At 73.3% G+C, this 55097-nt stretch carries 55 protein-coding genes (1 of these 55 running past the window's edge); 22 read left to right on the forward strand and 33 right to left on the reverse strand.

The window, feature by feature from the left end:
* Positions 1–943: ROK family protein (locus tag AB0E14_RS25700; RefSeq protein WP_362422572.1), on the reverse strand; the 943-nt coding region annotated here is incomplete at its 3' end.
* 180 nt (positions 944–1123) lie between these two features.
* On the opposite strand from AB0E14_RS25700, the gene AB0E14_RS25705 reads away from it, so the two are divergent.
* Positions 1124–2110 (forward strand): LacI family DNA-binding transcriptional regulator, encoded by a 987-nt coding sequence (locus tag AB0E14_RS25705; RefSeq protein WP_362422744.1) that lies wholly within the window; start codon positions 1124–1126, stop codon positions 2108–2110.
* A gap of 85 nt (positions 2111–2195) precedes the next feature.
* On the opposite strand, the gene AB0E14_RS25710 is transcribed toward AB0E14_RS25705, so the two are convergent.
* The 5 genes from AB0E14_RS25710 to AB0E14_RS25730 form a co-directional block, all read right to left on the reverse strand.
* Positions 2196–3485, reverse strand: coding sequence for an aldolase/citrate lyase family protein (locus AB0E14_RS25710; RefSeq protein WP_362422575.1), 1290 nt, complete (start codon positions 3483–3485; stop codon positions 2196–2198).
* Between the two features lie 173 nt (positions 3486–3658).
* Positions 3659–4621 (reverse strand): electron transfer flavoprotein subunit alpha/FixB family protein, encoded by a 963-nt coding sequence (locus AB0E14_RS25715; protein WP_362422578.1) that lies wholly within the window; start codon positions 4619–4621, stop codon positions 3659–3661.
* Between the two features lie 55 nt (positions 4622–4676).
* Positions 4677–5462 (reverse strand): electron transfer flavoprotein subunit beta/FixA family protein, encoded by a 786-nt coding sequence (locus AB0E14_RS25720; protein WP_362422581.1) that lies wholly within the window; start codon positions 5460–5462, stop codon positions 4677–4679.
* Between the two features lie 189 nt (positions 5463–5651).
* Positions 5652–6209: a flavin reductase family protein gene (locus AB0E14_RS25725; RefSeq protein ID WP_362422584.1), complete on the reverse strand. Its 558-nt coding sequence runs from the start codon at positions 6207–6209 to the stop codon at positions 5652–5654.
* Between the two features lie 197 nt (positions 6210–6406).
* Positions 6407–6712: a thioredoxin family protein gene (locus AB0E14_RS25730; RefSeq protein ID WP_362422587.1), complete on the reverse strand. Its 306-nt coding sequence runs from the start codon at positions 6710–6712 to the stop codon at positions 6407–6409.
* A 235-nt stretch (positions 6713–6947) separates the two neighbouring features.
* Here AB0E14_RS25730 and AB0E14_RS25735 point away from each other — a divergent pair, with 235 nt between their 5' ends.
* Positions 6948–7670, forward strand: coding sequence for a lysophospholipid acyltransferase family protein (locus AB0E14_RS25735; RefSeq protein WP_362422590.1), 723 nt, complete (start codon positions 6948–6950; stop codon positions 7668–7670).
* A gap of 31 nt (positions 7671–7701) precedes the next feature.
* Here AB0E14_RS25735 and AB0E14_RS25740 read toward each other — a convergent pair whose 3' ends face one another.
* The 6 genes from AB0E14_RS25740 to AB0E14_RS25765 all read right to left on the reverse strand — a co-directional run bounded on the left by AB0E14_RS25740 (position 7702) and on the right by AB0E14_RS25765 (position 13707).
* On the reverse strand, positions 7702–8394 hold the full coding sequence (locus tag AB0E14_RS25740; protein ID WP_362422593.1) for a phenylalanine--tRNA ligase beta subunit-related protein: 693 nt from the start codon (positions 8392–8394) through the stop codon (positions 7702–7704).
* Positions 8395–8427: 33 nt separating this feature from the next.
* Entirely contained in the window at positions 8428–9006 is a 579-nt protein-coding gene (locus AB0E14_RS25745) for a transglutaminase family protein (protein WP_362422596.1), read from the reverse strand.
* A gap of 123 nt (positions 9007–9129) precedes the next feature.
* Positions 9130–10239 (reverse strand): low specificity L-threonine aldolase, encoded by a 1110-nt coding sequence (locus AB0E14_RS25750; RefSeq protein ID WP_362422599.1) that lies wholly within the window; start codon positions 10237–10239, stop codon positions 9130–9132.
* Positions 10218–10976, reverse strand: coding sequence for an SDR family NAD(P)-dependent oxidoreductase (locus AB0E14_RS25755; protein ID WP_362422602.1), 759 nt, complete (start codon positions 10974–10976; stop codon positions 10218–10220). The genes AB0E14_RS25750 and AB0E14_RS25755 overlap by 22 nt, the downstream gene beginning before the upstream one ends.
* A gap of 29 nt (positions 10977–11005) precedes the next feature.
* The gene (locus AB0E14_RS25760; RefSeq protein WP_362422605.1) at positions 11006–12412 is read right to left on the reverse strand and encodes a DUF6421 family protein; all 1407 of its coding nucleotides are present in this window, start codon (positions 12410–12412) and stop codon (positions 11006–11008) included.
* An 80-nt stretch (positions 12413–12492) separates the two neighbouring features.
* Complete coding sequence (locus AB0E14_RS25765; protein ID WP_362422608.1) at positions 12493–13707, reverse strand: LLM class flavin-dependent oxidoreductase; 1215 nt, start codon at positions 13705–13707, stop codon at positions 12493–12495.
* A 52-nt stretch (positions 13708–13759) separates the two neighbouring features.
* Here AB0E14_RS25765 and AB0E14_RS25770 point away from each other — a divergent pair, with 52 nt between their 5' ends.
* Complete coding sequence (locus AB0E14_RS25770) at positions 13760–14374, forward strand: PadR family transcriptional regulator (protein WP_362422611.1); 615 nt, start codon at positions 13760–13762, stop codon at positions 14372–14374.
* 107 nt (positions 14375–14481) lie between these two features.
* Here the strand turns inward: AB0E14_RS25770 and AB0E14_RS25775 are convergent, their stop codons facing one another.
* The gene (locus AB0E14_RS25775) at positions 14482–15363 is read right to left on the reverse strand and encodes an ABC transporter permease (RefSeq protein ID WP_362422614.1); all 882 of its coding nucleotides are present in this window, start codon (positions 15361–15363) and stop codon (positions 14482–14484) included.
* Positions 15360–16271 carry an ATP-binding cassette domain-containing protein gene (locus AB0E14_RS25780; protein WP_362422617.1) on the reverse strand — a complete coding sequence of 304 codons (912 nt, stop codon included), beginning with the start codon at positions 16269–16271 and terminating at the stop codon, positions 15360–15362. The genes AB0E14_RS25775 and AB0E14_RS25780 overlap by 4 nt, the downstream gene beginning before the upstream one ends.
* 132 nt (positions 16272–16403) lie before the next feature.
* On the opposite strand from AB0E14_RS25780, the gene AB0E14_RS25785 reads away from it, so the two are divergent.
* The 3 genes from AB0E14_RS25785 (at position 16404) to AB0E14_RS25795 (ending at position 19094) form a co-directional block, all read left to right on the forward strand.
* Positions 16404–17597, forward strand: coding sequence for a sensor histidine kinase (locus AB0E14_RS25785; protein WP_362422620.1), 1194 nt, complete (start codon positions 16404–16406; stop codon positions 17595–17597).
* Positions 17594–18265 carry a response regulator transcription factor gene (locus AB0E14_RS25790; protein ID WP_362422623.1) on the forward strand — a complete coding sequence of 224 codons (672 nt, stop codon included), beginning with the start codon at positions 17594–17596 and terminating at the stop codon, positions 18263–18265. Before AB0E14_RS25785 ends, AB0E14_RS25790 begins: the two co-directional genes overlap by 4 nt.
* A 145-nt stretch (positions 18266–18410) precedes the next feature.
* Positions 18411–19094, forward strand: a complete 684-nt coding sequence (locus tag AB0E14_RS25795) for a glycerophosphodiester phosphodiesterase family protein (RefSeq protein WP_362422627.1) — start codon at positions 18411–18413, stop codon at positions 19092–19094.
* Positions 19095–19115: 21 nt separating this feature from the next.
* Here AB0E14_RS25795 and AB0E14_RS25800 read toward each other — a convergent pair whose 3' ends face one another.
* On the reverse strand, positions 19116–19667 hold the full coding sequence (locus AB0E14_RS25800) for a GNAT family N-acetyltransferase (protein WP_362422630.1): 552 nt from the start codon (positions 19665–19667) through the stop codon (positions 19116–19118).
* 147 nt (positions 19668–19814) lie between these two features.
* On the opposite strand from AB0E14_RS25800, the gene AB0E14_RS25805 reads away from it, so the two are divergent.
* The 4 genes from AB0E14_RS25805 to AB0E14_RS25820 all read left to right on the forward strand — a co-directional run bounded on the left by AB0E14_RS25805 (position 19815) and on the right by AB0E14_RS25820 (position 23000).
* Complete coding sequence (locus tag AB0E14_RS25805) at positions 19815–20375, forward strand: DUF5134 domain-containing protein (RefSeq protein WP_362422633.1); 561 nt, start codon at positions 19815–19817, stop codon at positions 20373–20375.
* Positions 20376–20475: 100 nt separating this feature from the next.
* The gene (locus AB0E14_RS25810) at positions 20476–21411 is read left to right on the forward strand and encodes a M56 family metallopeptidase (protein WP_362422636.1); all 936 of its coding nucleotides are present in this window, start codon (positions 20476–20478) and stop codon (positions 21409–21411) included.
* 65 nt (positions 21412–21476) lie between these two features.
* A complete protein-coding gene (locus AB0E14_RS25815; RefSeq protein ID WP_362422639.1) occupies positions 21477–22163 on the forward strand; it encodes a phosphatase PAP2 family protein in 687 nt (228 codons plus the stop codon).
* A gap of 129 nt (positions 22164–22292) precedes the next feature.
* On the forward strand, positions 22293–23000 hold the full coding sequence (locus AB0E14_RS25820; protein ID WP_362422642.1) for a helix-turn-helix domain-containing protein: 708 nt from the start codon (positions 22293–22295) through the stop codon (positions 22998–23000).
* Here the strand turns inward: AB0E14_RS25820 and AB0E14_RS25825 are convergent.
* Positions 22952–24505: a hypothetical protein gene (locus AB0E14_RS25825; protein ID WP_362422645.1), complete on the reverse strand. Its 1554-nt coding sequence runs from the start codon at positions 24503–24505 to the stop codon at positions 22952–22954. The two genes, AB0E14_RS25820 and AB0E14_RS25825, sit on opposite strands and share 49 nt — an antisense overlap.
* A 194-nt stretch (positions 24506–24699) precedes the next feature.
* On the opposite strand from AB0E14_RS25825, the gene AB0E14_RS25830 reads away from it, so the two are divergent.
* Positions 24700–25353, forward strand: coding sequence for a DUF305 domain-containing protein (locus AB0E14_RS25830; RefSeq protein ID WP_362422648.1), 654 nt, complete (start codon positions 24700–24702; stop codon positions 25351–25353).
* Positions 25354–25466: 113 nt separating this feature from the next.
* Entirely contained in the window at positions 25467–26855 is a 1389-nt protein-coding gene (locus AB0E14_RS25835; RefSeq protein ID WP_362422651.1) for an FAD-dependent oxidoreductase, read from the forward strand.
* On the opposite strand, the gene AB0E14_RS25840 is transcribed toward AB0E14_RS25835, so the two are convergent.
* Entirely contained in the window at positions 26852–27202 is a 351-nt protein-coding gene (locus AB0E14_RS25840; RefSeq protein ID WP_362422654.1) for a helix-turn-helix transcriptional regulator, read from the reverse strand. The two genes, AB0E14_RS25835 and AB0E14_RS25840, sit on opposite strands and share 4 nt — an antisense overlap.
* A 132-nt stretch (positions 27203–27334) precedes the next feature.
* On the opposite strand from AB0E14_RS25840, the gene AB0E14_RS25845 reads away from it, so the two are divergent.
* A complete protein-coding gene (locus tag AB0E14_RS25845) occupies positions 27335–28417 on the forward strand; it encodes an NADH:flavin oxidoreductase/NADH oxidase (protein ID WP_362422657.1) in 1083 nt (360 codons plus the stop codon).
* A 79-nt stretch (positions 28418–28496) separates the two neighbouring features.
* On the opposite strand, the gene AB0E14_RS25850 is transcribed toward AB0E14_RS25845, so the two are convergent.
* Positions 28497–29870, reverse strand: a complete 1374-nt coding sequence (locus AB0E14_RS25850) for a deoxyribodipyrimidine photo-lyase (RefSeq protein ID WP_362422660.1) — start codon at positions 29868–29870, stop codon at positions 28497–28499.
* 194 nt (positions 29871–30064) lie between these two features.
* Between AB0E14_RS25850 and AB0E14_RS25855 the strand changes: the two genes are divergently transcribed.
* Positions 30065–30439, forward strand: a complete 375-nt coding sequence (locus AB0E14_RS25855) for a UBP-type zinc finger domain-containing protein (RefSeq protein ID WP_362422663.1) — start codon at positions 30065–30067, stop codon at positions 30437–30439.
* A 41-nt stretch (positions 30440–30480) separates the two neighbouring features.
* Here the strand turns inward: AB0E14_RS25855 and AB0E14_RS25860 are convergent, their stop codons facing one another.
* From AB0E14_RS25860 to AB0E14_RS25895, 8 genes are all read right to left on the reverse strand, one after another.
* Positions 30481–30663, reverse strand: coding sequence for a DUF6480 family protein (locus tag AB0E14_RS25860; RefSeq protein ID WP_362422666.1), 183 nt, complete (start codon positions 30661–30663; stop codon positions 30481–30483).
* Between the two features lie 125 nt (positions 30664–30788).
* Positions 30789–32912: an MMPL family transporter gene (locus AB0E14_RS25865; RefSeq protein ID WP_362422669.1), complete on the reverse strand. Its 2124-nt coding sequence runs from the start codon at positions 32910–32912 to the stop codon at positions 30789–30791.
* Between the two features lie 228 nt (positions 32913–33140).
* Positions 33141–33785, reverse strand: coding sequence for a fasciclin domain-containing protein (locus AB0E14_RS25870; RefSeq protein ID WP_362422672.1), 645 nt, complete (start codon positions 33783–33785; stop codon positions 33141–33143).
* Between the two features lie 100 nt (positions 33786–33885).
* Complete coding sequence (locus tag AB0E14_RS25875; RefSeq protein WP_362422675.1) at positions 33886–35463, reverse strand: molybdopterin-dependent oxidoreductase; 1578 nt, start codon at positions 35461–35463, stop codon at positions 33886–33888.
* Positions 35464–35508: 45 nt separating this feature from the next.
* The gene (locus AB0E14_RS25880) at positions 35509–35904 is read right to left on the reverse strand and encodes an ATP-binding protein (RefSeq protein WP_362422678.1); all 396 of its coding nucleotides are present in this window, start codon (positions 35902–35904) and stop codon (positions 35509–35511) included.
* Positions 35905–36019: 115 nt separating this feature from the next.
* The gene (locus AB0E14_RS25885; RefSeq protein WP_362422681.1) at positions 36020–36601 is read right to left on the reverse strand and encodes a fasciclin domain-containing protein; all 582 of its coding nucleotides are present in this window, start codon (positions 36599–36601) and stop codon (positions 36020–36022) included.
* A 189-nt stretch (positions 36602–36790) separates the two neighbouring features.
* Complete coding sequence (locus AB0E14_RS25890) at positions 36791–38818, reverse strand: hypothetical protein (RefSeq protein ID WP_362422684.1); 2028 nt, start codon at positions 38816–38818, stop codon at positions 36791–36793.
* Between the two features lie 139 nt (positions 38819–38957).
* A complete protein-coding gene (locus AB0E14_RS25895) occupies positions 38958–40211 on the reverse strand; it encodes an NAD(P)/FAD-dependent oxidoreductase (RefSeq protein ID WP_362422686.1) in 1254 nt (417 codons plus the stop codon).
* 143 nt (positions 40212–40354) lie between these two features.
* Here AB0E14_RS25895 and AB0E14_RS25900 point away from each other — a divergent pair, with 143 nt between their 5' ends.
* The 4 genes from AB0E14_RS25900 to AB0E14_RS25915 all read left to right on the forward strand — a co-directional run bounded on the left by AB0E14_RS25900 (position 40355) and on the right by AB0E14_RS25915 (position 43061).
* Positions 40355–40846, forward strand: coding sequence for a MarR family transcriptional regulator (locus AB0E14_RS25900; protein ID WP_362422689.1), 492 nt, complete (start codon positions 40355–40357; stop codon positions 40844–40846).
* A 110-nt stretch (positions 40847–40956) separates the two neighbouring features.
* A complete protein-coding gene (locus tag AB0E14_RS25905; RefSeq protein WP_362422692.1) occupies positions 40957–41529 on the forward strand; it encodes a sigma-70 family RNA polymerase sigma factor in 573 nt (190 codons plus the stop codon).
* Positions 41526–42281: an anti-sigma factor gene (locus AB0E14_RS25910; RefSeq protein ID WP_362422694.1), complete on the forward strand. Its 756-nt coding sequence runs from the start codon at positions 41526–41528 to the stop codon at positions 42279–42281. Before AB0E14_RS25905 ends, AB0E14_RS25910 begins: the two co-directional genes overlap by 4 nt.
* Before the next feature lie 114 nt (positions 42282–42395).
* Positions 42396–43061 (forward strand): SDR family NAD(P)-dependent oxidoreductase, encoded by a 666-nt coding sequence (locus tag AB0E14_RS25915; RefSeq protein WP_362422697.1) that lies wholly within the window; start codon positions 42396–42398, stop codon positions 43059–43061.
* 22 nt (positions 43062–43083) lie between these two features.
* Here AB0E14_RS25915 and AB0E14_RS25920 read toward each other — a convergent pair whose 3' ends face one another.
* Positions 43084–43761 (reverse strand): alpha/beta hydrolase, encoded by a 678-nt coding sequence (locus AB0E14_RS25920; protein WP_362422747.1) that lies wholly within the window; start codon positions 43759–43761, stop codon positions 43084–43086.
* A 22-nt stretch (positions 43762–43783) separates the two neighbouring features.
* The gene (locus AB0E14_RS25925; protein WP_362422700.1) at positions 43784–44461 is read right to left on the reverse strand and encodes a uracil-DNA glycosylase; all 678 of its coding nucleotides are present in this window, start codon (positions 44459–44461) and stop codon (positions 43784–43786) included.
* Positions 44462–44582: 121 nt separating this feature from the next.
* Here AB0E14_RS25925 and AB0E14_RS25930 point away from each other — a divergent pair, with 121 nt between their 5' ends.
* Both AB0E14_RS25930 and AB0E14_RS25935 read left to right on the forward strand, forming a co-directional pair.
* Positions 44583–45575 (forward strand): BadF/BadG/BcrA/BcrD ATPase family protein, encoded by a 993-nt coding sequence (locus AB0E14_RS25930; protein ID WP_362422703.1) that lies wholly within the window; start codon positions 44583–44585, stop codon positions 45573–45575.
* 87 nt (positions 45576–45662) lie between these two features.
* Positions 45663–46586: a hypothetical protein gene (locus AB0E14_RS25935; RefSeq protein ID WP_362422706.1), complete on the forward strand. Its 924-nt coding sequence runs from the start codon at positions 45663–45665 to the stop codon at positions 46584–46586.
* Positions 46587–46657: 71 nt separating this feature from the next.
* Here the strand turns inward: AB0E14_RS25935 and AB0E14_RS25940 are convergent, their stop codons facing one another.
* On the reverse strand, positions 46658–47710 hold the full coding sequence (locus tag AB0E14_RS25940; protein WP_362422709.1) for a lactonase family protein: 1053 nt from the start codon (positions 47708–47710) through the stop codon (positions 46658–46660).
* 168 nt (positions 47711–47878) lie between these two features.
* Positions 47879–49387, reverse strand: coding sequence for an FUSC family protein (locus AB0E14_RS25945; RefSeq protein ID WP_362422750.1), 1509 nt, complete (start codon positions 49385–49387; stop codon positions 47879–47881).
* Between the two features lie 310 nt (positions 49388–49697).
* On the opposite strand from AB0E14_RS25945, the gene AB0E14_RS25950 reads away from it, so the two are divergent.
* Positions 49698–50180 carry an Lrp/AsnC family transcriptional regulator gene (locus AB0E14_RS25950; protein ID WP_362422712.1) on the forward strand — a complete coding sequence of 161 codons (483 nt, stop codon included), beginning with the start codon at positions 49698–49700 and terminating at the stop codon, positions 50178–50180.
* 73 nt (positions 50181–50253) lie between these two features.
* Positions 50254–50976 (forward strand): HAD family phosphatase, encoded by a 723-nt coding sequence (locus AB0E14_RS25955; RefSeq protein ID WP_362422715.1) that lies wholly within the window; start codon positions 50254–50256, stop codon positions 50974–50976.
* On the opposite strand, the gene AB0E14_RS25960 is transcribed toward AB0E14_RS25955, so the two are convergent.
* The 3 genes from AB0E14_RS25960 to AB0E14_RS25970 all read right to left on the reverse strand — a co-directional run.
* On the reverse strand, positions 50897–51691 hold the full coding sequence (locus AB0E14_RS25960) for a hypothetical protein (protein ID WP_362422718.1): 795 nt from the start codon (positions 51689–51691) through the stop codon (positions 50897–50899). The two genes, AB0E14_RS25955 and AB0E14_RS25960, sit on opposite strands and share 80 nt — an antisense overlap.
* Positions 51692–51857: 166 nt before the next feature.
* Positions 51858–54299: a discoidin domain-containing protein gene (locus AB0E14_RS25965; RefSeq protein ID WP_362422721.1), complete on the reverse strand. Its 2442-nt coding sequence runs from the start codon at positions 54297–54299 to the stop codon at positions 51858–51860.
* A 111-nt stretch (positions 54300–54410) separates the two neighbouring features.
* Positions 54411–55097: the 3' portion of a LacI family DNA-binding transcriptional regulator gene (locus AB0E14_RS25970; RefSeq protein WP_362422725.1), read on the reverse strand. Its footprint extends 333 nt past the window's final position; only the last 687 of its 1020 coding nucleotides appear in the window; its start codon lies off the right edge, out of view — the gene reads right to left on this strand; it ends in the stop codon at positions 54411–54413.

Here is a 55097-nt window from a genome sequence, read left to right on the forward strand (position 1 = left end):
GCTGCGGCTGCTCAGCGGTGGCCTGCGCTGCGGCGGCGGCGCGCTCCGGCAGGACGGTGTCCGTGCCGGTGAGCGCGGGGGCGACGGTGAGGTCCCGGACGAACGACAGCGTGGCGTACTCCCGCAGGCTGCGCCGGAGCGGCTCGAAGAGGACGTCCCCCGCGCCCGCGACTCCCCCGCCCACGACGGCTATCGAGACCTCGACCAGGGTCGCGGTCGCCGCGATCCCGGCGGCGAGCGCCCGCGCGGCCCGTTCGTAGGAAGCCACGGCGACGGGGTCACCGGCCCGCGCCGCCGCCGCGACCGCCGCCGCGGACGTGTCGCCGTCGGGGCCGGGACGCCAGCCGCCCTCCAGGGCGCGCCGGGCGATCTGCGGGCCGCTGGCGATGCGTTCGACACAGCCGCGCCCGCCGCAGGCGCACAGGTCACCGTCGAGGTCCACGCTGATGTGGCCGATGTGGCCCGCGTTGCCGGTGGGGCCGGGGTGAATCCGCCCGTCGAGCACAAGACCGCCGCCGACGCCCGTCGAGACGACGAGGCAGAGCGCGTTGTCGTGGCCCCGGGCCGCGCCCCGCCAGTGCTCGGCCGCCGTCATGGCGACGCCGTCGCCGACGAGCGTGACGGGCCGTCCGCCGGTCGCCTTCCCGACCCGCTCGACCAGCGGGAATCCGCGCCAGCCGGGGACGTTGACCGGGCTGACCGTGCCGGCCGAGGCGTCCACGGGGCCCGCGCTGCCGATGCCGACCGCGCGCGCCGCGGCCCACAGGGGCGAGGCCTCCAGGTCGGCCAGCACCGCCTCGACCGCGCGCATCACCGTCTCGCCGTCCTCCTGGGCGGGAGTGGGCCGCTGGGCCCGTACGAGGATGTCGCCGGCGCCGTCCACGAGCGCACCGGCGATCTTGGTGCCGCCGAAATCGAGGGCGGCAACGAGGTCAGTCTGCATGTGCGCGGTGTCTCCAGAGAGGGCGAGAACGACAGATCGCTGTGACGTACAGTCTCCCCTGCCCTGACAACGTTGTCCAGGGCCTATGCTCGGACGAGACAGAGCCGATACCGAGGAGATTCGCAGACCGTGGCCGACACAGCCCGCCGCCCCGAGCACCGTTACGGCAATCGGCCCACGATGAAGGACGTCGCCGCCCTGGCCGGCGTCGGGCTCAAAACGGTCTCCCGCGTCGTCAACGGCGAGCCGGGGGTCACCCCGGACACCGAGCGCCGCGTGCAGGAGGCCATCGACTCGCTCGGCTTCCGCCGCAACGACAGCGCCCGCGTGCTGCGCAAGGGCCGTACGGCTTCCGTGGGTCTGGTCCTGGAGGACCTCGCCGACCCGTTCTACGGCCCGCTCAGCCGCGCCGTGGAGGAGGTCGCCCGGGCGCACGGGGCGCTGCTCATCAACGGCTCCAGCGCGGAGGACCCGGACCGGGAGCAGGAGTTGGCGCTCGCGCTCTGCGCGCGGCGGGTCGACGGACTGATCGTCATCCCGGCGGGCTCCGACCACCGTTACCTCGAACCGGAGATCAAGGCCGGTGTCGCCACGGTCTTCGTGGACCGCCCCGCGGGCGGGATCGACGCGGACGTCGTCCTGTCCGACAGCTTCGGCGGCGCGCGGGCGGGGGTGGCCCATCTGATCGCCCACGGACACCGCCGGATCGGCTTCATCGGCGACCAGCCCCGGATCCACACGGCGACCGAGCGACTGCGCGGCTACCGGGCGGCCATGGAGGACGCCGGGCTCGCTGTGGACCCGTCCTGGGAGTCGCTCGGCACCACGGCGCCCGACCGGGTGCGGGAGGCGCTCACCGCGATGCTCGCGGGCCCCGAGCCGGTCACGGCGCTCTTCGCGGGCAACAACCGGGTCACCGTCACGGCGGTCCGCGCCCTGGCCGGCCGCGAGCACCCGGTGGCCCTCGTGGGCTTCGACGACATCGAACTGGCCGACCTGCTCGGGATCACCGTGATCGCCCAGGACGCCGCCGCCCTCGGCCGGACGGCCGCGGAGCGCCTCTTCCGCCGCCTGGACGGCTTCGACGAGGAGCCGGCCCGCGTGGTCCTGGACACCCGGCTGATCGCCCGCGGGTCGGGCGAGGTGCCCCCGCCGCCGACCGCGTAGGGACGCGTGGGGAACGGCGCGGGCCCGTCGGCGGGGTGCCCCGCCCACGGGCCCGGAGGTGGTGCGCCCGTGGCGCACCCCGGTGCTACTGGGCCGTGGCCGTCAGGTCGCCGCGGCGCGGGGCCGCGAAGCGGTCCAGGTCGGCGCGGGTCAGGCCGGTGAGGGCGTCGACCTCGGCGGTGTCGAGGGCGCCGCAGTCGATGCCGCGCAGGAGGTAGGAGCTGAGCGCCTTCGCGGTGGCGGGCTCGTCCATGACGTCGCCGCCGGCGTGGTTGGCGTACGCGGAGAGGCGCTTGGCGGCGGCCTCGAAGCCCTCGCGGTAGAAGGCGAAGACGGCGGCGTACCGGGTCGGGATGTGGCCCGGGTGCATGTCCCAGCCCTGGTAGTAGGCGCGGGAGAGCGCGCGGCGGGTGAGGCCGTAGTGCAGGCGCCAGGCCTCGTGCACGTGCGCGGTGGAGCCGACCGGGAGGACGTTGGTGGAGCCGTCGGAGACCCGTACGCCCGTGCCCGCGGCGGCCACCTGCATGATCGCCTTGGCGTGGTCGGCGGCCGGGTGGTCGCTGGCCTGGTAGGCGGCGGAGACGCCGAGGCAGGCACTGTAGTCGAAGGTGCCGTAGTGCAGCCCGGTCGCGCGGCCCTCGGCTGCGCCGATCATGCGGGCGACGGCGGCGGTGCCGTCGGTGGCGAGGATGGACTGGCTGGTCTCGATCTGGATCTCGAAGCCGAGGCGGCCCTCGTCCAGGCCGTGGGCCTTCTCGAAGGCCTCCAGGAGCCGGACGAAGGCCGAGACCTGCTCGGGGTAGGTGACCTTCGGCAGGGTCAGGACGAGGCCGTCGGGCAGGCCGCCGTTCTCGAGGAGCCCGGTGAGGAAGACGTCGGTGGTGCGGATGCCGCGGTCGCGTACGGCGGCCTCCATGCACTTCATCCGGATGCCCATGTACGGGGCGGCCGTGAGGTTCTCGTACGCCTCCGAGATCAGCCGGGCGGCCCTGGCCGCGTCCTGGTCCTCGTCCTGGCCCGCGTAGCCGTCCTCGAAGTCGACCCGGAGGTCCTCGATGGGCTCGCGCTCCAGCTTGGCCCGTACGCGGCCGTAGACGTCCTCGGCGAGGTCGTCGGAGAGGCCGAGGACCGCGGCGAAGGAGGCGGCGTCGGGGGCGTGCTCGTCGAGGGCGGCGAGGGCCTGGTCGCCCCAGGAGCGGATGGTTCCGGCGTCGAAGACGTTGCCGGGGACGTAGACGGTGTGGACGGGCTGGCGCGTGCCCGGGTCACCCGGGTAGCGCCGGTCGAGCTCGGCGTCCACGCTTGCGAGGGAGGCGCTGATGCCCTCGCTGACCGCGCCGGCGAGGCTCGTCGACACCTTCTCCTGCTGACCCATCCCACATCCTCCTGTTTTCCGCTCCACGGAATCAACAATCCGTATAGCGAAGTTAGTAGTCGGCCAGGACCTGCGTCAATGGGTGTCCGAAACGGCCGGGGGCCGCGCGGTGATCATCACCACGCGGCCCCCGGACCGAACAGATCCCCAGGTCAGCCCTTGCGGGCCCCGGATCAGCCCTTGCGGGCCTGGATCTCCTGGGTCAGCTGCGGCACGACGTCGAAGAGGTCGCCCACCACGCCGTAGTCGACGAGGTCGAAGATCGGGGCCTCGGCGTCCTTGTTGATGGCCACGATGGTCTTCGAGGTCTGCATACCCGCGCGGTGCTGGATCGCACCGGAGATGCCGGAGGCGATGTACAGCTGCGGCGAGACCGACTTGCCGGTCTGGCCGACCTGGTTGGAGTGCGGGTACCAGCCGGCGTCGACGGCGGCGCGCGAGGCACCGACGGCGGCACCGAGCGAGTCGGCGAGCGCCTCGATGACCCCGAAGTTCTCGGCGCCGTTCACGCCGCGGCCGCCGGAGACCACGATGGCGGCCTCGGTCAGCTCCGGGCGGCCGGTCGACTCGCGCGCGGTACGCGCGGTGACCTTGGTTCCGGTGGCCTGGGCGGAGAAGGTGACGGCGAGCGCCTCGACGGCGCCGGCGGCCGGGGCGGCCTCGACGGGGGCCGAGTTCGGCTTGACCGTGATGACCGGGGTGCCCTTGGAGACACGGGACTTGGTGGTGAAGGAGGCGGCGAACGCGGACTGCGTCGCGACCGGGCCCTCGTCACCGGCCTCCAGGTCCACGGCGTCGGTGATGATGCCGGAGCCGATGCGGACCGCGAGGCGGGCCGCGATCTCCTTGGCCTCGGCCGAGGAGGGGACGAGCACGGCGGCCGGGGAGACCGCCTCGTAGGCGGCCTGCAGCGCGTCGACCTTGGGGACGACGAGGTACTCGGCGAACTCGGGGGCGTCGGCGGTGAGGACCTTCACGGCACCGTGCTCGGCGAGGGCCGGGGCGGTGGCCTCGGCGCCGGCACCGAGCGCGACGGCGACGGGCTCGCCGAGGCGGCGGGCCAGCGTCAGCAGCTCCAGGGTCGGCTTGCGGACGGCACCGTCGACGTGGTCGACGTAGACGAGAATCTCAGCCATGGGGATGCAATCTCCTGCGAACGAAGAGGGGCGGGTCGGACGGCTCGCGCGAGCCCTAGATGAACTTCTGGCTCGCGAGGTACTCGGCCAGCTGCTTGCCGCCCTCGCCCTCGTCCTTGACGATCGTGCCGGCGGTGCGCGCCGGACGCTCGGCGGCGGAGTCGACCGCGGTCCAGGAGCCCTCCAGGCCGACCTGCTCGGCGTCGATGTCGAGGTCGTCGAGGTCCAGGGACTCCACCGGCTTCTTCTTGGCGGCCATGATGCCCTTGAAGGACGGGTAGCGCGCCTCGCCCGACTGGTCGGTCACCGACACGACGGCCGGGAGCGAGGCCTCCAGCTGCTCGGAGGCGGTGTCGCCGTCACGGCGCCCCTTGACGACGCCGTCCTCGACGGAGACCTCGGAGAGCAGCGTGACCTGCGGGACGCCCAGGCGCTCGGCCAGGATCGCGGGGAGGACACCCATGGTGCCGTCGGTGGAGGCCATACCGGCGATGACGAGGTCGTAGCCGGTCTTCTCGATCGCCTTGGCGAGCACGAGCGAGGTGCCCATGACGTCGGAGCCGTGCAGGTCGTCGTCCTCGACGTGGACGGCCTTGTCGGCGCCCATGGACAGCGCCTTGCGCAGCGCGTCCTTGGCGTCCTCGGGGCCGACCGTGAGCACGGTGACCTCGGCGTCGTCGGCCTCTTCGGCGATCTGCAGCGCCTGCTCGACCGCGTACTCGTCGAGCTCCGACAGCAGGCCGTCGACGTCGTCGCGGTCGACGGTCAGGTCATCGGCGAAGTGCCGGTCGCCGGTGGCGTCGGGCACGTACTTCACACAGACAACGATCCTCAAGCTCACGCCGGCTCTCCTACTGCATCGTCATAACGGGGCTGCCTTGTTGCTCGCAGCATAGGCGCCTGAAGGGCGGGTTTCCGGTCGGGGCGTCCGACCGATCCCATCGGGATATTACTCGCCAGTACAGCCGTTCCGTTACCGCTGAGCAAGCGCTCAGGGTGTGACCTTGCCAACGCTCAGGTTAGGGCACCCTCAGTCACGCAGAGCGTGGAAGCTTCCCTGGTGGTAGAGGAGCGGACGCCCCTCGCCCGCCGGGTCCCCGGCCACGACCTCGGCGATCACGATCCGATGGTCCCCGGCAGGGACGCGGGCCACCACCCGGCACACCAGCCAGGCGAGGACCCCGTCCAGGATCGGGACGCCCTCGGGGCCGGCGCTCCACCGGGTCGGGGCGGCGAACCGGTCGGCTCCGCTGCGCGCGAAGGTCTCCGCGAGCCGCTGCTGGTGCTCGCCGAGGACGTGGACGCCGACGAACTCGGCCTCGGAGAGGACGGGCCAGCTGGAGCTGGAGGTGCCCACGCCGAAGGAGAGCAGGGGCGGCTCGGCGGCCACGGAGGTGAGGGAGGTGGCGGTGAAGCCGACGGGGCGGTCCCCGTGGGCGGTGACGACCGCGACACCGGCCGCGTGCCGCCGGAAGACGGAGCGGAGGAGATCGGGTGAGGCCGCGGGCGCCGGGGAGGCCTCACGGTCGGCGGCAGTGGCCTGGCGCGGGGCGCCGACCGTGCGGAGGAGGTCGGGTGTGACCGTCATGGAGTTGTCCTTCTGCGAGGGAGACATGCGGGGGGACCGGGGGTTCTCAGACACCCGGACAGCGCGCGCTCGCGTGACGGGCCAGGTCGACGTGGACCCGCCCGGTGAGAAGGAGTTCGGAAGGCACGTCGTCAGCCTGACGATCGATGGCCGGTGCAGTCAAGCGGGTACCGGGATGTGGGAGATGTGTCACCGCGTCAGACCGCGCGCCCCAGGGCCGCGATGACGTCGGCGCGCCGGGGCTGGCCCGAGGCCCGCACCACGACCCGGCCCGCGCGGTCGAGGACGAGCACGGTGGGGGTGCGGACGATGTCGTACTTCCGTACGAGGTCCAGTCGTTCCTCGGCGTCGATCTCGACGTGGCCCACGCCCTCGACCATGCCCGCGACCTCGGCGAGCGTGCGCCGCGTGGCGCGGCAGGGCTGGCAGAAGGCCGTGGAGAACTGGACGAGGGTCGCCCGCTCCCCCAGCTCGATGCCGGCCTCCGTACCGAGTCCCGTCATGTCTCCGTCTCCCTGTCGCTCCCCGACGCCCATACTCCCCCCGTGCAGCGTCCGCGACCGCCGAACGATTCCCGTCACGGCCACCGGGGGTGACGATTATCTCCCCGTGCGAAGCCGTCAGGACTGGTCAGCGGGGCCCACATGGGGCACGATCTGCCCAAAGCCGAAAACCTACGGCCGCGTAACTTCCGCCGGGAGAGCCCTCCCCAGGCACAGAAGAAGGGGTTCCTCTCAGATGGCAGAACTCGTGTATCGGCCGGTCATCGGTGCCGCACTGACCATGTTCAAGGCACTGGACCTCAAGATCGACACGCAGGGTTCGGAGCACATCCCGCGGACCGGCGGCGCGGTGCTCGTCAGCAACCACATCAGCTATCTGGACTTCATCTTCACGGGCCTGGCCGCGCTGCCGCAGAAGCGTCTCGTCCGCTTCATGGCCAAGGACTCGGTGTTCCGGCACAAGGTGTCGGGGCCGCTGATGCGCGGCATGAAGCACATCCCGGTGGACCGCTCGCAGGGCGAGCACGCCTACAAGCACGCGCTCGAGTCGCTGAAGGCCGGGGAGATCATCGGCGTCTTCCCCGAGGCGACCATCTCGCAGTCCTTCACGCTGAAGAGCTTCAAGTCGGGTGCCGCGCGCCTCGCGCAGGAGGCCGGGGTGCCGCTGATCCCGATGGCGCTCTGGGGCACGCAGCGCGTCTGGACGAAGGGCCGGCCGCGGAACTTCAAGCGCAGCCACATCCCGGTGACCATCCGGGTCGGCGAGCCGGTGGAGGCCTCGCCGGACCAGTACGCGGGCGCCATCACCCGGCGGCTGCGCGAGCGGGTCCAGGAGCTCCTGGAGGCCGCGCAGCGCGCCTATCCCGTACGCCCCAAGGACGCGACCGACACCTGGTGGGTGCCGGCGCACCTCGGCGGCACGGCGCCGACCCCGGCCGAGGTGAAGGACGCCGGCTGACGGCTCTGCCGTAGGGCGGCGGGGGCCGTGCCTACTCCGGGTCGCGGACCGTGATCCGCGCCCCGGGGCTCAGCTTCTCCAGCGACTCGGCCAGCTCCGCCCCGGCGGCGAGCAGCTCCTCGCGCGTCATGGGCGCGAGCGACTCCAGCAGGAAGATCGCGTTCACCGTGGCGTCGTCGATCCGGGTGCGCGGCCCCTGGCGCCAGTTCCAGCGGCGGCAGGTGACGCCGGCGTCGTCGCACCAGACGATCTCGCCCGGCTCCGGGTGCTCCACCGTCTCCGCGCCGCCCGCCATGGTCACGAACGGCTCGTCGCCGATGGCCCGGACGAGGCGCATGGCGCCCTGGATCCGGTCGAGATCCTCGCCGCCGGCGGGGATCAGGTGGCCGACGCTGATCGCGTTGTAGGCGTCGACGAGCCGGTTGATGCGGGGCAGTCCCCCGTCCGCGAGCGCGCGCTTGGCCAGCGCCTCGGCGGAGTTGCGGGTACGGGAGGGCTTGGCGCCGAACGCGGCGTACGCGGCGCGCCAGGCGGCGATGTGCGGGTCCTGGTCCGGGGTCCGGCCGTCGAGCCGTTCGGCGAGGCGCCGGGCCGCGTCGTCGAGCAGGGCCGCACTCGTCTCGTCACTGGGGCCGTTGACCAGCCCGTGCGCCTCGACCGCGAGATGCGTGAAGCCGGGGACGAGGGCGCGCACCTCGTCGGAGACGGTCAGGGTGAGAGACATGGTCGTCCTTGCGTCGGAGGGCGTACGACGGCGTCAGAGATCGGCCGGCAGGATCCGCAGGAGCTCCGAGCTGTCCCGCGCCGTGCGCATGGCGCTCACCACTCCCGCATGCGGTACAGCGTACAGCACTGCGTAGTCCATTTCATTGAACTCCGGGTCGGGCAGGAACGCCAGCCGCTCCTCCCCCAGCGAGAACGCGGCCTCCCGGCCCGGCTCTCCGCCTCGCGGATCCTGCCGGTGCCAGGTCGCCGCGCCGGGCAGGCGGACGGCGACGAGTCCGTGGAGCACCTCGAACTTCTGGTAGCCGAGCGCGGCCGGGATCGACTCGGCCCGCAGCAGCGCGGCGAGGGCGTGGGCCTTGGCGTGGCAGATCCCGGTGCGCTGTTCGAGGACGTCGGAGGCGCGCCAGGTGACGCGGGGGTCACCGGTGTCACTGGAGTGCGGGATCTCGTCCCGTACGAACTCGTACGCGGCCTGGGCGTATGCGTATACGTCGGGATGACGGGCGCGCAGTGCGGCGGCGATCTCCCTGACGACGGGGTGGTCGTGGTTGATGACCTCGTCGGCTGCGAGGTACGCGGAGAGTTCGGGGTCCTGCTGGATGAGCTCCATAGCCGGGGACCCTAGAAAGACGACGGACCGGAAGTCAATGGATTTCCGGTCCGCCGCATACTTATGTTGATCGCCGCGATGCTCTCGCTGTGGTGCTCTCGCTGCGTTGCTTTCGGATTGGCGCTACCGCGCCATCTCCTCCTTCAGCCCCCGCAGGAAGGCGTCGACGTCGTCCTCCGTGGTGTCGAAGGAACACATCCAGCGCACGTCGCCCGCCGCCTCGTCCCAGAAGTAGAAGCGGAAGCGCTTCTGCAGCCGGGTGGAGACCTCGTGCGGGAGCCGCGCGAAGACCGCGTTGGCCTGGACCGGGTAGAGGATCTCCACCCCGTCCACCTCCCGCACACCCGCCGCGAGGCGCTGCGCCATCGCGTTGGCGTGCTGGGCGTTGCGCAGCCACAGGTCCTTGGCGAGCAGCGCCTCCAGCTGGGCCGACACGAAGCGCATCTTGGAGGCGAGCTGCATGGACAGCTTCCGCAGGTGCTTCATGTGGCTGACGGCGTCCGGGTTGAGGACGACCACGGCCTCGCCGAACATCATGCCGTTCTTGGTGCCGCCGTAGGAGATCACGTCGACGCCGACCGCGTTGGTGAACGCCCGCATCGGCACGTTCAGGGACGCGGCGGCGTTGGCTATCCGGGCGCCGTCGAGGTGCACCTTCATGCCCTTGCCGTGGGCGTGCTCCACGATGGCCCGGATCTCGTCCACGGTGTAGACGGTGCCCAGCTCCGTGTTCTGGGTGATCGAGACGACCTGCGGCATGGCGCGGTGCTCGTCCTCCCAGCCCCAGGCCTGCCGGTCGATCAGCTCGGGGGTGAGCTTGCCGTCCGGGGTGGGGACGGTGAGCAGCTTGAGGCCGCCCATCCGCTCCGGGGCACCGCCCTCGTCCACGTTGATGTGCGCGGACTCGGCGCAGATCACCGCGCCCCAGCGGTCGGTCAGCGCCTGCAGGGCGGTGACGTTCGCGCCGGTGCCGTTGAAGACCGGGAAGGCCTCGGCGGTCGGCCCGAAGTGGCTGTGCATGATCCGCTGGAGGTGGTCGGTGTACTCGTCCTCCCCGTACGCGACCTGGTGCCCGCCGTTGGCGAGCGCGACGGCCGCGAGCACCTCCGGGTGGACGCCCGCGTAGTTGTCGCTGGCGAAGCCCCGGACCGACGGGTCGTGGTGACGACGGGCGTCGGTCTTCGCGGGCAGGCCGGTTGCGGGAGCCGGGTTCACGGCTTGGGGGTCAGCCACAGACGCTGTCCATTCACTTCCTGTGCGGGCCGCTCCCAGACGGAGGCGATCTCGTCGGCCAGATCCTTGACGTCGGTGAAGCCCGCGAACTTCGCATTCGGGCGCTCGGCGCGCATGGCGTCGTGCACCAGTGCCTTGATCACCAGGATCGCAGCCGCCGCCTTGGGGCCTTCCTCGCCCCCCGCCTTGCGGAAGTCGTCGCCCATGGCGAGCGTCCAGGCCTCGGCCGCGGCCTTGGCCGAGGCGTAGGCCGCGTTGCCCGCGGTCGGCTTCGACGCGCCGGCGGCGCTGATCAGCACGTAGCGGCCGCGGTCGCTGCGGAGCAGCGGCTCGTGGAAGGCGAGCGAGGTGGACTGGACGGTCCGGATGAGGAGCTTCTCCAGGAAGGTCCAGTCGGCCAGGTCGGTCTCGGCGAAGGAGGAGCTGCCGCGCCAGCCGCCGACGAGGTGGACCAGACCGTCGATCCGGCCGAACTCCTTCTCGGTCTTGTCCGCCCACTCCCGGGCCGCGCCGAGATCGAAGAGGTCGACCGTGTCGCCGATGACCGTGGCACCGCCGTGGGCGTACCGGGCGGCGTCGACCGCCTCGGCGAGCCGGGCCGGGTCGGCGTCGGCGCCGACGACGATGGCGCCCGCTTCGGCGAGGCGCATCAGCGTCGCCCGGCCGGCAGGACCGGCCGCACCCGCGACCGCGATGACGGCGCCTTCCAGCGGCCCGCCGTTCCCGTTGCCGTTCATGGTCGTCCCCTCCTCCTCCGTGACAGGGTTCACGCGGCAGCCTGCTCGGCCCGCGAAGCGTTCGCGGCGGTGATGCCCTTGGTAGCGGCGATCACGCCCTTCAGCTTCTTGGAGAGGGCCTCATAGAACATGCTCAGCGGAAACTCGTCCGGAAGCACGTCGTCGACGAGCTTGCGGGGCGGGAGGGTCAGGTCGAGGGCGTCGGGGCCCTTGGCCCACTTCGATCCCGGGTGCGGGGCGAGGTAGGTGGAGACGAGGTCGTACGCCTTGAACCAGTGGACCAGCTTCGGACGGTCGATGCCGTCGCGGTACAGCTGCTCGATCTCGGCGCAGAGCTGGTTGGTGACCTCGGGGGCGCGGTTCCAGTCGATCTTCAGCTTGTTGTCGGTCCACCGCACCACGTCGTGCTTGTGGAGGTACGCGAAGAGGAGCTGGCCGCCCAGTCCGTCGTAGTTGCGGGTGCGGTCGCCGGTGACCGGGAAGCGGAACATCCGGTCGAAGAGCACGGCGTACTGCACGTCACGCCCGTGGGCGTTGCCCTCGGCCTCCAGCTTCACGGCCTCCTTGAAGGCGGTGAGGTCGCAGCGCAGCTCCTCCAGGCCGTACATCCAGAACGGCTGGCGCTGCTTGATCATGAAGGGGTCGAACGGCAGGTCGCCGTGGCTGTGGGTGCGGTCGTGGACCATGTCCCAGAGCACGAAGGCGGCCTCGCAGCGCTTCTGGTCCTCGACCATGGCCGCGATGTCCTCGGGCAGCTCGATGCCGAGGATGTCGACGGCGGCCTCGGTGACCTTACGGAAGCGGGCGGCCTCGCGGTCGCAGAAGATGCCGCCCCAGCTGAAGCGCTCGGGGGCCTCGCGCACGGCGATGGTCTCGGGGAAGAGGACGGCCGAGTTGGTGTCGTAGCCGGCCGTGAAGTCCTCGAAGGTGATGCCGCAGAACAGCGGGTTGTCGTAGCGGGTGGCCTCGAGGTCGGAGAGCCACTCCGGCCAGACCATGCGCAGCACGACCGCTTCGAGGTTGCGGTCGGGGTTGCCGTTCTGGGTGTACATCGGGAAGAGCACCAGGTGCTGCAGCCCGTCCTGGCGGTCGGCGGCCGGCTGGAAGGCGAGGAGCGAGTCCAGGAAGTCCGGGACCTCGAAGCCGCCCTCGGCCCACTTGCGCAGGTCGGCGACGAGCGCGCGGTGGTACGCGGCGTCGTGCGGGACGAGCGGGGACAGCTGCTCCACCGCGGTCGCGATCCGCTCGACGGTGGCCTCGACGAGGGCGCGGGACGGCGCGCCCTCGGCGTCGAGGTCGATGGACCCGTCCTTGCTCTGCCACGGACGGATCTCCTCCACGGCATTCTTGAGCTCGGGCCAGGCAGGGTGCTGGATCACCGGAGCAGCGGTGGCTATCCCCCCACCGGTCGCGTCGGCCACAAGAATTTCCGTCATTTCACTTCCTCCACAGGAGAACCTCGCGTCAAGACACCGTATCCGCCCGAGGTTCCTCCGGACAAGAGGAGCAAGAGAAATTATCCTGTGCGACCCCCATGGTCACCGTTAATTTTCCTGTCCGGCGACGTTTCAGCACGCGCATCCGCGCCCTGAGGGCGTCCGCCAGCCAGGGGCCTGCCGGTGAAGTGGGGGATGACCTTGTCGCCCCATTGACGCAGGGTCTCCAGACAGGCCTCCTGCGGCACGGTCCCCATCTGCATCAGACACATGACCTCGTCGGCCCCCGCGTCCCGCAGCCGCTCCACGTACGCGATCGCGTCCTCCGCGGTGCCGTAGGCGTGGTCGGCGTTGAAGGTGGCCGTGGCGGTGGGGCGGACCGGGATGGACTGCTCATGCAGCCGCGCCTCGACCTGCTCGGCGGCGCGGCGCATCTCCGCCGCCTCGTCGGCGCCGTCCACCACCGCCTCGTCGGGGACACCGGCGCCGCCGTACCAGTGGCCGATCGACTGCGCGAAGAACCGCTGGCCCCGGATGCCGATCCGGCGCGCCTCGGCCCGGTCGTCGAGGACGATCGTGGGGCAGAGCACGGAGAAGTGGTCGTTGACGACCGTGGAGACGAACCGCTCCCCCGTGCGCTCGGCGCGCGCGGTGTCGTAGACCCGGCGCATCCCGGCGATCGACTCGGGCCCGGCGAAGCCCATCACCAGCGCGCCGATGCCGAGCTCGGCGGCCTGGACGAGGGTCTCGGTACGGCTGCAGGCGAGGAAGAGGGGCGGGTGCGGGGTCTGGCGCGGGCGGGGCAGGATCGGATGCGGATCGATCCTGATCAGCTCGGAGCGGTACTCCAGCTCGTCCTTCTGCCAGGCCCGGCCGATGATGCGGAGCGCGTCCTCGACCTCCTGGGTGGTGCGGTCCCGGTCGACCCCGCACAGCGAGGTCTCCTGTGCGGTGCCGCCGCGTCCCGCGCCGAGATCGAGGCGGCCACCGGAGAGCAGATCGAGCATCGCGGCGCGCTCGGCGACCCGGGCGGGGTGGTTGAAGTTGAACGGCATGCAGACCACACCGTGCCCGACGCGGATCCGGCTCGTGCGCGCGGCGACATAGCTGAGGAAGACCTCGGGTGCGGACATGTGGGCGTACCACTTCAGGGAGTGGTGCTCGACCGCCCAGACCCGGTCGAATCCCATCTCCTCGGCCAGCACGGCCTGCTCGACGCAGTCGTGGATGACCTGGTGCTCGTGGACTACGGTGGGGTCGGCCAGCTGCGCCTCGAAGATCACGGAGAACTGCACATGCCCTCCAGGGGGTTGTCTCGGGATGCTGCCCTCTCTTTCAATTCGTCATATGACTAGTCGTCAGCCCGAGAAGAGGCAAGAGCCGGAGCGGGGATTGCCGCAGACGGCGTGGGCGGTGCTCGGCCTGCTGTCGTTCCCCGGCGAGCGCACCGGATACGAGCTGAAGAAGTGGGCGGACGCGTCGCTGCGCTTCTTCTACTGGTCGCCCGCGATCAGCCAGATCTACGCGGAGCTGCGCCGGCTCGAATCGTGCGGCTACGTGACGTCCGCGCGTTCCGGCCCCGAGGAGCCCAGGACCAAACGGCGGTACGCGATCACGGAGGCGGGCCGGGCCGCGCTGGCGGCCTGGGCAGGCGGCGACGGCGGCGCGGTGGTCCTGAAGCACCCGCTGGTCCTGCGGGTGTGGCTCGGGCACCTCGCCGAGCCCGATCGGCTGCGCGCGCTGGTCGAGGAACACATCGAGCGGACGCGCACGGAACTCGAGGAGGCCCGGGCCGCCCTGGCCCACGCGGAGACCGTCCCGCAGTGGCGCCATCCGGCCGTGGCGCTGCGCTGGAGCGTGCGGCAGCACCTGGCCGAGCTGGAACTCGCGGAGGCGATGCTGGCGGACCTGGCGGAGCTTGCGGAGCTGGGCTCGCCCGGGGGTTCCCCGGGCGGACCCTAGAAGGGGCGCGCCCGGGCGGACCCCGGCAGGGCGCCGGGCGGACCTCGGAGTTGTCCCGGGCGCCCGCCGGCAGGAGCGCGCCCGGGTGGGAAAGGCGCCTGTAGCGCTCACACGTCGCGGCGGTGCACGACGGCCACGGTGACGACCGCCGCGACCAGCGACCAGGCCCCGAACACGGTCCACGCCTCGGTGACCGACACCGGGTACTTCTCCACCCCGTAGTCCCGCGCGGGGTTCTCGACCAGGGCGCGCCACGCGGTGAGCGGCATCGCGTTGCCGATCTCCTTGACCCACCGGTAGGTCTCGCCGAGGAAGAGCGACGGCAGCAGGAGGAGTACGCCGACGACCGCCACGACCGTGCCCGCGGCATGCCGGACGAGGGCGCCGAGGGCCATGCCGACGAGGGCACAGAGCGGTGCGAGCAGCGCGGAGGCGACGACGGCCCGCAGGGCTCCCGGGTCGCCCAGGGACAGGCCGTGGTGGTCGCGCAGGATCGCCTGGGTCGCGCCGAACGAGGCGCCCGCGACGGCCGTTCCGAGGACGAGCATGACCGCCGCCATGACGATCGCCTTGGCCGACATCACCGCGCGGCGCGCGGGGACGGCGGCGAAGGTGGTGCGGATCAGCCCGGTGGTGTACTCGCCGAAGACCGCGAGGGCGCCGACGCTGCCGGCGACGACCATGAGGAGCTGCCAGGCCGGGTCGACGAAGGCCGCCGCGAGGGGATCGAAGAGCATCTCGGGCTTGGCGGGCATGCCGGGTGGCGGAGCGGGAGGCAGTTCGGGCTGTTGCGCCAGGCGCTCCGCGTTGGTCCGGGCGGAGTTCACGTTGATGCCGATGACCGCGAGCGGGGCGAGCCCGAGGACCCAGTAGGTGGAGCGCAGCGAGAACAGCTTGATCCACTCGGCGGTGAGGAGGTCCCGGAACCGGGCCGGGGAGTCGACGGCGGTCGCGCGCGCCTTCGGTTCGGACAGCGTCCCTGTGGTCATCGTGCGTCTCCTGCGCTGTATTCGGTGCTTGCGGCGGTGAGCCCCATGAAGGCCTCCTCCAGGGAGGCGGAGCGCGGTGCGAGTTCGTGGAGGAGGACGCGGTGGTGGAAGGCGAGTTCGCCGACGCGGTCCGCGCTCAGGCCGGTCACGGTGCACGAGCCGTCGTCCTCGTGGTGGACGGCCGCTCCTTCCGGGCCGAGGGCGGCCGTCAGGGCGGCGATGTCGGGGGTACGGACCGACACGCGCAGCCGGGTTCCACGGGTCGCGAACTCCGCCAGGCTCTCCGCGGCGATCAGCTCGCCCCGGCCGATGACGATCAACTGCTCGGCGGTGTGCTCCATCTCGCGCATCAGATGGCTGGAGACCAGGACGGTGCGGCCCTCGGCGGCCAGCCGCCGGAAGAGGCCGCGTACCCAGAGCACGCCCTCCGGGTCGAGGCCGTTGAGCGGCTCGTCGAAGAGCAGGACGGGCGGATCGCCGAGGAGGGCGCCGGCGATGCCGAGCCGTTGCTTCATCCCCAGCGAGTAGCCGCCGATGCGGCGCTGGGCGGCGGCGGTCAGCCCGACCTCCGCCAGGACCTCCGCGACCCGGCCGCGCGGCAGCCCGTTGCTGCTCGCCAGTGCGGACAGATGCGCCCGCGCGGTGCGTCCGCCGTGCACGTCGTGGGCGTCGAGCAGTGCCCCGACGTGCCGCAGCCCGCGCGGCCGGCCGCGGAAAGGCCGCCCGTCGACGGTGACGGTGCCGCTGGTGGGGGCGCTCAGACCGAGGATCGTCCGCAGCGTGGTGGACTTGCCGGCGCCGTTCGGGCCGAGGAAGCCGGTGATGCGGCCGGGGCGGACCGTGAAGGTCAGGCGGTCGACGGCGGTCGTGGCGCCGTATCGCTTGGTGAGTTCGTTGACTTCGATCACCCGACCACGGTGCCGGGGCCCGTGCCCGCGCGGCATCGGCCCGCGGGCCACGTTCCCGGGATCCGTGGGTAGCCCCGAGGCGTAAGCCCGCGGGCCGATGCCCGCGCCCCGGCCGGTCCTTATGATCACGCCATGAGCCACTCCCCCCGCGCCGCCCGCTCGTGGCGCATGCGACCGGCCGCGGCGCAGGCCCTGGCCTGGTGCGGTGGGCTCGCCTACCCGGTCCTGCTGTACCTCGCGGTGTTCCACGAGCGTGAGCCCACCGGCGTACGGCTCCTGTTGCCGGCGGCCCTGTCGGTTCTGGCGCTTCCCCTGTTGCGGAGTCGCCCCCTGCCGGCCCTGGCGCTGATCCTGGCCGGTTCGCTCGCCGCGACGGTGGTGGCGGCCTCGAACCTGGCCGCGGCCCTCCCCTTCACGGCGCCGGGGCAGGCGTGGCAGATCGGCTGTCTGCAGGCGCTGGTGACGGACGTCGCCGTGGGCTGGATCGCCGCCACCCTGAGGCGCAGGACCGCGCTCGTCGCCGCGGGCTCCGCCCTCACCGTGCAGATCGCCGTGGCCGCCCATCCCCGGGGCGGGCAGGACGCCTTCCTCTCGACCACCGCGTTCCTCGTCCTGATGCTCGCCCTCGCCTGGACGACCGGCCATCTCGTCCAGGAGCGCCGCGTGCACGCCGAGACGGTACGGGCCCAGAGCGCGGCCCAGGCGGTCACCGCCGAGCGGCTGCGGATCGCCCGCGAGCTGCACGACATGGTCGCGCACAGCATCGGGATCATCGCCATTCAGGCCGGCACGGGCCGCCGGGTCATCGACACCCAGCCGGCCGAGGCCCGCAACGCGCTGGCCGCCATCGAGAGCACCAGCAGGGACACCCTGGCAGGACTGCGCCGCATGCTGGGGGCGCTCCGCGCAACCGCGCCCGAAGGCGCGCCGCTGGCCCCCGCGCCGACCCTGGCGGACGTCGACCGGCTGGTCGCGCACACCGAGGACGGCGGCGTACGGGCCGATGTGGAGTGGCGGGGAGACCGCCGTCCGCTGCCCGCGGACGTCGAACTGTCCGCCTTCCGCATCATCCAGGAGGCCATCACGAACGTGGTGCGTCACGCGGGCACGGACGAGTGCCGGGTGGTCATCGACTACGAGGAGGCCGGACTGTCCATCGAGATCACCGACCGCGGTCACGGGCCCGCCGCCGCGGGCACCGGTTACGGCATCACCGGGATGCGCGAGCGGGCCGCCCTGCTGGACGGCCGGTTCGCCGCGGGGCCCCGGCCAGGCGGCGGCTTTCGGGTGGCGGCCCGGCTGCCGGTGCCCGTGGAGGCGCGATGAACGCGCCCGCCGTCCGTGTGGTGCTCGTCGACGACCAGCCGCTGGTGCGCGCCGGGCTGCGCGTCCTCGTCGCGGACAGCGCCGGCCTCGAGATCGTGGGAGAGGCGGAGACAGGCGATCAGGCGGTCCGACTGGCCGAGGAGCTCCGGCCCGACGTGGTGGTCATGGACATCCGGATGCCCGGGATGAACGGCATCGAGGCGACCGCGCTGATCACGGCGGGACCGAGCCCGGCACGGGTCCTCGTCCTCACCACCTTCGACGACGACGAGTACGTCTACGGCGCGCTGCGCGCGGGGGCGAGCGGGTTCCTCGTCAAGGACATGGACCTGGACGACATCCTCGCCGCCATCCGTGTGGTCGCCGCGGGCGACGCCCTGATCGCGCCGAGCGTGACCCGCCGGCTGATCCAGGACTTCGCGGCCCGCCCCGCGCCCGGTGCAGGGCCTCCGCCCACAGCGGTCGAGGGGATCACCGACCGCGAACGGGAGGTGCTCACCCTGATCGGCAGCGGACTGTCCAACGCGGAGATCGCCGGCCGGCTCTTCATCAGCCCCGCCACGGCCAAGGCCCACGTGGGGCGGCTGTTCACCAAGCTGGCGGCCCGTGACCGGGTCCAGCTCGTCATCATCGCCTACGAGCTGGGCCTGGTGTCGCCGTCGCGCTGACCGGGCGGGTGCGGTCGGAGGGGTGGCTTCCGACGCCCCGCGCGCATGCGCTTCCTTCTTCCGGTGAAGTCATTAGGCTGCGCCCCGAGCCGCACCGGGAGCCCGGAGGGACCCGGGCCCGGACATCGACGGAAGCGAGAAGATCTTGAGTTTCCTCACCATCGGTCACCGCGGAGTCATGGGCGTCGAGCCCGAGAACACCCTGCGTTCCTTCGTCCGCGCCGAACGGGCCGGCATGGACGTCATCGAACTGGACCTGCACCTGAGCAAGGACGGCGCCCTCGTCGTCATGCACGACGCGGACGTCGGCCGGACCACCGACGGCAGCGGCCCGATCGCCGAGAAGACCCTCGCGGAGCTGCGGGAGCTCGACGCGGGGGACGGGGAGCACGTCCCGGTCTTCGAGGAGGTCCTGGACGCGGTGCGGTCCCCGCTCCAGGCGGAGATCAAGGACGCGGCGGCGGCCCGCGCGCTCGCCGAGGTGATGGTCCGGCGCGACCTGGTCGGCCGCGTTGAGGTGCTCTCGTTCCACGACGAGGCCCTCGCCGAGGTGGCGCGCCTGGTCCCCGGCGTCCGTACGGCGCTGGTCGCCGAGGAGTGGGGACCGGACCTCGTGGACCGGGCGAAGGCCGTCGGCGCCGGGGCGCTCGTCCTGAGCATCCGGAACCTCACCCTGGAGACCGTCGAGCACGCCCACGCGGAGGGGCTCCGGGTGATCGGGTGGGTGGTCAACACCCAGGACCATCTGCGGCTCGTCCGTGCCCTCGAGCTGGACGGCGCGACGACCGACTACCCGGAGATCCGCCGCACCGGCCGCTTCACGGCCTGAGCCGGGGCACCTGCCCGGGACTCAGGCCAGCGGCTTGACCAAGAGCTCGAACTGCAGGTCGTCCCGCTGCGGGAGACCGAAGCGGTCGTCGCCGTACGGGAACGGGGTCATCCGGCCCGTACGGCGGTAGCCGCGCCGCTCGTACCAGGCGATGAGCTCCTCGCGCACCGAGATCACGGTCATGTGCATCTCGGTCACGCCCCACATCTCCCGGACCCGGCGCTCCGCCTCCTCGATGATCCGGCGGCCGAGGCCCGCGCCCTGGAGCTCGGGACGCACGGCGAACATGCCGAAGTAGGCGGCCTCGTCGCGGTGTTCGAGCTGGCAGCAGGCGACGATCTCGTCGCCGCGCTCCACCACCAGGAGCCGGCTGCCGGGCGTGGTGATGACGGCGCGGACGCCCTCCTCGTCGGTGCGCTGCCCCTGGAGGATGTCCGCCTCGGTGGTCCAGCCGGCCCGGCTGGAATCGCCCCGGTACGCCGATTCGACGAGGGGGACGAGGACCGGGACGTCGGCCTCGACCGCGTCGCGGTAGGCGATCAGGTCGGTGTCCTGGGGCGTGGCGGTGTCCATGCTGTACGGGTCTCCCCTCGGGGGCGCTGGCGATCCCCCCGAGCCTAACGCGCTCGGGGCGTGCTCCCCCCGCGTACACCTGTGCGCTCGCGTAGGCGGGTCCGGCCGCGGGCATCCCCTCGGAGGGGAGACCACGGGAGGTGTGGCGTGCACGGACCGGCCGTGACGGCCTGGCTGTTGCTGACGCTGTGCGGGGCGAGCGCGGTCTACTGCCTGCTGCGGGCGCGCCGCTGCGCGGGAGAGGAGCGCAGAACGGCCGTGGGTGAGGCGGTGATGGGGTTCGGGATGGCGGCGATGGCGCTGCCCGCGACGGTCGTGACCCCGCCGGCCTGGTCGTGGGCGGTGTACGCGGCGGTGTTCGGGGCCGCGGCCCTGCACGCGCTCGGCTCGGTCCGGCGCGGCGGCCACCATCTGCACCACCTGGTGGGTTCGCTGGCGATGGTGCACATGGCGTGGCCGGGGGCGGGCCAGGGCGGGGCGCACGGCGGCCACGGGGGCGGTGGGGGCCTGCCGCTGGTGACGGGCGCGCTGCTCGTCTACTTCGTGGTGTACGTGCTCCATCAGGGCGCGCGGCTCGTCCCGGTCCCGGGACAGTCGGCCGCACCGGCGGGCGGTCCGGCGCCGATGTGGGTCGTGGGGCCCGAGTTCACGCTCGTGTGCCGGCTGTCGATGGCCCTCGCGATGCTGGCGATGCTCGTCACGCTCTGAACCGCCGCGGGGTGTCGGAGCGTCCGGTGAAACCGTGGCGTACGTCACTTGGCGCGCCGGGCCGTTACCCAGACGTAGCACGGGCTCATAGGCTGACGCCATGTTGGTCTCCCTCGCGTTGCTCGCGCTCGGCGTCCTGACCGCCGTCGTGGCCCCACGACTGCTCTCGCGGTCCGACTGGGCGGAACGCGAGCCCGTGGTGGCGCTCTGGATGTGGCAGTGCGTGGTGGCGGCCGTCCTCCTGTGCTTCGCGCTGTCGATGACGTTCAGCGCGGCCGCCGCCTGGCACGTGGTGCGCGGCCAGGTCTTCGCCCCCGCGCCGCGCCAGGTGATCGAGGCGTACGAACTGGGCGCGCACCAGCCCTGGTCGGCGGCGCTGGCCGTGGTCCTCGCCTGCGGCGGCCTGTGGACCTGCGCGATGCTGACCCGGGAGATCCGCGGCGCGCGGGCCCGCCGCCGGCGGCGGCGCTGCGAACTGCTGGTCCGTTCCCCGCTGTTGCCGGGCGAGGAGCCGGGCAGCGAGCCCCTGGTGGTCCTGGAGGGCGAGCGGCCGGACGCCTGGTGGCTGCCGGGCAGCACGCCCCAGCTGGTCATCACGACGGCGGCGCTGCGCCGGCTGAAGGGCCGCCAGCTCGACGCCGTCCTCGCCCACGAGCAGGGACACGCGCGGGCGCGCCACGACTGGCTGTTGCACTGCTCGGGCGCGCTGGCGAACGGGTTCCCCGGCATCCCGGTCTTCGCGGCCTTCCGCGACCAGATGCACCGGCTGGTGGAGCTGGCCGCCGACGATGTCGCCTCGCGGCGGTTCGGGCGGCTGACGATCGCCCTGGCGCTTGTCGAACTCAACGAGGAGCGTGGGGTGTTCGGCCCCGGCACGACCTCCGGCGCGGACCTCCCCCGGCGGGTGAACCGGCTCCTCACGGCCGCTCCCCGGCTGACGCCGGTGCGTCGGCTGCGGCTGACGGCCGCCGCCGCGCTGGTCCCGGTGGTGCCCGTCCTGGTGGCCTTCGTCCCCGCGCTGCGGGCGCTGGGATAGTCCGGAGCGCGCCCGCGAGGGGGGCGCGGCGCCGCGTGGGGTCCCGGGTCGGGGAAGATCGACGTATGCGCTCCTCCGCCGTGGTCTCCGCCGCTCTGCTCGTGGTGCTGCTCGTACTGGTGGGGGTGGGGTGGTCGCCGCTGCTCTCGCTCGACCGGTCGGTCGCCGAGTCGCTGCACCGCAGCGCCGTCGCCGAGCCCGGGTTCACCGGGGTCAACCGCGTCCTGAGCGACTGGGTCTGGGATCCGTGGACGATGCGTGTGCTGGTGGCCGTCGCGGCGCTGGCGCTGTGGTGGCGGCGCGAGCGGCGGCTCGCTCTCTGGCTCGTGGGCACGCTCCTGGTGGCCGCGGGGGTGCAGCAGGCGCTCAAGGCGGCGGTCGGCAGGGAGCGGCCCGTGTGGCCGGATCCGGTCGATTCGGCGCACTACGCGGCCTTCCCCTCGGGACACGCCCTGACGGCGACGGTGGGCTGCGGGCTGCTGCTCTGGGTGGCCGCCCTGCACTGGCGGGACACCTGGCGCGGCTGGAGCGTGCTCGCGGTGGCGGCCGTGGTCTCCGTGGCCGGCGCCGGGTGGACCCGGCTCTACCTGGGCGTGCACTGGCCGACGGACGTCGTCGCGGGCTGGCTGCTCGGCTGGTCCGTGGTGGCTGTGGCGATCATCACGTACCGCCGCTACGGCGGCCAGGGCCGGAGAACCGGGCGACCGGCCTCTTCGGGCCCGGACCGGAGCAGAATGGGAGAAACGACGTGAAGCCGCCTGTCCTGGACGATCCCCCGCGTCGCCCAGAACAGACGGCCAACCCGCTGACCAGCCATGAAGGCGCGACAGCAGGCTGCGCTGAGTATATTGGCTGCGAGCCAGTCAACGCAGGAGGCAAGCATGTCCCCGCGTAGCCCATCGGTCAATGAAGAGCTCAGGCGACGCTCTCGGGAGCGACTGCTCCAAGCCACCGTCGAGCTCGTCTCGGAGCGCGGCTACGAGGCGACGACGCTGGGCGACATCGCCGAGCGCGCGGGCTCGGCGCGCGGACTGATCTCGTACTACTTCCCCGGCAAACGCCAGCTGCTGCAGTCGGCGGTGCACCGGCTGATGCACCTGACCCTCGAGGAGGCGCTGGAGCGGGAGCCGCGCACGGAGGACGGGCGGGAGCGGATGGCGCGGGCCATCGACGCGATCCTGGGGCTCGCCGTGGACCGCCCGGTGCTGATGCGCACGCACATGGCGGGGATCCTGCAGGCCGAGGGGTTCGTGCAGTGCCCTGAGCAGCAGCGCCTGGCGTTCCTGCTGCGGGACACGGTGACCCGGTACGGCGCGGCGGACGTGGACGCGGACTATCCGCTGCTGCGGGCGCTGCTGATGGGCGCGGTGGTGGCGGTGCTGCTGCCGGGGGCGCCGATGCCCGTGGCACGGCTGCGGGCGGAGCTGTTCCAGCGGTACGGCCTCGACTGGGAGCAGGGCATGCCGCCGGACGGAGGTCCGCCCGACGGCATGCCGTTCAGCGCTTCGGTCGCTTCGGTGTCACCGGAGCGGGTGCCGCGTCAGTCGTCGTCCCAGTCGCCCCAGCCGCCGTCGAAGTCGTCGAAGTAGTCCGGCTGCGTCTGGACGTTGAGCTCGTCCATCCGGATCTTCTTCGCCGCGTCCGTGCGGCGGTCGTCGAGCCTCAGCACGTCGAAGCCCTTGACCAGGTCGTTCGAGTAGATGTAGCCGTTGTAGTAGTACGCCGACCAGGAGCCGCCGCCGACGAGACGGTCCGTGGCGATCGGGCCGCGCTCGAAGTAGGCGATCTCCTTGGGCTTGCTGGAGTCGGTGAAGTCCCAGACGGAGACACCGCCCTGGTACCAGGCCTGGACCATGAGGTCCTTGCCCTTGACCGGGATCAGCGAGCCGTTGTGGGCGACGCAGTTCTCGGTGTCGGCCTGGTGGCGCGGGATCTTGTAGTAGCTGCGGAAGACGAGCTTGCTCTTCTTGCCCTTGCCGACGATGTCGTAGATGCCGTTGGCACCGCGGTTCGGGCCGACGGCCGCGTTGCAGGTGGCCGCGCCGCCGCCGCCGAGCTCGTCGGTGAAGACGACCTTGTTGGCCTTCTGGTTGAAGGTCGCGGAGTGCCAGAACGCGAAGTTGACGTTGTCCTGGACCTGGTCGATGACCTTCGGGCGCTCCGGGTCCTCGATGTCGAAGATGATGCCGTCGCCCATGCAGGCGCCGGCCGCGAGGTCCTTGCCGGGCAGCACGGTGATGTCGTGGCAGCCGGTGGTCTTGGAGACGCCCGGGTTGGTCGGGCCGCCCGGGTTGCCGCCGCCGTCCGGTCCCTCACCGGGGAACAGGACGGGGAAGGAGACGATCGCGGACTTCTGGGGCGCCTTGCGCGGCACCTTGATGACCGTGATGCCGTCGTGCGGCGGCTGGCAGTCGGGGAAGGTGGAGTTGGGCGAGTAGGACGAGACGTAGACGTACACGTCCTTCTTCTTGGGCACCAGCGTGTGGGTGTGCGAGCCGCACGCGGTCTCGACGGCCGCGACGTACTTCGGGTTGCGGATGTCGCTGATGTCGAAGATCTTCATGCCCTCCCAGGAGGACTTCTCCGTGGCCGGCTGGCTGACGCTGGCACAGGAGTTGTCGCTGCGGGAGGAGTCGGTGGACAGGAAGAGGAGGTTGCCGGAGACGGAGATGTCGTTCTGCGATCCGGGACACAGGACCTGGGCGACCGTCTTCGGGGCGCTCGGGTTGCTGATGTCGAAGATCCGGAAGCCGTCGTAGTTGCCCGCGAAGGCGTACTTGCCCTGGAACGCGAGGTCGGAGTTGGTCCCCAGGAGAGCGTCCTTGGGGATGTTGACGAGGTGCTTGATGTTGGCGCTGTGGACGATCTCGTCCACACCGGGTATCTCGCCGCTCTGGATGGCGGATCGCGCTTCGGCCGCCTGTTCCGAGGAGACCGTGGACCGCGCGGTGCTGTCACCCGGGTCGGGCGTGGCGGCCGCGGGGCCGGCTGCGAGCAGGCTGACCAGCAGTCCGGCCGCGGCGGTCGCCACGCCCAGACCTCTGATCCGAGCGCGCGGGGTACGCGTGAGGCGCGTCGTACGCAACGAAGTCACTCCGTCCTCCCTTGTGTCCGTTCGAAGTTGAACGGTTCATGGCCCCCGGCAGTATCGTCCTTAGCGTGCACATCTCAACAGATGGCAACACACATGTAATGAAGGTTTTTGATCAACGGCCCGTGGAAGCGTGCTAGGAACGGTGCCCGGACCAGCCCGGCCCTGTCCGCCCGGAACCACCTCTGGAGGTCGTCTTGTCGAACCGCCGCATCGCCCGCGGAGCCGTCGCCCTGGCGCTGAGCGCCGTCGCCGTACTGGCCCTGGCCTCCTGCGACTCGGAGTCCGGCGGGGGCACTCCGCAGGGCAAGGGGGCCACGGAGCCCGCGGTCGTGGCTCCGGGGAAGCCGGGCGAGCCGGCGCGCCGGATATCCCCCGCCGAGGCGTCCAAACTGCTGCCCGACGACAAGCCCAACGCGGCGGACTTCACCTACGCGCAGATGATGATCGTGCACCACCGACAGGCCCTGACGATGACCGCGCTCGTCCCGGAGCGGGCCTCGTCGGCGCAGGTCAAGAAGTTGGCGGAGCGGATCACGGCGGCCCAGCAGCCGGAGATCGGCGCGATGGAGGGCTGGCTGAAGAACAACGGCGGGCCGCGCGACCAGGGCGGCCACGACCACCACACGATGCCGGGGATGGCGACCGAGGCGCAGCTCGCGCAGCTGAGGAAGGCGAAGGGCGCCGCCTTCGACGAGCTGTTCCTGAAGTTGATGATCACCCACCACGAGGGCGCGGTGACGATGGCCGCCGAGGTGCTGGGCAGCGGGAACAACGTGCTGGTGGAGGAGATGGCCAGCGACGTGATCGCGCAGCAGTCGGCCGAGATCAACCGGATGCGGTCGATGTAGGGCGGCGGCTCGCGGCGGCGCTCGGTGGCGTCGCGCACCTCCCCTCCGGGGGCTTCCGGTGGGATGCTGGAAGCCTCTCGGCGGGCATTCCCGCGGCGGGAAGGAGTACGGACGTGCTTCGAGTCGCTGTCGTCGGTTCCGGGCCCAGCGGGGTCTACACGGCCCAGTCGCTGGTCCAGCAGTCGGTGGTGCCCGGGGTGCGGGTCGACGTCCTGGACCGGTTGCCGTGCCCCTACGGCCTGGTCCGCTACGGGGTCGCGCCCGACCACGAGAAGATCAAATCGCTCCAGCAGAACCTGCGGGCGGTCCTCGAGGACGAGCGGATCTCCTTCGTCGGGGACGTGGAGGTCGGCGCGCGCGGGCTGACCCCGGCACGGCTCCTGGAGCTGTACCACGCGGTCGTGTACTGCGTGGGCGCGGCGCGGGACCGCCGGCTCGGGGTGCCCGGCGAGGACCTGGCGGGGAGCTGGTCCGCGACGGACTTCGTCTCCTGGTACAGCGCGCACCCCGACGCGGTGACCGACGGCTTCGCCGGATCCGGGACGGGTCTGGACGGCCGCTCGGCGGTCGTGATCGGGGTCGGCAACGTGGCGGTGGACGTCACCCGGATCCTGGCGCGCGGGGCGGACGAACTGCGGCTGACGGACGTGCCCGAGGGCGCCCTGCGGGCGCTGGAGGCGAGCCGGGTGCGCGAGGTGCACATGGTGGGCCGACGGGGCCCGGGGCAGGCGAAGTTCACGACGAAGGAGCTGCGGGAGCTGGGCGGGCTGCCCGGCGCGCGGGTCCGGGTCGATCCGGCGGATCTGGCCCTGGACCCCGCGTACACCGACCCCGCCGGGCTGCCGGCGGTGAACCGGCGGAACGTGGAGGTCGTCCGTGGCTGGGCGGCCGACGGCGCGGAGTCCGACGCGCCGCGCGGGATCCGTCTGCGGTTCTTCCTGCGGCCGGTGGAGCTGCTCGGCGAGGACGGGCGGGTGGCCGCGGTCCGCTTCGAACGGACCGTGCCGGACGGCGCGGGCGGGGTGCGGGGCACCGGGGAGTTCGAGGAGATCGAGGCCCAACTGGTGCTGCGGGCCGTCGGATACAAGGGCGTCCCGCTGGCCGGGCTACCCTTCGACGAGGCCCGCGGGACGGTCCCGAACGAGGCGGGGCGGGTGCTGCGCGACGGCGTCCCGTCGCTCGGCGAGTACGTGGCCGGCTGGATCAAGCGCGGGCCGACGGGCGTCATCGGCACCAACCGGCCCTGCGCGAAGGGGACCGTGGCCTCGCTCCTCGCGGACGCGTCCGCCCTGACGGACCGCCGGCTCACGGACGACCCGCTCGACGCGCTGCGCGACCTGGGCCACGACCCGGTCGCCTGGCGGGGCTGGCTCTCCATCGAACGCGCGGAATCCGCCCTGGGCCGCTCGCTGGGCCGCGGCCGGGTCAAGATCCCCGACTGGGCGGGACTCCGCGCGGCGGCGGGCGAGGACGGGGCTTGGGGCCCGCCGGACAGGCCCTAGTCGGCTTCGCGGGTCGTCTGGGCGTCGGCGGCGGTCAGGACGCTGTCGAGGAGGCCGGGGAAGAGGGTGTCGAGGTCGGCTCGGCGCAGGGCGTTCAGCTTGGCCGTGCCCCGGTAGACCTGCTCGATGACGCCGCTCTCGCGCAGTACCCGGAAGTGGTGCGTGCGCGTCGACTTGGTCACCGGGAGTTCGAAGAACGAGCAGCTCAGCTCCGCACCCTCGGCCCGTGCCAGGTCGCTGACGATCCGCAGCCGTACCGCGTCCGAGAGCGCGTGCAGCACCGCCTCCAGGCGTATCTCGTCCCGCGCGGGGTGGTCCAGGACCCGGGGCTTGGTCGCGGTCGTCACGGCGGCTCCACTTCATCCGGAAGCCCCCATTGTACGATAATCCTCGTAGTTTGACAGCTGCCGTACTACGACAGCTATCGTACGAGTACCCCCGGGAGGCCACCAGCAAGGCCCCCGCCAGAGGAGTCCGTCATGAGCGTCGCCCTGTTCGAGCCCTACACCCTGCGGTCGCTGACCATCCCGAACCGGGTGTGGATGGCCCCCATGGACCAGTACTCGGCGGAGCCCTCCGGTCCGGACGCCGGCGTGCCGAACGACTGGCACTTCGCCCACTACGCCGCCCGCGCCACCGGCGGAACGGGCCTGATCCTCGTCGAGGCGACGGCCGTCTCCCCCGAGGGCCGGATCAGCCCCGCCGACCTGGGCATCTGGAACGACACCCAGGCGCGGGCGCTGAGCCGGATCGCCCGGTTCCTCAAGGAGCACGGGACGGTGCCGGGCATCCAGCTCGGCCACGGCGGCCGCAAGGCGTCGACCAAGCGCCCCTGGGAGGGCCGCGGGCCGGTCGGCCCCGGCGAGCACGGCTGGCAGCCGGTCGGGCCGAGCCCCGTCCCGTTCTCCGAGGACCACCCCGTGCCGACGGAGCTGACGGCCGAGCAGATCGCCGAGATCCCCGGCCAGTTCGCCGAGGCGGCGCGACGCGCACGCGGCGCCGGCTTCGAGGTCGTCGAGGTGCACGGCGCCCACGGCTATCTGATCAGCAGCTTCCTCTCCCCGTACGCCAACCGTCGCACCGACGCCCACGGCGGCTCCTTCGAGAACCGCACCCGCCTCGCCCTCGACGTCGTGGACGCCATCCGGGGCGCGTGGCCCGAGGAACTGCCGGTCTTCTTCAAGATCTCGGCCACCGACTGGCTGGAGGACGCGGGCTGGACCGCCGACGACACGGTCCGCTTCGCGCGCCTGCTGCGCGAGCACGGCGTCGATCTCCTGGACGTCTCCAGCGGCGGCAACGGAGGCCCGGCCGACATCCCCGTCGGCCCGGGCTACCAGGTGCCGTTCGCCGCCCGGGTGAAGGCAGAGACCGGGCTGCCGGTCGCCGCGGTCGGCCTCATCACGGAGAGCGGGCAGGCGGAGAAGATCGTCGCCAACGGCGAGGCGGACGCCGTCCTGCTCGGCCGGGAGCTGCTCCGCGACGCGTCCTGGGCCCGCCGCGCGGCGCGCGAGCTGGGCGCCGTGGCCCACGCGCCCGTCCCGTACGCCTGGGCGATCTGAGGCCCGGCCGGCCTGGGCGATCTGAGGCCCGGCCGGCCTGGGCGATCTGAGGCCCGGCCGGCCGCACCCGTGCCGGGTGTCAGCCCTTCTCCCGGGCGTGCCGGAAGCGGGCCAGGCCGTCGCCGAGCGCGACGAGCGGGTCCGGGTAGTCGTACGCGGCCCGTTCGAGCCCGGTCAGCCGCCAGGGTTCATGGACGTCGGGCGCTTCGAGACCGGCCAGCTCCGGAACCCATCGGCGGACGTAGCGGCCGTCGGGGTCGTAGCGGAGCGCCTGACGGATCGGGTTGAGGACCCGGTTGGGCCGGGTGTCGGTGCCCGTGCCCGCCACCCACTGCCAGTTGAGCTGGTTGTTCACGACGTCGCCGTCGACCAGGAGGCTCAGGAAGTGGCGCGCGCCCTCGCGCCAGTCGATGTACAGCGTCTTGGTCAGGAAGGAAGCGGCGATCAGGCGCCCGCGATTGTGCATCCAGCCCTCGTGGGCCAGTTGACGCATCGCCGCGTCGACGATGGGGTACCCCGTGCGGCCCTCCCGCCACGCCTGCAACTCCGCCCTGGCGTCCTCGCCGCTCCGCCAGCGGTCGCCCTGCGTGCGGTAGTCCCGGGTGGAGGTCTCGGGCCGCGCGGCCAGGACCTGGTGGTAGAAGTCGCGCCAGCACAGCTGCCTGACGAAGGCTTCGGCGCCGGGACCGCCGCGCGAGCGCGCGCGCTGGACCACCTCGGTCGGCGAGAGGGCGCCGAAGTGGAGGTACGGGGACAGCCTCGACGTGGCATCCCCGGCGAGGTCGTCGTGGCCTTCCTGGTACGCGTCGGCGTGCCGCGAAAGCCAGGTACCGAGCCGCTTGCGCCCCTCGCTCTCCCCGCCGGCCGCCAGGCCTTCCGACACCCCGGCGACGCCCGAACGCGCCGGCAGATCCTCGCTCCGCACGGTGGGAGGCACCGGCACGGCGCGCGGGGCGGTGAAGGGCTGTCGTAGCGGCTGGTCGGACCAGCGCCGGAAGTACGGCGTGAACACGGCGAAGTGGTCCGAGCCCTGGGGGGTGACATCACCGGGGGACACGGCCGTGCTCACCGCGTCATGGACGTAGAGGCGGCAGCCGTCCTCCTCCAGCGCCTTTCGGAGCCTCGCCTCCCGGGCAACGGCGAAGGCGGTGTGTCCGACAGCCATGTGCACCTCGTCGGCCTGCGTCTGCCGCACCACGGCACAGACCTCGCGCACCGTGTCCCCCGTACGCACGACGAGCCTGCCGCCCCTGGCCCGCAGCGCCCCGTCGAGGTCCACGAGGCAGTCGGCGAGGAACGCCAGCCGGTTGGGGGCGGCGAATCCGGCACGGTCCACCGCGGGGTCGCGGACGAACAACGGCACGACCTCCCTGGCTCCCTCCAGAGCCGCCCGGAGGGGCGGATGGTCGTGCACCCGAAGGTCGGAGGTGAACAGGACTACGGAGAGGGTCATGAGGGCGACTCCTGAATATCGGCCGCCGCCGGTGCGCGGGTGATCGGCCGGCCGGACCACGGCGGTTCTACAGGAACCCTTCCGCCGGCGGGCGGAGTACGGATGCGAGGGAGGAGGTGGATCGCGTCCACGCATCCGTGGACGGGTGTTCCCACGAAGAGAGGACAACGACGAGGGAGCGGGAGGGCCGTGTCGTGAGCACCGAGCGGTCGTGGACGGTGGCACCCGACCGAGGGCGTCCCGACGGCCGCCACTGCGCCCATCTCGCGACCGTGACGAGACCGGCACCGCCCCCCGGCGACGGCTGCGCCGAGTGCCTGGCCCGCGGTTGGCGCTGGTCGAGGCTGCGCTGGTGCACGACCTGCGGGCACGTCGGATGCTGCGACAGTTCCCGGGGCCGCCACGGCCACGCCCACTACGAGACGACGGGACACCCGGTGGCGCTCTCCCTGGAGCCCGACGAGGCATGGGCGTGGTGCTACGCGGACGAACTCTTCCTGGTCGAGACCACGTCACCGAGCGGCCGTCGAACCCGGGACGAGGCGCCGTCCCGGGACGAGGCGCCATGATGAGCGCCGAACGCCATGACCGGCCTCGGGACCTTGGCACCTCACAGACCGCCGCCGATGCGGAAGGCGAAGAGGAGCGCCACCATCACGGAACCGAGGGCGATCAGGGAGACCCACACCATCGGGTGCTCCCAGACGCCCCCGTCCGGGCGCTCCGGGTGCGCCGACGACGTGGAACCCTCGGCAGGGGGTGTCTCCTCGGGCCGTACGAGTCTGTCAACCATGACGCCTCCCGGTTCGGGGGACCGTGGACTCCGTTCCTCTCCACGGTCCCCCGAGTCGCACCGCGCCGCGAGGCGCGTCGGTCGTGCGTCGAAACAGCCGGTCGGACAGCCGGTCAGACAGCCGGTCAGACAGCCGATCGGTCCGTCTGCTTCCCGGCGGGGGAAGCCTCCCGGCCTTCGCGGGCGAGGGCGCTGGGCCACCAGGAACGGGGGCCCATGTCGATCACCAGGGCCGGCACGAGGAGGGACCGGACGACGAGCGTGTCGAGGAGCACGCCGAAGGCGACGATGAAGGCGATCTGGACGAGGAAGGCGAGCGGGATCACCATGAGGGCCGCGAACGTGGCCGCGAGGACCACGCCGGCCGAGGTGATGACTCCTCCGGTGGTGGTCAGCCCGCGCAGCACCCCCTGGCGTGTGCCGTACGTGAGGGTCTCCTCCCGCACCCGCGACATCAGGAAGATGTTGTAGTCGACGCCCAGGGCGACGAGGAAGACGAATCCGTAGAGCGGGACGGAGGCGTCGGTGCCGCTGAAGCCGAGCAGATGCTCGAACACGAGGGCCGAGACGCCCAGGGTGGCGAAGAAGTTGAGCGCCACCGTGGCCACCAGGAGGACCGGGACCAGCAGCGAGCGGAGCAGCAGGACCAGGATCAAGAGGATGATGCCGAGGACGACGGGCACGATGACGGCGCGGTCCCGTTCGGAGGTCCGCTGGGTGTCGTACTGCTGGGCCGTGTAGCCGCCGACGATCGCGTCCGCGCCGGGAACGGCGTGGACCCGCTCACGCAGGCGCTCGACCGTCTCCTTGGCGGCGTCGCTGTCGGCGGCCGCCGACAGCGTGGCGTCGATGCGGACCCGGCCGTCGACGACGAGCGGCGCACCCGGTCCCGGTCGGCCGGACGCGGTGACGGGCGCCGCGGACGAGACCCCGGCGGTGCCGGCCGCCGCCCGGGAGACCTGCTCGACGCGGTCGGCGTCGGCGATGATCACCGTGGGGTTCCCGGAACCGCCGGGGAAGTGGCGGCCGAGGGTCTTCTGGGCGCTGACCGAGGGCGCGTCGTTCACGAAGATCTCGTCGAGCGGCACGCCCTGGGAGGACAGCCCGGGCGCGAAGGCGGCCAGCGCCAGCAGCACGGCCCCGGTGGAGGCCCAGACACGGCGTGGCGAGCGGTCGATGAGGGCGGCGACGCGGCGCCAGATCCGGTGGCCTTCGGCCGTGGCGTCCGAGGGCTTGGGGGTGGCGGGCCAGTAGGCGGCGCGGCCGAGCAGGACGAGGACGGCGGGCAGGAACGTCAGCGTGCTGAGCACCGCGCAGACGATGCCGATGGCGCCCACGGGGCCGAGGGCCCTGTTGTTCGTCAGATCGCTGGCGAGCAGGGCGATCAGCGCCAGGGCCACGGTGGCGGCGCTGGCGACGATGGCCCCCGCGGATCGGCGCACCGCCGCGACGGCCGCTGCCGTGCGGTCGCCGCGGGCGGCGAGTTCCTCGCGGTAGCGCGCGGCGAGCAGCAGGGCGTAGTCGGTCGCGGCCCCGATGACCAGGATCGACAGGATGCCCTGCACCTGGCCGTCGACCCGCACGATGTCCCGGTCGGCGAGCGCGTACACCACCGCGCACGCGAGCCCGAGGGCGAAGACGGCGCTGATGATGATCACCAGGGGTAGCAAAAGGCTGCGGTAGACCAGCAGCAGGATCAGCAGGACGGCACCGAGCGCCACGGCCAGCAGAAGCCCGTCGATCCCGGAGAAGGCGTCGGACAGATCCGCCTGGCTCGCGGCGGGGCCCGCGATGTGGACCTGGGCGCCGGGGACCGTCTGCGCGGTCGCGCGGACCTCGTCGAGGACGGCCGGAAGCTCCTCGCCGAGGTCGGGGGCCAGGGGAACGACGGCCTGGAGGGCCTGGCCGTCCGTGGAGACGAGCGCGGGTGACGGGGTTCCCGCGATGCCGGTGACTCCGCCGAGCCCCGCGACCGCCTGGGTGGCGGCCTGCCGCTGTGCCTCCGTCACCCGCCCGCCGTCGGCGGTCCACACGACGATCGCGGGCACCGTCTCGGACGTCTCGAAGGCCTTGCGGGCTTCGAGGACCTGGGTCGATTCGGCGCTGCGCGGCAGGAACGCGGCCTGGTCGTTCGTGGCGACCTCACCGAGCTTGCCCGCGTAGGGGCCGAGGGTGCCGCCGATACCGAGCCACACCACCAGCAACGCGAACGGCACGAGCAGGCGTACCCACCGCGAAGTGCTTCTCATGTCAGTCCTCAGGACGATGCGCAACAAGTTCGACAGCAAAGTATCTCAATGATTGAAATACTTGAACTCCGCCCCCCCTCCGGCACGTGGCCACGGTCGCGTCACCGTGCTCACGTGCACTTCGGCCGGAGCGTGCGATCCGGTTGCAGCGACGCACCGACGACACACGTGCGGCCCCCACCGTGGTGGGGGCCGCACACGGTCACCGCCTGCCGTCGGCGCGCGGTTCTACTTCGGCATCAGGACCGTGTCGACGATGTAGACGGTCGCGTTGGCGGTCGGCACGTTGCCGCAGACGACCTTGGAGGAGTCGTTGACGGTGTAGTCCTCACCCGAGCCCTTGGTGGTGATCATTCCCTTCTGGAGGGTCTCGAACGAGCCGTCGTTCAACTGCTCGGGCGAGAGCTTCTGCCCGACGACGTGGTACGTCAGGATCGAGGTGAGCTGCTCCTTGTCGGCGAGCACCTTGTCGAGGTCGGCCTTCGGGATCTTGGCGAAGGCGTCGTTCGTCGGCGCGAACACGGTGATGTCCTTGGCGTTGTTGAGGGTGTCGACCAGGCCCGCCTGCTTGACGGCGGCCACCAGCGTCGACAGGGCCGGGTTGTTCGACGCGGCCGTGGCGACCGGGTCCTTGGCCATGCCGTCGAAGGAGCCCGCACCGTCCTTCGGCACCGAGGCGCAGGCCGGCCCGAAGGGCGCGGCGGCCGTCGTGCCCTCGTCGGCGGAGGGCGAGGTCTCCTCCGTGGCGGAGGCCTCGGGGGTCGAGCCCGACGACGCGTCGCTGCCGGAGTCCGAACAGGCCGCGAGCGAGAACGGAAGCACGGCAGCGGCGGCGACCGCGACGGCGGCACGGCGGAAACGGAGGGCGTTCATCACAGGTACTCCTTGGTGGGATTCTGAAAGGGATGGGCTGGTGAGTGGGGTGAGTAGGGGTTGATCGGCCGGAAGGGGCTGCCGGCCGGGGCCGGCCCGGTCAGCCGGCGGTCACCACGACGGAGTGCCATCCACTGGCCCCGTCGGGGATGGTCCGGGTACGGCGTTCGGTCTGGGTCTCGCCGGTCCTGTCGGTCGCCCGGACGGTGAGCGTGTGGGTGCCCGGGGTGGCCTGCCAGCGGTACGACCACTGGCGCCAGGTGTCGCGGGTGTGCTCGGCGGCGAGCTCGGCCGGCCGCCAGGGACCGTCGTCGACGCGGATCTCGACGCGGTCGATCCCCCGGTGCTGGGCCCAGGCGACACCGGCCACCACGACCGTCCCCGCGGCCGGCCGGGCGAAGGGCTTCGGGGTGTCGATCCGGGCCTGGGTCTTGATCGGCGCCCTGCGCGCCCACTTCCGCTTGACCCAGTACGGGTCGTACGCGGCGAAGGTGGTGAGCTCGATCTCCTCGATCCACTTGCACGCCGAGACGTAGCCGTACAGTCCGGGCACGACCATCCGGACGGGGAAGCCGTGGTCGAACGGCAGGGGTTCACCGTTCATGCCGACCGCGAGCAGGGCGTCCCGCCCGTCCATCACGTCCTCGACCGGCGTACCGAGCGTCATGCCGTCGACGGAGCGTGCGACGAGCTGGTCCGCCGGTCCGCCGCGGGACGGCGGCCGAACGCCCGCCTCCGCCAGGAGCTCCGCGAGCGGTACACCGAGCCAGCGCGCGGTGCCGACGTACGGCCCACCGACCTCGTTGGAGACGCAGGTCAGTGTGATGTCGCGCTCGACGAGCGGCCGGGAGAGCAGCGCGTCGAAGGTGAGGTTCAACTCCCTTCGTACGCCCCGCCCGTGCACCCGCAGCCGCCAGCCGTCCGTCGTCGGCTTGGGGACGACCAGCGCGGTGTCGACCCGGTAGAAGTCCCGGTTCGGCGTCACGAACGGGCTGAGGCCGGGCACGCGCGGCGCCGCCCCGGGAACCACGTCGGCCGCGGGTGACGCGGGCCGGGGCAGGACGACCGCGGCGCGGGAGGCGACCGCGTCGCCGGCTCCGGCCGAGGTCAGCGCCCGGCCCAGCGCCCCGGCTCCCGTACTCGCCACGGCGACGCCGCCGGTGGCCAGGAGGAAGCGCCGTCGGTCCCAGCCGTCCGGCCGGCTGCCCGGGCGGTCGGCTGTGCGATGCGCGGCGAGCGGGCCGATCAGGGTGTGGAGGACGACCGCGCCGGCCAGGCCGCCCAGCAGGGACGGCAGGGCGTCGGTGTACGCGTCGGAGTCGGGCCGACTCAGCGCGGCGGCCGCTCCGATCACGCCGAAGGCCAGGACTCCCGCCGCCGCCGTCCGCCGCATGCGCAGCGCGAGCAGACCGAGACCGGCCGCCAGGCAGGCCATGACCACGAGGATCCCCGCCTGCAGGACCAGCTTGTCGCTCGTCCCGAAGGTGCGGATCGCCCAGTCCTTGACGCCTGCGGGAGTCCGGTCGACGGCCGCTCCTCCCACGGCGATCACGGGCCCGGACTCGGGTCGGACCAGGGCCGCGACCAGTTCCGCGAGGGCCAATGCCGCGTAGCCGGAGACGATGCCCACGAGGGACGCCCTTGCTCGTCTGCCGACGGCTGCCGTGTCGATGTTCACGACCGGACTTCGGAGTCACCCGTCACGCGGATTGGCCGGTCGCTCTCACGAGTGGGACCAGGCGGCCGGTTGACGCGTTCTCAGTTCCGCCCACACCGTGTGGCCCGGGCGATCGGGCAGGTCGCCCCAGGCGTCGGCCAGCGCGTCGACGATGAGCAGCCCGCGGCCTCCGGTGGACAGGGCCGCCGAGGGGTGTCGCCAACGGGACCGCACCTGCTCCACGTTGACGCCGCGGCCGCCGTCGTGCACCTCGATGCGGAGGGTCCGCCGGCCGGCCGGGTGGTCGCGCAGGTCGGCTCTGAGGCGCGACGGTGGCTTGCCGTGACGCCGCGCGTTGTTGAGGAGTTCGGCGGCGATGAGCGTGGCGTCGGCCTCCAGGGGTGGCGGCCCCGCCCGCGTCCAGCCAGCGGACGAGTTCGTGGCGGACCGCCTGCGGTTCACGCAGGACGGACCGGCGCAGCGGGGCGCCGCCCTTCGCGGCGGGCACGTACGTCAACTGCACGGTCACGCGCATGAGAGGAGCGCCCTGGGGGATGTGTGCGGGAGGCCGTCGGGGTCACTTCGGCATCAGGACGGTGTCAATGATCTGGACGTTGGCGTTGGAGGTCGGCACATCGCCACAGATGATCTTGGCGGTGTCGTTGACCGTGAAGGCGTCGCCCGAGCCGTAGGTCGTCAGGGTGCCGCCCTGCAGCGTCTTGAACGACCCGTCGGCGAGATCGGCCTTGTCGACCTTCTCCCCCACGACGTGGTACGTGAGGATCTTGGTGAGTTGCTCCTTGTCGGCCAGCACCTTGTCGAGGTCGGCCTTCGGGATCTTGGCGAAGGCGTCGTTGGTCGGCGCGAACACGGTGACGTTCTCGGCGTTGTTCAGCGTGTCGACCAGGCCGGCCGCCTTGACCGCCGAGACGAGGGTGGACAGTTCCGGGTTGTTCGACGCGGCGGTCGCGACCGGGTCGTCGGCCATGCCGTCGACACTGCCCTCACCACTGGTCGGCAGGGCGGCACAGCCGGGACCGAACGGACCGTCGGCGTGGGCGGCCGCGAAGGACTGCGGGGCCAGGACTCCGAACGACACCGGAAGGACGACGGCGGCGGCAGCGGCAGCCGCCCGGCGCGCGAAATGCGAGGTGCTCATGATGCTTCCTCCTCCTGGGTCCGAACCGGGGACTGGCTCGGCCATGGGCGGGAAATACGTCTCGGCTGATATTCGACGCCACACCCCCGATCGGATGAGGGGAGCGGGGAGCGATGTGCCGACGCGTCGGCGGGGCCGCCCCCTCGCCACATGCCGTCGCCGGACGGACACGGCGAGTCCGCCCCGCGGTCACTCCCGCGGCGGCGCGGGAGCGGGCCGCTCGCCCCACCCCTGGAGTTCGCCCGTGTCCCGCAGCGTGCCCGTCAGCCGTACCGGGCCGTACCCGGCCGCCCGCACGGCCAGGGCCGGCCCCCGCGAGGTCGCGGAGACCGCGCCCCCGACCGTCACCGAGGCCAGGTGACGGCTGCCCGCGGCGAGGTAGTAGCGCGCTCCGGAGGAGGCCGTCCAGAAGGTGCCGGCGAGCATGTGCCGGCCGAATCTGCCGCACGCGGCCGTGTCCGCCGGCGCGGGTCGTGGACCCCGCACCGGGAGGCCGGTCCCCGTCGCCGGCTCCAGGGCGACCGACACCCGGGCGCGACCCTCCCAGTCCTCCGCCCGCAGGCACGTCCAGATGGCGGATCCACCCTTCTCCGGGAGGCTCTGGCGGGCGAACTCCCAACGGTTGACCGCGCGTACGCCGCTCTGCCGCAGGGCGGGCAGGTCGCAGGCCGACCCCTCCCAGGCGCCGAGCCCCGCCCGCGAGGTCGCCTCGCGGGGCTGTCGCGCCGGAACGCCGGGACCCGGCACGGGGGTCCAGGTCAGGTGGACGGGAGTGAGCTCCCCGAGGTCGGCCAGGAGGAAGGAGTGGTCCTCGACGATCCGGGTGGAGGACCGCATTTCGAGCGCGGGCACGCGACCGCAGTCGCCGGTGACCTGGGGCACGGGCGCGGTGACCCCGTCCGGGGAGACCTCCAGCGCTCCGGCCGGCAGGTCCGGTCGTCGGAGGTCCCGTACGGCGCTCCTGTCGATCCAGGGTGCGAGCAGGAACCGGGCCGCGCCCGCCGACCTGCTCAGGACGAGGGCCGCGCCGGTGGTGACATCGGCGTCGTCGGCGCGGGCGAGTTCCAAGGTGAACGGTTCTCCCGGGGTGTTCGGCTCGGTGTAGCGGACGACCCTGCGGTCGTCGTGGAGGAGCACGACCAGGGCCCCGTCGACGGCTCCCGCGTAGAGCAGCCGTGGCGGTGCGAGCGGTGGGGTCGTCGGCGTACCCGGTGTCGCCGTCAGGCGGGGGCCTGCGCGTCCGCCGCTGCCGTGCGGGAGGAGGGAGCCCCGGGCCCAGGCGTCGAGCGCGCGGGCGAGGAGCGCCTCGTCGGTCGTCCTCGTGCCGCGCGCGGGCCAGGCGGTGAGGTCGACGCGGGCCGTGTCGGCCCACAGCTCCGCCGGCGCCCTGACCAGCTGCCCGGGGTCCGTCACCGGGGTGAGGGCGGTGACCGGTCCCGCTGCCGCCGCGGTGTCGGCGGTCGGCTCCGTGCGCGTGCCGAGCACCGCGGTCGTGGTCGTGGCGAGCACCAGGACGGCGGCCAGTCCGGCCAGCCGGGTGCGCCGCCGGCGGCGCAGCAGGTCCGTGGGCCGGGTCTGCACGGTGCACGGGTCGAACTCGGCTCCGTGCAGGAGCGATTCGGCATCGCTTCCGACGACGGAGCGCAGATGTTCCGCGGCGTGGAGGGCCTGCGACGGTTCCCGTACCCCGGCCGCGGCGAGCAGGGCGGCGACGGACCGGGCGCTCTCCTCCTCCAGGACACGCAGGGCGAAGGCGGCCCGTACGTCCGCGGACACCCGGGCGAGTTCCCGGTCCAGAGCGAACTCGCCGTCCCCGCCCGCCCGGGTGAAGAGACGGAGTCCCAGGACCGTGGGCAGCAGGGGCCGTACGGGGAAGGGGCGGGGGTGGGCGGCCGCGCGCAGCGCGGCGGACGGCACCCGCTCCCTGAGCCACTCCCGCACCCGGGCCGGGTCGGCGGCCTGTGCGGGCACCCGTGACCGGGCACGCGCGGGCCGCGCTCCGGCGAGGGTCTTCTGGACGAGGGCGTGGGCGGCGAGCACGCGACGGTGCCGGCCGAGGGCGGGCGGGAGGATCAGGTAGGCGAGCCTGAGGAGTCGGGGGTAGTGCTCGACGAGCACGGCCTCGGCGTCGTGCCGCCGGGGGCGGGGCGGCGACGGGGGCGATATCGCGGTGATGTGGTCGGCGTCGGACGACATGACCGTCCAACGATCCGGCAAGGAGCCCGGTCACCTCCGACAGGTGACCGGACGGGCCCCCGCGCGGGTGGCGACGGGGCACCGCCGCGCGTGCCCGCTCGCCCGGTGCCGGGAGCGCACAACCGGTGCGGGGCGCGCGGCCGGCCGGATCCGCGCCCGTTCAGCCCGTGCCGCGTTCCAGGTCGGCGAGGACCTCGCGGGCGGCTCGTGCCCCGGAGGCCAGGGCACCTTGCAGCGAGCCGGTCGCCCGGTGATCGCCGCAGACGTAACGGCCGGGGGCGACGCGTGTGGTGCGGGACAGGACGAGGGGTGGCGGCATCGCGGGAAGGGCGTCGGGCACCGTGACGCGGTGCACGGCCTCCCAGGTCGTCACGTCCGCGCCGTAGGCCTCGCCGAGGGCCGCCTCGACGTCGGCCACTTCGGCGGGTCCCGGGGCGCCCAGGACGGAGGTGGAGACGAGCGCCCGGCCGTCGCCGGAGTACCCGCGGTGGACCTCGGTGAGGACGCAGGTGTTCAGGAACCTCCGCCGCGCGTCGACGAGGAGCGTGGGTTCGGCCAGGGGCGACCTCGGGGCCGCGTGGTAGAGGGTGGTCACCGTCCTGCCACGCGGTACGTCGAGGCCGGGCAGGAGGTCGCCCGCGGCGCTCTGCCCGGTGGCGACGACGACGGCCCGGGCCGGCAGGCCGCCGCCCTCGGCGAGGGCCACGCCGTCGGGCGTCAGCGAGGCGACCCGGGCTCCGGTGCGCAGGACGCCGTCGGGCAGCCGCGCGGCGAGCTGGGCCGGGACGGCGCCGATGCCGTCGGCCGGCAGGCACAGGGTGCCCCGCAGCATGCTCCGCCAGACGAGATGGAAGAAGCGCGCCGACGTCTCCAGCTCGTCCTCGAGGAACACCCCGGAGAGGAAGGGCCGGAGCAGGCCCTCGACGAGGTCGGCCGAGAGCCCCGCGGCGGCGAGCGCGGTCGCGGTGGTCGTGTCCGCGCCACGGCGCCGCAGCCACGAGGCGGGCGCCAGCATGTCGCGCGCGGACAGCACGCCGAGGGCGGCCAGGTCGCGGGCCGAGACGCCCTCGACCGGCAGCGGACCGCCCTTCCCGCGGCGGCGGGTGGGATCGGTGAACCGGCGCGTTCCGTCGGCGGTGTGCACGAGGACGCCTGCGATGAACGGCCGCAGTCTGAGCGCCCTCAGTTCCAGGCGCCGCTTGACCTGTGGATAGGCGGTGTTGAACACCTGGAAGCCCCGGTCCAGGGTGAAGCCGGCGATCCGGTCGGTCCGCATCCGCCCGCCCACGGCGTCCCCGGCCTCCAGCAGACGCACCCTCAGTCCCGCGGCGAGCAGGTCGGCCGAGCACGCGAGGCCCGCCGCTCCCGCACCGACGACCACCACGTCCACGGCCTCGCCGTCGGTCCCGCGCATCCCCGTCATCGCTCCTCGGTCCACCTCGTCGCCGATCCGACCCGGTCACGTTACGCCGCGTGACCCGCCGCGCCCGGGAGGACGCGACCGGCCCGGGCGCCGGCCGGTGAACCGGTCATGCCTTCGGCGCGTAGTCTGATCGTGTGGCCGGTACACATGACGAGGAGACGACTCCGCCCCCCGGACGGGTGACGGGCGATCTTCAGAGTTTCGCGGTCGCGCTGCGCCGTACACACGGGGAGATGAGCCGGCTGGTGCACGGCTTCGCGCTGGCCCAGGGCCTGCACCCGACGGACGTACAGGCCCTCGGCATCATCCTCGACAGCCCGCAGCCCCTGACACCCGGCCGGTTGCGCGAGCAGCTGGGGCTGACCTCGGGGGCGGTCACCGCGTGTCTCGACCGGCTCGAGAAGGCGGGCCACATCCGCAGGTCCAGGGAGAGCACGGACCGCCGTGTCGTGCACGTGCGCTACGTGGAGAGCGCCCGCGCGGTCGCCCGGCAGTACTTCTTTCCGCTGGCCGAGGCGACCTCCAGGGCGCTGGAGCGGTTCGACGACCGGGAACTGGCCACCGCCCTGAGGTTCCTGTCCGCGCTCAACGACGAGCTGGCGGCGGTGCGTACGCCCGAGCGCTGAAGACGTCCGCGGCCGTGTCCGCATCGGACCCATCCATGGGTCCGACCGCTCCGAATCACCTGCGTAGGCAGGACTATGCGGGAGGGCAGACGGTGAGAGGGAACGCGGATGTGGCAGAGGGCCGGGAGCCACCGCCACGTGCCGAGCTGCCCGAGCTCATGGAGCGGACGGCACGCGGCGACCAGGAGGCGTTCGCGGCCGTGTTCGACGCGGTCTCGGGGCCCGTCCTCGGTGTGGTGCGTGCCGTGCTGCGCGACCCCGCGCAGTCCGAGGAGGTCGCGCAGGAGGTGATGGTGGACGTCTGGCGTTCCGCCGCCCGCTACGACCCGGCGCGCGGCTCGGTCCTCGGCTGGGCCCTCACCATGGCGCACCGTCGGGCGATCGACCGGGTCCGCTCCGAGCAGGCCTCGTCCGACCGCGCGCGGCGGGTGGCCCTGCTCGACCACACCCCCGCCTATGACGAGGTCGTCGAGGAGGTGGAGAACCGTCTGGACCGCGAACGCGTACGGCGCTGTCTGCGCGGGCTCACCGAACGCCAGCGTCAGGCGGTCACCCTCGCGTACTACCGCGGCCTGACCTACCGGGAGGTCGCCGACCTCCTCTCGCTGCCGCTCGGAACGGTCAAGACGCGCATGCGCGACGGGCTCATCCGGCTCCGCGACTGCCTGGGGGTGACGGCATGACCGCCGACGACCTGCACACGCTCACCGGGGCCTACGTACTCGACGCGCTCGACACGGACGAGGAACGGGAGGCGGTGGCACGGCACCTGACCCAGTGCCCGTCCTGCGCCCAGGAGGTGCGGGAGCTGTCGGAGACGGCGGCCCACCTGGGCCGGGCCGTCGCCGAGTCGGTCGCTCCGGAGATGCGGTCCGCGGTGCTGCGGCGGATCGTGACGGTACGCCAGGAGCCGCCGCGGACGACGTCCGGCGCCGGCGGTGCCGCGTGGGCGCGGTCGCTGCGGCGGCTCCCCCGGTGGGCGCTGGCCGCCTCCCTCATCGGGACGGTCGCCTTCGGCGGTGTCGCGGTCTGGCAGTACGAGCGGGCCGAGGACGCGGAACGGGCGGCGCGCCAGGCGCAGAGCGCCACGACCGACCTGGCCGCAGTCCTCGCCGCGCCGGACGCGCGGATGGCGACGGCGCGGATCGGAGACGCCGTCGGCACCGTCGTCCACTCACCGTCCCTGAACCGTACGGCGTTCGCCGCGTCCTCGATGCCTCCGCCGCCGGCGGGGAAGGTCTACCAGCTCTGGTACGACGACCACGGCACGATGCGCTCCGCGGGCCTGATGCCGACGGGTGTCACCGCCTCCACGACGCTCCTGTCGGGCCGGACGGACGGTGCGGCCGCCGTCGGGATCACGCTGGAGCCCGCGGGTGGCTCACCGCAGCCGACCTCCGCGCCCCTGGCGGTGATCGCGCTGCCCTCCGCGTGACCGTGACCTCGCGCGGAGGGCGGTCGCCCGCGCGTGCCCGGCGGGGCGTGCCGCATCCGCGGGGGGCCGGTCCCTCGAAGGGGAGGTGGCGGCACCTCGCGAAGGAGTACGGCCATGAGCGTCGGCGGCACAAGGGTCCTGGTGGTCGGCGCGACCGGTGACATCGGCGGTCTTGCGGCCGGGCAGTTGGCCGAGCGGGGCGCCGTCACGGCCCTGGCCGGACGGAACCGCGCTCGGCTCGCGGAACGGGCCTCGGCTCTCGGCGGCCGCCCCTGGCGCTCGTTCGACGCGTACGACCTGGACGGTTGCGCCCGCTTGGCCCCGTGGGCCGAGGCGGCGCTCGGTGGCCTCGACGCGGTGGTGGTGACCGTCGGTGTGGCAGCTTTCGGCTCCGCCGCGGAGGTGTCGGACGCGTCGGCCGAGCACGTGTTCACGGTCGACGCCCTGGCGCCCATGGCGGTCGCCAGGGGCGCCCTGCGGATGATGTCCCCCGGTGGCGTCGTGGCCGTGGTGACGGGTGAGGTCGTGGACCGCCCGGCACGGGGCATGGCCGACTACGCGGCGGCGAAGACCGCGCTCGCCGCCTGGCTCGGCGTGGCCGGGCGCGAGGCCCGTCGTGAGCGCGTCACGGTCATGGACGTCCGCATGCCGCACCTGGACAACGGGTTCGCCGCCCGTGCGGCGGTCGGTACCGCTCCGGCCCTGGGGCCCGGGGCGGACCCTCCGGCGGCCGTGCGCGAGCACCTGGTGGGCCCGGTCCTCGACGCGCTGAGCAGCTGAGCCGCTCCGCCGGGGGCCGATGTCAGGGACGGCCCTGCCCGCCCGAACCCGTGCGCGGGGGCGGGGTGTCCAGCAGTTCGGCGACGAGCACCGTGGTGCGACGCTGCCAGTCGGCGGCGCCGCGGAGCATCGCGTGCCCACCGCGCGGCATGGGGGTCCCCGTCGCCTCGGATCCGCCCGCCCGTGCGCGGCGGACGAACTCCCAGGACTCCGCCGCGGAGGTGACACGGTCGGCCTCGTCGTGCAGCAGATGGATCCGCCGGCCGGCGAGGTGGTCGACGGGTTCTCCCGGCGGGCACCAGGGCGCCAGGCCGACCACGCCCCGGACCGTCGGGTGCCCTGCGGCCCGCAGGGCGGCCCGGCCCCCCATGGAGTGTCCGACGAGGACGACCGGGATGTCCCCGGCCGACCGGGCCACGGCCACGAGGGCGGCCTCGGCGTCCCGGGCCGCGTCGGCACGCGCCCCGTTCCAGCCGCGGTGGCGGTAGCGGACCATCGCGACGAGCACGTCCCGGTCGGCGAGGGTCCGCCGGATGCCGGTGGCGAACGGGCGCATGCGCAGCGCGGGAAGGTTGATCGCGGGCGGCGGTTCCAGGCCCTCGGAGCGCCCGCCGTGCAGGAGGAGGACGGCCGCGGCGGGGACGGCGGGCGTGCTCAGGACGCTCAGGGGGCCCGCGTCGCCGCGACGGACGCTCGGCATGGGCATCGGTTCCCTTCCTCCGCTACGGCAGTCGCCAGTCCACCGGCTGCGCGCCCATGCGTTCCAGGTGCTCGTTGGTACGGCTGAAGGGGCGCGAGCCGAAGAAGCCGCGGTCCGCCGACATCGGCGACGGGTGGGCGGACTCGATCGCCGGCAGGTCGCTCAGGAGGGGCCTGAGGTTGCGCGCGTCGCGGCCCCACAGGATCGAGACCAGGGGCTTCCCGCGCGCGGCGAGGGCCCTGATGGCCTGCTCCGTGACCGCTTCCCAGCCCTTGCCGCGGTGGGCGGCGGGCTTGCGGGGGGCCGTCGTCAGCGCCCTGTTCAGGAGCAGGACGCCCTGCCGGGTCCACGGCGTCAGATCGCCGTTGGACGGACGGGGCAGTCCGAGGTCCGTGTGCAGCTCCCGGTAGATGTTCTCCAGGCTGCCCGGCAACGACCGCACGTCGGGCGAGACGGCGAAGCTGTGCCCGATCGCCATGCCCGGTGTCGGGTAGGGGTCCTGGCCGACGATGAGCACCCGTACCTCGTCGAAGGGCTGCTGGAAGGCGCGCAGGATGTGCGGGCCGGCGGGGAGGTACGTCCGGCCGGCCGCGATCTCCGCGCGCAGGAAGTCGCCCATGGCGGCGATCTGCCCTGCCACCGGCTTCAGCGCCTCCGCCCAGCCGGGCTCCACGAGTTCGTTCAATGCTTGAGCTGCCACAGCACGTCACTCTAGTGGCGCACACCGACATCTCCTGAACCCGGCAACGACCGCCCGCCGCGCTCGGGTTCTCCCGGGATAGCCTGCCGTCCTCACCTCCCCTACCTCCCGGAGCCGCTCCATGGGGTCACCTCTTACGTCGCGGGCCCGCGAAGGCTGGGTCGTCGGAGTCGACTCGGGCGGCTCCGGGCTGCGGATCGCCCTGGCACGCGCCGCGGACGCGCGGGCCGTCGAGACCGTGGCGTCCCGCGAGCCCGTACGGACGGGCCCGGGCGGGATCGAGGCGGCCCATCTGCTCGGGCAGTTGCTGCCCGCCGTCGAGGCGCTGCGCGAGCGCGCGGGAGCCGGGCCCGTCCTCGCCCTCGCCGTCGGCGCCGCCGGGATGGCGACGCTCGGCGAGGAGTTGCGGGCGGTGCTGCCCGGCGCGCTCGAACAGGCTCTCGGTGTACGGTCGCTGGCGCTCGCGGCCGATGCCGTCACCGCCTACGCCGGGGCGCTCGGGCAGCGGCCCGGTGCGGTGGTGGCGGGCGGCACCGGGCTCATCGCCCTCGGTACGGACCTGACGGCCTGGCGCCGGGCCGACGGCTGGGGCCATCTGCTTGGCGACTGCGGCAGCGGCGCCTGGATCGGGCGGGCCGGTCTGGAGGCGGCGATGCGCGCCCATGACGGCAGGCGGGGCGGCTCGTCCGCGCTGCTCGCCCGCGCCGAGGCCCGGTTCGGTCCGGCCGCGGGACTGCCGGCCGCGCTGTACCCGCGGACCGACCGGCCGGCCGTGCTCGCCTCGTTCGCGCCCGACGTGGCCGGCTGCGCCGCCGACGGCGACCCGGTGGCGGGCGAGGTGCTGCGGCGGGCCGCCGCGCACGTGGCGGAGGCGGCGGCCGCCGTGTGCCCCGCCCCGGGGGCTTACGAAGTGGCGCTGACCGGTGGCCTGTTCAAGCTCGGCGACCCGCTGCTCGTGCCGCTCGGGGCCGAACTGGCCGGACAACTTCCGCACGCCCGGCAGACGTCGGCGGCCGGGGATCCGCTCGACGGCGCGCTCGCGCTCGCGGCGGCGCTGGCCACGGACACGCTACGGCTGCCCGTGGAGCCGAAGTTGTTGCATGTGACCACGTAATTCGCGGTTCGGACAAAGAGGGACAGATAACGCTCAGCCGCACCTCACCGCACTGCGCGGCGGGCAAAACCAGTAGCATGCGGCCGCATGAGCTCCCCCACTGGGCCCGCTTCCGGCCTGCCTGTACGAATGCCGCGACCCCGCCAGCCCGGACGGCACCGTCGCCCCGAACCCGTGGCGGCGCCCGAGGGCGCTCCCGCGCTGGTGCTCGCCGTCCCCGGTGCGCCGTCGCCCGCCATACGCTCGCTGGCCGAAGAGGTCGTGAGCATCGCGCGTTCCGAGCTGCCCGGCCTGGAGGCCGTGATCGGCTACCTGGACGGTGACGACGCCGAGTACCCGACTCTCGGAAGCGTCCTGGCGCGCTCCGAGACCCTGCGCACCGAGCGGTACGAGCTGGCCGTGGCCGCCGGCCGCGAGGTCAGCGCCCCCGAGGGCCCGGCCGCCGTCGTGGTGCCGCTGCTCGCGGGCCCGGACAGCGCCCTGATGCGGCGGATCCGGCAGGCCGTGATGGACAGCGGCAACGTTGCCGAGCTGACGGACGTCCTCGGCCCGCACCCGCTGCTCGCCGAGGCCCTGCACGTGCGCCTGTCGGAGGCCGGCCTGGCCCGCGCCGACCGCGCGCGGCTCTTCACGGTCGCCACGGCGGCCGACGGCATCGTGCTCGCCACGGTCGGCGGCGAGGAGGCCGTCCAGGCCGCCGGGATCACCGGCATGCTGCTGGCCGCGCGCCTCGCCGTCCCGGTCATGGCCGCCGCCCTCGACCAGGAGGGTTCGATCACCGCGATCGCCGAGCAGCTGCGCGGCTCCGGCTCGGAGCAGCTGGCGCTCGCCCCGTACCTGATCGGCCCCGAGCTGGCCGACGGCCTGCTCGACGCCGCCGCCAAGGAGGCGGGCTGCGCCGCCGCCGAGCCGCTGGGCGCCTACCCGGCGATCGGCAAGCTGGTGCTCTCGCAGTACACGGCCGCGCTGGGCATCGCCCCGCAGCAGCCGCAGGGTGCTCCCGCGCACTGAGCGGCAGGACATGGCCGAGGGCCCGCACAGGACGTCGTCCGGTGCGGGCCCTCGGCCGTGCGGCGGGTCGGTCAGCCGAAGACCACGCAGGAGGCCGCCGGGGCCTCGACGGCGCCCGCGCGGCGCGGGATCCCGGTCTCCGGGTCGACGTCGAACCAGGTCACGTCGCCGGAGCGCTCGTTGGCCGCGTAGAGCCGCCGTCCCGAGGGGTCGAGGGCCAGGTCGCGCGGCCAGTGGCCGCCGCAGTCCACGGCGGCGCGGAACTCGGCCCGTTCGCCGCTCGCGTCGAGGGCGAGGACGGCGAGGGTGTCGGCGCCGCGCACGGCGGCCCAGAGGAAGCGGCCGTCGGGCGCCACGACGACCTCGGAGGGGTAGCTGGGGCCCGGGGTGCCCGCCGCGACGACCGGGGCCTCCCCGAGCGGCTCCAGGACGCCCGCCTCGCCGTCCCAGCGGCAGACCGTGACGGTGGGCTCCAGCTCGTTCAGGACGTAGGCGTGACTGCCGGACGGGTGGAAGGCCAGGTGGCGGGGGCCGGTGCCGGGCTTCAGCACGGTCTCGCCGTGCGGCCGCGGGGCGCCCGTGGCGGGGTCGAGGGCGTAGATCCGTACGGAGTCGGTGCCGAGGTCCACCGCGGTCGCCCAGCGCCCGCCGGGGGCGACCAGGACCTGGTGGGCGTGCGGGCCGCTCTGGCGGTCGGTGACGGGCCCCGAGCCCTCGTGCCGCAGCACGTCGTCGGCGGCGCCCAGGGAGCCGTCCGCGGCGATCGGGAGGGCGCTGACGCTGCCGGAGGTGTAGTTGGCGGTGAGGACGTGCCCCGGCGCGACGGCGAGGTGGGTGGGGGCGGCGCCGCGTACGGGCCTGGGCGCGCCGAGCGGCCGGGGTACGGCCCCGGAGACGTCGAAGGCGGCCGCGGCGCCCTCCTCGGTCTCGGAGACGGCGTAGAGGACCGGGCCCGCGAGGGCGAGGTAGGACGGGTCGGGGAGCGTGTCCGTCGCGCCGGTGACGGTCAGCGCGCCGGTCTCCGGGTCCACGTCGGCGCTGAGGATGCCCCGGCCCCCCGCCGAGGTGAACGAGCCGATGAAGGCCCGCGTGCGTGCCGCGCGACCGGTGTCCGTACCGCCCATGGCGTCTCCCCTCTCCACCGGGGCCGTCGGCCGACGGCCCCGTCGTCGGGGCTGACGTTAGCAGGCGGTCTAGACCAACTTGGATCAAGCTGCCGCGCTCACGCCACTGGGGTCACGCGGCTGCGCTCACACGACTTCGGTCCCGCACGGTCGGTCGAGCGCCTTCGCTCACGCGGCGGGCACGAGCGGGGCGCTCGGCGCCGTGCGCAGCGGCGCGGCCAGCTCGACCAGCGCGCGCTCCAGGCCGTGCAGGTGGCCGAGCGCGGCTTCGGCGCCCGGGTGGCGGTCCACCGCCGGTGCGGCGGGCGCCTCCACGGCGACCCGGCGCGCGGGGTGGGCCGGCGGGACCAGGGCGTGGACGGCGGCCTCGACGCGCCACGCGGCGGCGGCGAGCCGGGCGTCGTGCGAGGCGTCCGGGTCGGCGGCGACCGCCGCGAGGCCCCGGATCTCCCGGGCGCAGTCGTCCAGCAGGGCCAGGACCCTGCGGGCCCGGGCCTTGCGGGCGCGCAGCGGGCTCAGCGGGTGCACGAGCGGCGCCAGCGAGAGCCGGACCCGGCCGAGGAGCACCTCCAGTTCGGCGGCGTGCGGCGCGGGGTCGGCCGCCGGGTCGCCGGCGAGGCGTCGCGCGGCGGCCGTGGTGCAGGCGTGCACACAGGTCACCGCACGCTCGATCCAGGCGTTGGTGGCCGCGTGCGTGGTCACCGGCAGCAGCGCCACGCCGACGGCCGCGCCGAGCGCGCCGACCGCCGTCTCCTCGAAGCGCAGGACCAGCAGCCCCGGGTGGAGGACGCCCAGGAGCCCGTACAGCAGTCCGGCCATGACGGTCACGAAGAACATCATCCAGCTGTACGAGAGGGCGGCCGTGTAGAAGATCCCGAAGACGCAGACCGCGACCAGCGCGGCCGTGGGGGCGGGCGCGCCGGCCAGCGGGATCGCGATCAGGAACCCGGCGGCGATGCCGGTGACCGTGCCGACGACCCGACGGAAGCCGCGGACCAGGGTCTCGCCGCGGGAGGCGGTGTTGACGAAGATCCACCAGGCGGTGCCCACGGCCCAGTACCAGCGCTCGTGCGAGATGAACTGGCCGGCGGCGAGCGCGACCGCGCACGCGGCGGTCGCCTGGAACGCCTGCCGGGTGGTGGGCCGGTCGAGTCCCCTGCCGGGCAGCGGGGCGGGCGCGGCGGGCGGCGGGACGCGCCGCTCGATGCACCAGGCGACGAACCGGACCGTGCCGGAGGCCGCGAGGGCCAGGCCCACCGCCGCGTACAGCTCCGGCAGCTGCGCGGGGAGCGCGTGCAGGAACTGGGTGACGAAGAACATCATGAAGGCGAAGATGCCCAGCGCGTGTCCGCGCGGCCCCCAGCGGCGTGCGTACACCCCCGCGAAGACGACGAGCAGCCAGGACGCGTCCCGCAGCAGCGGGGCGCCGTGCAGGGCGGTCGCGAGCGCGAGGACGGGGAAGCCGACGGCGGGAAGCAGGGCGGTGGTCACGGCCTGGCGGCGCACGGTGGGGTCGCCGACGGTGAAGAGCGCGAGCAGGGCGGCGAGGCCGCCCGTGATGGAGGCCGTCAGGGAGAGCCCGCAGAGTTCGGCCGCGGCGACCGCGAGCGCGATGCCGAGGACGGCGCGCGAGGAGACGCGCAGCCGGACGCGGCCCGGATCGGGGGCCACGAACACGAGCCTGGCCAGCCGGCGGCACGCCGCCCGGCCCTTCTTCACGACGGTCGACCCGCCCCCGCTGCCGTACACACACCCTCTTCGCGTCTTCTCGTGCCCCGGCCTGCTTGTGGCGGCCCCAGGACATGGGAAAGGCGCCGCGGTCCGGAGCCGGCCTCGTCGCCGGTCCGGCGCCTGCGCGGCGCCATGTCTTCGTACTGTTCCCCCAGGGAAACACCTGACCGCCCACTGGCTCAACCGAGGCCCTGAAGGGTGGGCCATTGGTACAGTGACCGGAGATCGAGACCGACCAGAAGGGAGCCAACGGACCATGACGGTGGACGAGCTCGACACCCGGATCCTGCGACTCCTGATCGAGCAGCCGCGCACCAGCGTGCGGGAGTACGCCCGGATCCTCGGGGTGGCCCGGGGCACGGTGCAGGCCCGGATCGACCGCCTGGAGCGGGACGGCGTCATCACGGCGACCGGTCCCGTCCTCTCCCCCGCCGCACTCGGCCACCCGGTGCTCGCGTTCGTCCACATCGAGGTGACCCAGGGGCACCTGGACGAGGTCGGGGACGCCCTCGCCGCCGTGCCGGAGATCGTGGAGGCGTTCTCGATCACGGGCGGCGGGGACCTGCTGACCCGTGTGGTGGCCCGGGACAACGGGCACCTGGAGGACGTGATCCAGCGCCTGATCCAGCTCCCGGGCGTGGTCAGGACGCGTACGGAGATGGCCTTGCGCGAGCGCGTGCCGCACCGGCTGCTGCCGCTGGTCGAGGCGGTGGGGCGGGGTTCGGCCCGGAAGGGCTGACCGGAGCGGGGAGGGCGGAGGCCGGGACCTTCGGTCCTGGGGCGGCGCCGCGCCGGCTGAGATGCTGGAACGCATGAGCACACATCCCCTTGCCGTCGTCTTCGATCTCGACGGAACGCTGGTGGACAGCGAGCCGAACTACTACGAGGCCACCCGGCGCACGCTCACCGCCTTCGCCGGCGAGACGGACTTCGACTGGGAGCGGCACACCGAGTTCATCGGGATCGGGACGCGCGAGTCGCTGGAGATCCTGGGTGCCCGGTACGGCGTCGGGGCGCCGGTCGAGGAGCTGCTCGACGCCACCAACCGTTCCTATCTGGAGCTGGCGCGCGCCTCCACCCCGGTCTACCCGGAGATGCGGACGCTCGTGGAGCAGCTGCACGCGACCGGGGTGCCGATGGCGGTGGCCTCCGGTTCGTCCCGCGCGGCGATCGAGGCCGTCCTGACGGGGACCGGCCTGGACGCGTATCTGACGACCCTGGTCTCCGCCGAGGAGGTCGGGCGCGGCAAGCCGGAGCCGGACGTCTTCCTGGAGGCGGCGCGGCGGCTCGGTGTGAAGCCCGCGCGGTGCGTGGTGTTCGAGGACGCCCCGCCGGGGGCCCTGGCGGCCCGGGCGGCCGGGATGCGGTGCGTGGCGCTGCCGTACGTGGCGGCGACGGCGAACGATCCGGCGTTCCTGGCGGCCGATCTGCTCTTTCCCGGCGGGCAGGCGGAGTTCACCGCGCGGGCGGCGCTGCGTCTGTTGGAGCCCGAGTCGGGAGACCCGGCTCGTGGGCGGTCGACCGCAGAAGCCTGAGGAACGCCTTCAGGCCGGCGATGATCTCCTCGTTGTCGGTGAGCCGGTTGACCGTGGCCTCGAACTCGCGCGCGAGGGCCGCGATCCTGCGGTCCGTCTCGTCGGCCCTGCGGTGCGCGGAGAGGGCCGACGCGTCGGCCGTGCGCCGCAGTTCGGCGAGGGCGCGGTACTGCTCCTCCGCCTTGCCCTCCAGGACCTGGGCCCCGCTCTCCAGCCGGGTCACGCGGGCGCGCAGCTCGACCACGTCGTCGCGGGGGTGGGTGACGTCCCGGAGCAGGACGCCGAGGCGGCGTCGCAGCTGGGCGAACCAGGCGCCCGCCGGACGCAGGAAGGTGCTCAGGACGAAGAGCCCGGCGAACCACCAGCCCGCCGCGCGCCCGGTCGCGAGCGTGCCCAGGGCCACGGCGGCGGCGCTGAGGACGTGCCCGGCGACGGCGACACCCAGCATGAGCCGCGCGATCCGGGCGGCCTCGGCGTCCCGCTCCTCGGAGATCGTGAGGCCCTTCTCACGGCTGAGCGCGATCTCGGCCCGGACGGCGTGCGCCCGGAAGTACAGGTTCCAGGGCGCGGTCAGGAGGACCAGCAGCCACAGCAGGCCGAGGACGCCCGCCCCGACCCCCAGGACGAGCCCGGGCGGTGCTCCGACCGCGTACGCCACGACCAGCGCGAGGACGGCCGCCCCCGCGACCACGCACGCGCCCACGACCTTGCTCATGCCGCCCCCTCCGACGCCCGCCGATGTGCGGTCATCGTCCCGCCGCGGGCCGCGATCGGCATGAGTACGGGTACTCACCCGTCGGCCGCGCCCCGGTACGCGTGGGCGTACCGGGGCGGGCGGGCGTGACGGTGCAGGCGGGCGTGACGGTGCGGGGGGGGTTCCGTCAGGATCCCCAGGCCTCAAACTCGTAGATCCGTGCGGCGGGATCGGTGGTCTGGGTGGGCCGGGTGATGTCGAGGCGCACGTACCGTGCCGTCCTGCCCACCGGGTGGGTCGTGGTGGCCGCCGTGTTGCCGGTGGCGGTCGCCACGGTGGTCCACGGGTCGGCGGTGGAGCCGCGGATCTGAAGGGTGAAGTCCCGGGTGTTCCAGGACGCGTTCTCGCCGCCGGCCGCCGCGTGCTTCACCACGAGCCGGTCGAGCGAGCGGACCGCGCCGAGGTCGACCTCCAGCCACTTCGCCGAGGTGGTCGTGCACCACTTGTCGGTGGTGCCGCCGGAGACGGTGCCGTTGACCGCCTTGGCCGGCGTCTCGTTCGCGTTGCACTGCCCGGACGCGGTCGCCGGGCGGCCCAGGGCGAGGTTGGACTCGGTACCGCCGGGCGACCAGGCGACCGTGGTGGTGGCGGCGGGCGAGCGGCCGTACTCCGTGGAGACGGCCTCCACGTCGAGGGTCGTCGACGTCTCCGTGCCGGCGCGGTCGAGCCGGGGGACGAAGAGCGCGTCGTTGGGGGTGGCGCCGAGGAAGGTGCGGGAGGAGTCGGCGTTCCGCCGGTAGACCTCGTAGTGGTGGACGGAGCCGGAGGCGGACGGTGTCCAGGCCAGGCGGAGGGACTTGGCCGTGGCGCTCGTGTCCGTGGCGCCGAGCACGGTGACGCCGGTCGGGGCGGCGGCGGAGTCCACGGCGCCGTCGTGCACCGCGAGTTGGCCGACGCGGATGTCGTACGAGGGGACGGAGCCGGCGGCCTCCAGGCCGATCTGGGCGATGGTGCGGCCGGCGAAGGCGGAGAGGTCGAGCGTCCTGCGCTCCCAGCCCGTGGTGGTGGTCGAGCCGAGGTCGAGGGTGGTGAAGGAGGTCGGCGCGTCGGTGAAGGAGACGGCCGCCTTCAGCCGGGTGGGGCCTGCCGCCGGGGTCTTCAGGACGACGGACAGCTTGGTGTCGGCGGCGACCGGCAGCCTCGTCTGGTAGAGCCGCACGGTGTTCACCGCGTCGAGGGTGCCCGCCAGGCGCAGCGAGGAGCCGCCCTCGTAGGCGTCGGTGAAGTCGATGGAGGGGGTGAGCTTCGAGCCGGTGGAGCCGACCAGCCAGCGGTAGGTGGGCGGCACGTCCTGGAGGGACAGGTTGTTCCAGCCGGTGGACGAGACGCGGACGCCTCCGGAGTTGTAGAAGTCGCCCTGGCCGGCGCCGAAGGAGGTGACGAAGGGCTTGGCGGTGATGGCAGAGGACTCCGGGATGTAGTGCGCGAGCCCCTTCCAGGCCGAGGTGGTCGTGGTGTTCGACGGGTCCGCGTTGGCGCCGTCCCAGTAACGGGCCTCGCGGGCATGGGAGTCGGCGCGCCCCGAGGAGGAGGTGAAGGTCCACTCGGGCCGGTAGATGCCGAGCGAGGTGACGTGCGGCTGGCCCGCCGGGAAGACCGAGGCCCACGGGACGGAGGTGTTGGAGCCGTTCGCCTCGGTGTCGATGCCCGCGAACAGTTCGTACTCGCTGCGGCCGAGGCTGCGCGCGAGCGTACGGGAGCTGCTCAGCCCTGAGGCGCTCCAGCCGAAGTCGAGGAACATCGAGTCGGAGGTCCGCTGCGCCCCCTCCTGCAGGAACGAGTCGTTGGCGGAAGTCAGGGAGTCCTGCCAGCTCACCGCGCCGGACTCGGTCATCGCGTCGTACCACATGAACTCGACGGGGCCGAGCGAGCGGGCGTAGCGCATCTCGTTGCGCAGTTCGGTGGCGAGGGCGGCGTCGCCGCCGGCCGTCTCCTGGTTGATGAACCAGCCGTCGAAGCCGTAGTACTGGGCGACTTGGGCGAGCTTGTCGGCGACGGGGTAGGTGGAGCCGGACTTCTGGGCGAAGTCGCGGACCCACTGGATCTGGCCGCCGTAGGCGGTGGGCGGGAAGAAGACGGTGCCGTAGACCTTGACGCCGTTGCGGTGGGCGGCGTCGATGACGGTCGCGTTCGGCGCGAGGATGAGGCCCTCGCTCGCCGAGCCGCCCCAGAAGACCAGCTTGTCGATGTACTGCCAGTGCCCGAAGGCGTAGTAGTGCGGGTTGGTGGAGCCCTGCGAGGGGTTGTTCGAGGTGGGGCCGAAGGAGACCAGGGAGGCGATCTTCCCCTCGCCCGCGCGGGCGTTGGCGTTGGCCTTCAGCGCCGGGTCGGTGAAGCGCGGCCGCAGCGGGACCCGGGAGCGGTTGAAGCGCGCGTCGGGGTCGGTGGCGGGATCCCAGTCGAGGATCGTGTTCGGGTGCCAGTACGAGGCGTAGGGCTGGTCGCCGGCGGCAGCCGGTGCGGCCTCGGGGGCGGGCGCGGCGTGCGCCGCGGGCGGGGTGAGCGGTGCGAGGCCGAGCAGGGCGGCGAGGAGCGCCGCGAGGGTCAGCAGGGGCAGGTGTCGTCTCATCCGATGCTCCGGTCCAGCGGGAGGGGTGGGGGGTGCTGGGCGTACGGACGTGCGGCGGTACGAGCGTGCGATGCTTCGAGGCGGGAGGCTAAACGGCTTTAGTCGAGGGGGTCAAGGGGCGGGCGGCGCGGTGGACTCGCGGACCGTGAGGCGCGGTGTCGGGTTCTTGACGTCCCGCGCCGAGGCCGGGTCGTCGACGACGGCGAGCAGCTCGCGCGCGACCTGCTCGCCGAGGGCGAAGGTGTCCCGGGAGAGCGCGGTGAGGGAGGGGTGGACGATGCGGGCGAGGGCCGAGTCGTCGAAGGAGACGATGGAGAGTTCGCCGGGGACGGCCACGCCCATCTCGGTGGCGACGCCCAGCCCGGCGACGGCCATCACGTCGCTGTCGTAGATGATCGCCGTCGGCCGCTCCGGCCGGGCGAGCAGGGTCCGGGTGGCGGCGGCGCCCTCGGCGTCGCTGAAGTCGGTCGGCAGCGAGACCGCCTCGGTGAGACCGAGCCGCCGCGCGCTGTCCCGTACGGCCCGGATGCGCCGCTGGGTGTGCTGGAAGGCCGGGAGCCCGGCGAGGTGCGCGATGCGGCGGTGGCCGAGGGCGGCGAGGTAGTCGACGATGCTGACCATCGCCTCGCGGTCGTCGGCCCAGACGCTCGGCAGGCCGCCGTGCCGGCCGGGTCCGCCGAGGACGGTCGTGGGGACGCCGAGCTCTTCGAGGACGGGGATCCGGGGGTCACGGACCTGGAGGTCGACGAGGACGAAGCCGTCGACGCGATGCTCGGAGGTCCAGCGCCGGTAGACCTC

The organism is Streptomyces sp. NPDC047981 (assembly GCF_040653315.1).
Classification (GTDB): Bacteria; Actinomycetota; Actinomycetes; order Streptomycetales; family Streptomycetaceae; genus Streptomyces.

Coding starts and splice junctions, on each gene's coding strand:
- AB0E14_RS25950 (WP_362422712.1), top strand. CDS start 49,698: ATGACGGTGGACGAGCTCGACACCCGGATCCTGCGACTCCTGATCGAG.
- AB0E14_RS25815 (WP_362422639.1), top strand. CDS start 21,477: ATGCGCTCCTCCGCCGTGGTCTCCGCCGCTCTGCTCGTGGTGCTGCTC.
- AB0E14_RS25745 (WP_362422596.1), bottom strand. CDS start 9,006: ATGGAGCTCATCCAGCAGGACCCCGAACTCTCCGCGTACCTCGCAGCC.
- AB0E14_RS25705 (WP_362422744.1), top strand. CDS start 1,124: ATGAAGGACGTCGCCGCCCTGGCCGGCGTCGGGCTCAAAACGGTCTCC.
- AB0E14_RS25955 (WP_362422715.1), top strand. CDS start 50,254: ATGAGCACACATCCCCTTGCCGTCGTCTTCGATCTCGACGGAACGCTG.
- AB0E14_RS25800 (WP_362422630.1), bottom strand. CDS start 19,667: ATGGACACCGCCACGCCCCAGGACACCGACCTGATCGCCTACCGCGAC.
- AB0E14_RS25715 (WP_362422578.1), bottom strand. CDS start 4,621: ATGGCTGAGATTCTCGTCTACGTCGACCACGTCGACGGTGCCGTCCGC.
- AB0E14_RS25790 (WP_362422623.1), top strand. CDS start 17,594: ATGAACGCGCCCGCCGTCCGTGTGGTGCTCGTCGACGACCAGCCGCTG.
- AB0E14_RS25870 (WP_362422672.1), bottom strand. CDS start 33,785: ATGAACGCCCTCCGTTTCCGCCGTGCCGCCGTCGCGGTCGCCGCCGCT.
- AB0E14_RS25915 (WP_362422697.1), top strand. CDS start 42,396: ATGAGCGTCGGCGGCACAAGGGTCCTGGTGGTCGGCGCGACCGGTGAC.
- AB0E14_RS25895 (WP_362422686.1), bottom strand. CDS start 40,211: ATGCGCGGGACCGACGGCGAGGCCGTGGACGTGGTGGTCGTCGGTGCG.
- AB0E14_RS25935 (WP_362422706.1), top strand. CDS start 45,663: ATGAGCTCCCCCACTGGGCCCGCTTCCGGCCTGCCTGTACGAATGCCG.
- AB0E14_RS25965 (WP_362422721.1), bottom strand. CDS start 54,299: ATGAGACGACACCTGCCCCTGCTGACCCTCGCGGCGCTCCTCGCCGCC.
- AB0E14_RS25740 (WP_362422593.1), bottom strand. CDS start 8,394: ATGTCTCTCACCCTGACCGTCTCCGACGAGGTGCGCGCCCTCGTCCCC.
- AB0E14_RS25920 (WP_362422747.1), bottom strand. CDS start 43,761: ATGCCGAGCGTCCGTCGCGGCGACGCGGGCCCCCTGAGCGTCCTGAGC.
- AB0E14_RS25730 (WP_362422587.1), bottom strand. CDS start 6,712: ATGACGGGACTCGGTACGGAGGCCGGCATCGAGCTGGGGGAGCGGGCG.
- AB0E14_RS25785 (WP_362422620.1), top strand. CDS start 16,404: ATGAGCCACTCCCCCCGCGCCGCCCGCTCGTGGCGCATGCGACCGGCC.
- AB0E14_RS25810 (WP_362422636.1), top strand. CDS start 20,476: ATGTTGGTCTCCCTCGCGTTGCTCGCGCTCGGCGTCCTGACCGCCGTC.
- AB0E14_RS25755 (WP_362422602.1), bottom strand. CDS start 10,976: ATGAACGGCAACGGGAACGGCGGGCCGCTGGAAGGCGCCGTCATCGCG.
- AB0E14_RS25760 (WP_362422605.1), bottom strand. CDS start 12,412: ATGACGGAAATTCTTGTGGCCGACGCGACCGGTGGGGGGATAGCCACC.
- AB0E14_RS25710 (WP_362422575.1), bottom strand. CDS start 3,485: ATGGGTCAGCAGGAGAAGGTGTCGACGAGCCTCGCCGGCGCGGTCAGC.
- AB0E14_RS25940 (WP_362422709.1), bottom strand. CDS start 47,710: ATGGGCGGTACGGACACCGGTCGCGCGGCACGCACGCGGGCCTTCATC.
- AB0E14_RS25845 (WP_362422657.1), top strand. CDS start 27,335: ATGAGCGTCGCCCTGTTCGAGCCCTACACCCTGCGGTCGCTGACCATC.
- AB0E14_RS25960 (WP_362422718.1), bottom strand. CDS start 51,691: ATGAGCAAGGTCGTGGGCGCGTGCGTGGTCGCGGGGGCGGCCGTCCTC.
- AB0E14_RS25910 (WP_362422694.1), top strand. CDS start 41,526: ATGACCGCCGACGACCTGCACACGCTCACCGGGGCCTACGTACTCGAC.
- AB0E14_RS25850 (WP_362422660.1), bottom strand. CDS start 29,870: ATGACCCTCTCCGTAGTCCTGTTCACCTCCGACCTTCGGGTGCACGAC.
- AB0E14_RS25775 (WP_362422614.1), bottom strand. CDS start 15,363: ATGACCACAGGGACGCTGTCCGAACCGAAGGCGCGCGCGACCGCCGTC.
- AB0E14_RS25865 (WP_362422669.1), bottom strand. CDS start 32,912: ATGAGAAGCACTTCGCGGTGGGTACGCCTGCTCGTGCCGTTCGCGTTG.
- AB0E14_RS25820 (WP_362422642.1), top strand. CDS start 22,293: ATGTCCCCGCGTAGCCCATCGGTCAATGAAGAGCTCAGGCGACGCTCT.
- AB0E14_RS25930 (WP_362422703.1), top strand. CDS start 44,583: ATGGGGTCACCTCTTACGTCGCGGGCCCGCGAAGGCTGGGTCGTCGGA.
- AB0E14_RS25770 (WP_362422611.1), top strand. CDS start 13,760: ATGACTAGTCGTCAGCCCGAGAAGAGGCAAGAGCCGGAGCGGGGATTG.
- AB0E14_RS25725 (WP_362422584.1), bottom strand. CDS start 6,209: ATGACGGTCACACCCGACCTCCTCCGCACGGTCGGCGCCCCGCGCCAG.
- AB0E14_RS25885 (WP_362422681.1), bottom strand. CDS start 36,601: ATGAGCACCTCGCATTTCGCGCGCCGGGCGGCTGCCGCTGCCGCCGCC.
- AB0E14_RS25860 (WP_362422666.1), bottom strand. CDS start 30,663: ATGGTTGACAGACTCGTACGGCCCGAGGAGACACCCCCTGCCGAGGGT.
- AB0E14_RS25735 (WP_362422590.1), top strand. CDS start 6,948: ATGGCAGAACTCGTGTATCGGCCGGTCATCGGTGCCGCACTGACCATG.